Origin of the sequence: Microbispora hainanensis, from assembly GCF_006874475.1 — a bacterium.
Lineage (GTDB): Bacteria > Actinomycetota > Actinomycetes > Streptosporangiales > Streptosporangiaceae > Microbispora > Microbispora hainanensis.
In genome coordinates this window covers 114,192-170,217 of sequence record NZ_VIRM01000011.1, presented here as the reverse complement: position 1 = coordinate 170,217, position 56,026 = coordinate 114,192, and the positions used below count along the sequence as shown (strand labels likewise).

General features: G+C 73.4%; 56 protein-coding genes (2 of these 56 only partly in view). 28 read left to right on the top strand and 28 right to left on the bottom strand.

The window, feature by feature from the left end:
- From FLX08_RS12075 to FLX08_RS12060, 4 genes are all read left to right on the top strand, one after another.
- Positions 1-785, top strand: the 3' end of a protein-coding gene (locus tag FLX08_RS12075; RefSeq protein ID WP_142618904.1) for an AMP-dependent synthetase/ligase. It extends 1,057 nt beyond the left edge of the window; 785 of the gene's 1,842 nt are visible here — the last part of the coding sequence; the start codon falls outside the window, past its left edge; it ends in the stop codon at positions 783-785.
- A 111-nt stretch (positions 786-896) separates the two neighbouring features.
- The gene (locus FLX08_RS12070; protein ID WP_142618903.1) at positions 897-1,832 is read left to right on the top strand and encodes a hypothetical protein; all 936 of its coding nucleotides are present in this window, start codon (positions 897-899) and stop codon (positions 1,830-1,832) included.
- A 167-nt stretch (positions 1,833-1,999) separates the two neighbouring features.
- Positions 2,000-2,959: a hypothetical protein gene (locus FLX08_RS12065; protein WP_142618901.1), complete on the top strand. Its 960-nt coding sequence runs from the start codon at positions 2,000-2,002 to the stop codon at positions 2,957-2,959.
- A gap of 189 nt (positions 2,960-3,148) precedes the next feature.
- Positions 3,149-3,805 carry a response regulator transcription factor gene (locus FLX08_RS12060; RefSeq protein ID WP_142618899.1) on the top strand — a complete coding sequence of 219 codons (657 nt, stop codon included), beginning with the start codon at positions 3,149-3,151 and terminating at the stop codon, positions 3,803-3,805.
- Here the strand turns inward: FLX08_RS12060 and FLX08_RS12055 are convergent.
- The 9 genes from FLX08_RS12055 to FLX08_RS12015 form a co-directional block, all read right to left on the bottom strand.
- Entirely contained in the window at positions 3,707-5,575 is a 1,869-nt protein-coding gene (locus tag FLX08_RS12055; protein WP_244312572.1) for an ATP-binding cassette domain-containing protein, read from the bottom strand. The genes FLX08_RS12060 and FLX08_RS12055 overlap by 99 nt on opposite strands.
- Positions 5,572-7,434 (bottom strand): ABC transporter ATP-binding protein, encoded by a 1,863-nt coding sequence (locus FLX08_RS12050; RefSeq protein ID WP_244312571.1) that lies wholly within the window; start codon positions 7,432-7,434, stop codon positions 5,572-5,574. The genes FLX08_RS12055 and FLX08_RS12050 overlap by 4 nt, the downstream gene beginning before the upstream one ends.
- Positions 7,435-7,558: 124 nt before the next feature.
- Positions 7,559-7,690, bottom strand: coding sequence for a SapB/AmfS family lanthipeptide (locus tag FLX08_RS12045; RefSeq protein WP_142618895.1), 132 nt, complete (start codon positions 7,688-7,690; stop codon positions 7,559-7,561).
- Between the two features lie 69 nt (positions 7,691-7,759).
- Entirely contained in the window at positions 7,760-7,891 is a 132-nt protein-coding gene (locus tag FLX08_RS12040) for a SapB/AmfS family lanthipeptide (RefSeq protein ID WP_142618893.1), read from the bottom strand.
- Positions 7,892-7,898: 7 nt separating this feature from the next.
- The gene (gene lanKC / locus FLX08_RS12035; RefSeq protein WP_142618891.1) at positions 7,899-10,514 is read right to left on the bottom strand and encodes a class III lanthionine synthetase LanKC; all 2,616 of its coding nucleotides are present in this window, start codon (positions 10,512-10,514) and stop codon (positions 7,899-7,901) included.
- Positions 10,515-11,045: 531 nt separating this feature from the next.
- Entirely contained in the window at positions 11,046-11,759 is a 714-nt protein-coding gene (locus FLX08_RS12030; protein WP_142618889.1) for a sensor histidine kinase, read from the bottom strand.
- Positions 11,760-12,174: 415 nt separating this feature from the next.
- Positions 12,175-13,374 carry an NAD(P)/FAD-dependent oxidoreductase gene (locus FLX08_RS12025; RefSeq protein WP_208761403.1) on the bottom strand — a complete coding sequence of 400 codons (1,200 nt, stop codon included), beginning with the start codon at positions 13,372-13,374 and terminating at the stop codon, positions 12,175-12,177.
- Positions 13,371-13,946, bottom strand: coding sequence for an isoprenylcysteine carboxyl methyltransferase family protein (locus FLX08_RS12020; RefSeq protein ID WP_244312570.1), 576 nt, complete (start codon positions 13,944-13,946; stop codon positions 13,371-13,373). The genes FLX08_RS12025 and FLX08_RS12020 overlap by 4 nt, the downstream gene beginning before the upstream one ends.
- A gap of 39 nt (positions 13,947-13,985) precedes the next feature.
- Positions 13,986-15,053 (bottom strand): type III polyketide synthase, encoded by a 1,068-nt coding sequence (locus FLX08_RS12015; protein ID WP_142618885.1) that lies wholly within the window; start codon positions 15,051-15,053, stop codon positions 13,986-13,988.
- Between the two features lie 116 nt (positions 15,054-15,169).
- Here FLX08_RS12015 and FLX08_RS12010 point away from each other — a divergent pair, with 116 nt between their 5' ends.
- Positions 15,170-16,336 carry a UbiA family prenyltransferase gene (locus tag FLX08_RS12010; protein ID WP_280117093.1) on the top strand — a complete coding sequence of 389 codons (1,167 nt, stop codon included), beginning with the start codon at positions 15,170-15,172 and terminating at the stop codon, positions 16,334-16,336.
- Between the two features lie 86 nt (positions 16,337-16,422).
- On the opposite strand, the gene FLX08_RS12005 is transcribed toward FLX08_RS12010, so the two are convergent.
- On the bottom strand, positions 16,423-17,580 hold the full coding sequence (locus FLX08_RS12005; protein ID WP_244312569.1) for an MFS transporter: 1,158 nt from the start codon (positions 17,578-17,580) through the stop codon (positions 16,423-16,425).
- Between the two features lie 75 nt (positions 17,581-17,655).
- Between FLX08_RS12005 and FLX08_RS12000 the strand changes: the two genes are divergently transcribed.
- A complete protein-coding gene (locus tag FLX08_RS12000; protein ID WP_142618883.1) occupies positions 17,656-18,399 on the top strand; it encodes an AraC family transcriptional regulator in 744 nt (247 codons plus the stop codon).
- Positions 18,400-18,408: 9 nt separating this feature from the next.
- On the opposite strand, the gene FLX08_RS11995 is transcribed toward FLX08_RS12000, so the two are convergent.
- The 4 genes from FLX08_RS11995 to FLX08_RS11980 all read right to left on the bottom strand — a co-directional run bounded on the left by FLX08_RS11995 (position 18,409) and on the right by FLX08_RS11980 (position 22,046).
- On the bottom strand, positions 18,409-19,974 hold the full coding sequence (locus FLX08_RS11995; protein ID WP_142618881.1) for a DUF2079 domain-containing protein: 1,566 nt from the start codon (positions 19,972-19,974) through the stop codon (positions 18,409-18,411).
- 160 nt (positions 19,975-20,134) lie between these two features.
- The gene (locus FLX08_RS11990) at positions 20,135-20,746 is read right to left on the bottom strand and encodes a methyltransferase domain-containing protein (RefSeq protein WP_208761402.1); all 612 of its coding nucleotides are present in this window, start codon (positions 20,744-20,746) and stop codon (positions 20,135-20,137) included.
- Positions 20,743-21,405: a TIGR04282 family arsenosugar biosynthesis glycosyltransferase gene (locus FLX08_RS11985; protein WP_142618879.1), complete on the bottom strand. Its 663-nt coding sequence runs from the start codon at positions 21,403-21,405 to the stop codon at positions 20,743-20,745. The genes FLX08_RS11990 and FLX08_RS11985 overlap by 4 nt, the downstream gene beginning before the upstream one ends.
- Positions 21,402-22,046, bottom strand: coding sequence for a glycosyltransferase family 2 protein (locus FLX08_RS11980; RefSeq protein ID WP_142618877.1), 645 nt, complete (start codon positions 22,044-22,046; stop codon positions 21,402-21,404). Before FLX08_RS11980 ends, FLX08_RS11985 begins: the two co-directional genes overlap by 4 nt.
- A 104-nt stretch (positions 22,047-22,150) precedes the next feature.
- Here FLX08_RS11980 and FLX08_RS11975 point away from each other — a divergent pair, with 104 nt between their 5' ends.
- Positions 22,151-23,524, top strand: coding sequence for a hypothetical protein (locus tag FLX08_RS11975; protein WP_142618875.1), 1,374 nt, complete (start codon positions 22,151-22,153; stop codon positions 23,522-23,524).
- Position 23,525: 1 nt separating this feature from the next.
- Here FLX08_RS11975 and FLX08_RS11970 read toward each other — a convergent pair whose 3' ends face one another.
- Entirely contained in the window at positions 23,526-24,545 is a 1,020-nt protein-coding gene (locus FLX08_RS11970; protein ID WP_142618873.1) for an NAD-dependent epimerase/dehydratase family protein, read from the bottom strand.
- Between the two features lie 153 nt (positions 24,546-24,698).
- Between FLX08_RS11970 and FLX08_RS11965 the strand changes: the two genes are divergently transcribed.
- Together FLX08_RS11965 and FLX08_RS11960 are read left to right on the top strand one after the other, a co-directional pair.
- A complete protein-coding gene (locus FLX08_RS11965; RefSeq protein ID WP_142618871.1) occupies positions 24,699-25,865 on the top strand; it encodes a cellulose binding domain-containing protein in 1,167 nt (388 codons plus the stop codon).
- Positions 25,866-25,963: 98 nt separating this feature from the next.
- Positions 25,964-27,247, top strand: coding sequence for a cytochrome P450 (locus tag FLX08_RS11960; protein ID WP_142618869.1), 1,284 nt, complete (start codon positions 25,964-25,966; stop codon positions 27,245-27,247).
- Here the strand turns inward: FLX08_RS11960 and FLX08_RS11955 are convergent.
- Positions 27,235-28,389 (bottom strand): RtcB family protein, encoded by a 1,155-nt coding sequence (locus tag FLX08_RS11955; protein WP_142618867.1) that lies wholly within the window; start codon positions 28,387-28,389, stop codon positions 27,235-27,237. The genes FLX08_RS11960 and FLX08_RS11955 overlap by 13 nt on opposite strands.
- Before the next feature lie 116 nt (positions 28,390-28,505).
- On the opposite strand from FLX08_RS11955, the gene FLX08_RS11950 reads away from it, so the two are divergent.
- The gene (locus tag FLX08_RS11950) at positions 28,506-29,621 is read left to right on the top strand and encodes a phosphotransferase (protein WP_142618865.1); all 1,116 of its coding nucleotides are present in this window, start codon (positions 28,506-28,508) and stop codon (positions 29,619-29,621) included.
- Between the two features lie 185 nt (positions 29,622-29,806).
- A complete protein-coding gene (locus FLX08_RS11945) occupies positions 29,807-30,241 on the top strand; it encodes a hypothetical protein (protein WP_142618863.1) in 435 nt (144 codons plus the stop codon).
- Here FLX08_RS11945 and FLX08_RS40530 read toward each other — a convergent pair.
- Both FLX08_RS40530 and FLX08_RS11940 read right to left on the bottom strand, forming a co-directional pair.
- A complete protein-coding gene (locus FLX08_RS40530) occupies positions 30,238-30,411 on the bottom strand; it encodes a hypothetical protein (RefSeq protein WP_167530372.1) in 174 nt (57 codons plus the stop codon). The genes FLX08_RS11945 and FLX08_RS40530 overlap by 4 nt on opposite strands.
- Positions 30,412-30,493: 82 nt before the next feature.
- Positions 30,494-30,826, bottom strand: a complete 333-nt coding sequence (locus FLX08_RS11940) for a cupin domain-containing protein (protein WP_142618861.1) — start codon at positions 30,824-30,826, stop codon at positions 30,494-30,496.
- 259 nt (positions 30,827-31,085) lie between these two features.
- On the opposite strand from FLX08_RS11940, the gene FLX08_RS11935 reads away from it, so the two are divergent.
- Genes FLX08_RS11935 through FLX08_RS11920 form a run of 4 tightly spaced genes read left to right on the top strand, consistent with a single transcriptional unit; the run spans position 31,086 to position 33,571 of the window.
- Positions 31,086-31,577 carry a YjdF family protein gene (locus FLX08_RS11935; protein WP_167530371.1) on the top strand — a complete coding sequence of 164 codons (492 nt, stop codon included), beginning with the start codon at positions 31,086-31,088 and terminating at the stop codon, positions 31,575-31,577.
- A 45-nt stretch (positions 31,578-31,622) separates the two neighbouring features.
- Positions 31,623-32,612, top strand: a complete 990-nt coding sequence (gene moaA / locus FLX08_RS11930; protein ID WP_142618857.1) for a GTP 3',8-cyclase MoaA — start codon at positions 31,623-31,625, stop codon at positions 32,610-32,612.
- Between the two features lie 54 nt (positions 32,613-32,666).
- Positions 32,667-33,302, top strand: a complete 636-nt coding sequence (mobA, locus tag FLX08_RS11925) for a molybdenum cofactor guanylyltransferase (RefSeq protein WP_142618855.1) — start codon at positions 32,667-32,669, stop codon at positions 33,300-33,302.
- Complete coding sequence (locus FLX08_RS11920; protein ID WP_142618853.1) at positions 33,299-33,571, top strand: DUF6457 domain-containing protein; 273 nt, start codon at positions 33,299-33,301, stop codon at positions 33,569-33,571. Before mobA ends, FLX08_RS11920 begins: the two co-directional genes overlap by 4 nt.
- A gap of 292 nt (positions 33,572-33,863) precedes the next feature.
- Here the strand turns inward: FLX08_RS11920 and FLX08_RS11915 are convergent, their stop codons facing one another.
- On the bottom strand, positions 33,864-34,187 hold the full coding sequence (locus FLX08_RS11915; RefSeq protein WP_244312568.1) for a DUF3099 domain-containing protein: 324 nt from the start codon (positions 34,185-34,187) through the stop codon (positions 33,864-33,866).
- 85 nt (positions 34,188-34,272) lie between these two features.
- Here FLX08_RS11915 and FLX08_RS11910 point away from each other — a divergent pair, with 85 nt between their 5' ends.
- A complete protein-coding gene (locus FLX08_RS11910; protein ID WP_142618849.1) occupies positions 34,273-34,488 on the top strand; it encodes a dodecin in 216 nt (71 codons plus the stop codon).
- Between the two features lie 48 nt (positions 34,489-34,536).
- Here FLX08_RS11910 and FLX08_RS11905 read toward each other — a convergent pair whose 3' ends face one another.
- Together FLX08_RS11905 and FLX08_RS11900 are read right to left on the bottom strand one after the other, a co-directional pair.
- Positions 34,537-35,919, bottom strand: coding sequence for a metallopeptidase TldD-related protein (locus FLX08_RS11905; protein WP_142618847.1), 1,383 nt, complete (start codon positions 35,917-35,919; stop codon positions 34,537-34,539).
- A complete protein-coding gene (locus FLX08_RS11900) occupies positions 35,916-37,412 on the bottom strand; it encodes a TldD/PmbA family protein (protein WP_142618845.1) in 1,497 nt (498 codons plus the stop codon). The genes FLX08_RS11905 and FLX08_RS11900 overlap by 4 nt, the downstream gene beginning before the upstream one ends.
- 77 nt (positions 37,413-37,489) lie before the next feature.
- Between FLX08_RS11900 and fabG the strand changes: the two genes are divergently transcribed.
- The 3 genes from fabG (at position 37,490) to FLX08_RS11885 (ending at position 40,146) form a co-directional block, all read left to right on the top strand.
- Entirely contained in the window at positions 37,490-38,194 is a 705-nt protein-coding gene (gene fabG / locus FLX08_RS11895; protein WP_142618843.1) for a 3-oxoacyl-[acyl-carrier-protein] reductase, read from the top strand.
- 43 nt (positions 38,195-38,237) lie between these two features.
- Positions 38,238-39,002 (top strand): enoyl-ACP reductase FabI, encoded by a 765-nt coding sequence (fabI, locus tag FLX08_RS11890; protein WP_142618841.1) that lies wholly within the window; start codon positions 38,238-38,240, stop codon positions 39,000-39,002.
- A 235-nt stretch (positions 39,003-39,237) separates the two neighbouring features.
- Positions 39,238-40,146, top strand: a complete 909-nt coding sequence (locus FLX08_RS11885; protein WP_142618839.1) for a helix-turn-helix domain-containing protein — start codon at positions 39,238-39,240, stop codon at positions 40,144-40,146.
- A gap of 184 nt (positions 40,147-40,330) precedes the next feature.
- Here FLX08_RS11885 and FLX08_RS11880 read toward each other — a convergent pair whose 3' ends face one another.
- From FLX08_RS11880 to FLX08_RS11870, 3 genes are all read right to left on the bottom strand, one after another.
- Positions 40,331-40,945: a DUF2690 domain-containing protein gene (locus FLX08_RS11880; protein WP_142618837.1), complete on the bottom strand. Its 615-nt coding sequence runs from the start codon at positions 40,943-40,945 to the stop codon at positions 40,331-40,333.
- 149 nt (positions 40,946-41,094) lie between these two features.
- Positions 41,095-42,150 (bottom strand): hypothetical protein, encoded by a 1,056-nt coding sequence (locus tag FLX08_RS11875; RefSeq protein WP_142618835.1) that lies wholly within the window; start codon positions 42,148-42,150, stop codon positions 41,095-41,097.
- A gap of 151 nt (positions 42,151-42,301) precedes the next feature.
- The gene (locus tag FLX08_RS11870; RefSeq protein ID WP_142618833.1) at positions 42,302-43,240 is read right to left on the bottom strand and encodes an aldo/keto reductase; all 939 of its coding nucleotides are present in this window, start codon (positions 43,238-43,240) and stop codon (positions 42,302-42,304) included.
- Between the two features lie 35 nt (positions 43,241-43,275).
- Here FLX08_RS11870 and FLX08_RS11865 point away from each other — a divergent pair, with 35 nt between their 5' ends.
- The 6 genes from FLX08_RS11865 to mshC all read left to right on the top strand — a co-directional run bounded on the left by FLX08_RS11865 (position 43,276) and on the right by mshC (position 48,272).
- Positions 43,276-44,094, top strand: coding sequence for an undecaprenyl-diphosphate phosphatase (locus tag FLX08_RS11865; RefSeq protein ID WP_142618831.1), 819 nt, complete (start codon positions 43,276-43,278; stop codon positions 44,092-44,094).
- A complete protein-coding gene (locus FLX08_RS11860) occupies positions 44,091-44,792 on the top strand; it encodes a histidine phosphatase family protein (RefSeq protein WP_142618829.1) in 702 nt (233 codons plus the stop codon). Before FLX08_RS11865 ends, FLX08_RS11860 begins: the two co-directional genes overlap by 4 nt.
- A 9-nt stretch (positions 44,793-44,801) precedes the next feature.
- Entirely contained in the window at positions 44,802-45,371 is a 570-nt protein-coding gene (locus FLX08_RS11855) for a DUF3090 family protein (RefSeq protein ID WP_142618827.1), read from the top strand.
- 58 nt (positions 45,372-45,429) lie between these two features.
- A complete protein-coding gene (locus FLX08_RS11850) occupies positions 45,430-46,191 on the top strand; it encodes an SCO1664 family protein (RefSeq protein ID WP_142618825.1) in 762 nt (253 codons plus the stop codon).
- A gap of 94 nt (positions 46,192-46,285) precedes the next feature.
- Positions 46,286-47,050: an NRDE family protein gene (locus FLX08_RS11845; RefSeq protein WP_244312567.1), complete on the top strand. Its 765-nt coding sequence runs from the start codon at positions 46,286-46,288 to the stop codon at positions 47,048-47,050.
- 10 nt (positions 47,051-47,060) lie between these two features.
- Positions 47,061-48,272 carry a cysteine--1-D-myo-inosityl 2-amino-2-deoxy-alpha-D-glucopyranoside ligase gene (mshC, locus tag FLX08_RS11840; RefSeq protein WP_142618822.1) on the top strand — a complete coding sequence of 404 codons (1,212 nt, stop codon included), beginning with the start codon at positions 47,061-47,063 and terminating at the stop codon, positions 48,270-48,272.
- A 191-nt stretch (positions 48,273-48,463) separates the two neighbouring features.
- On the opposite strand, the gene FLX08_RS11835 is transcribed toward mshC, so the two are convergent.
- The 3 genes from FLX08_RS11835 to FLX08_RS11830 all read right to left on the bottom strand — a co-directional run bounded on the left by FLX08_RS11835 (position 48,464) and on the right by FLX08_RS11830 (position 50,075).
- Positions 48,464-49,096 (bottom strand): snapalysin family zinc-dependent metalloprotease, encoded by a 633-nt coding sequence (locus tag FLX08_RS11835; RefSeq protein WP_244312566.1) that lies wholly within the window; start codon positions 49,094-49,096, stop codon positions 48,464-48,466.
- 171 nt (positions 49,097-49,267) lie between these two features.
- Positions 49,268-49,408 (bottom strand): hypothetical protein, encoded by a 141-nt coding sequence (locus FLX08_RS40525; RefSeq protein ID WP_167530370.1) that lies wholly within the window; start codon positions 49,406-49,408, stop codon positions 49,268-49,270.
- A gap of 16 nt (positions 49,409-49,424) precedes the next feature.
- The gene (locus FLX08_RS11830) at positions 49,425-50,075 is read right to left on the bottom strand and encodes a class E sortase (RefSeq protein ID WP_244312565.1); all 651 of its coding nucleotides are present in this window, start codon (positions 50,073-50,075) and stop codon (positions 49,425-49,427) included.
- A gap of 234 nt (positions 50,076-50,309) precedes the next feature.
- Here FLX08_RS11830 and FLX08_RS40520 point away from each other — a divergent pair, with 234 nt between their 5' ends.
- Positions 50,310-52,376 (top strand): hypothetical protein, encoded by a 2,067-nt coding sequence (locus FLX08_RS40520; RefSeq protein WP_167530369.1) that lies wholly within the window; start codon positions 50,310-50,312, stop codon positions 52,374-52,376.
- A gap of 318 nt (positions 52,377-52,694) precedes the next feature.
- On the opposite strand, the gene FLX08_RS11820 is transcribed toward FLX08_RS40520, so the two are convergent.
- Positions 52,695-53,522: a peptidoglycan recognition protein family protein gene (locus FLX08_RS11820; RefSeq protein WP_244312564.1), complete on the bottom strand. Its 828-nt coding sequence runs from the start codon at positions 53,520-53,522 to the stop codon at positions 52,695-52,697.
- A 455-nt stretch (positions 53,523-53,977) separates the two neighbouring features.
- Here FLX08_RS11820 and FLX08_RS11815 point away from each other — a divergent pair, with 455 nt between their 5' ends.
- Positions 53,978-55,348, top strand: a complete 1,371-nt coding sequence (locus tag FLX08_RS11815; protein ID WP_142618820.1) for an MFS transporter — start codon at positions 53,978-53,980, stop codon at positions 55,346-55,348.
- Positions 55,349-55,594: 246 nt separating this feature from the next.
- Positions 55,595-56,026, top strand: partial view of a molybdopterin oxidoreductase family protein gene (locus FLX08_RS11810; RefSeq protein WP_167530376.1) — the 5' portion only. The gene runs 1,803 nt beyond the window's last position; 432 of the gene's 2,235 nt are visible here — the first part of the coding sequence; the start codon lies at positions 55,595-55,597; its stop codon lies beyond the right edge, outside the window.

Sequence of the window (56,026 nt, the reverse complement as noted above, 5' to 3'; positions counted from 1 at the left end):
TGATCGGGCTCGACCAGGCCCGCTGGTGCGCGACCGCCGCCGCGCCGATGCCGGAAGAGGTGCAGCGGTTCTTCGCCGGCCTCGGCCTCAAGGTCATCGACGTGTACGGCATGACCGAGACGACCGGAGCATTCACCGGCAACACGCCGGAGGTCTTCAAGCTCGGCACGGTGGGCCGGGCCGAGCCGGGCGTGGAGGTGCGGATCGCCGAGGACGGCGAGATCCTCACCCGCAGCCCGCTCAACACCCGGGGCTATCTCGGCCTGCCGGAGGCGACCGCCGAGCTTCTCGACGACGACGGCTGGCTGCACACCGGCGACGTCGGGTCGATCGACGAGGACGGCTTCGTCCGCATCGTCGACCGCAAGAAGGAGCTGTTCATCACCTCCGGCGGGGAGAACGTCTCCCCGGCCGCCATCGAGGGCCACCTGAAGGAGCACCCGCTCATCGGCCAGGCGCTCGCGTACGGCGACCGCAGGCCCTACCCCGTGGCGATCCTCACCCTGGACGGCGAGGTGGCGCCCGAGTGGGCGCGGGCGCGCGGCATCGGCTTCGACTCCCTGGCCGGCCTCGCCGCGCATCCGGACGTGCTCAAGGAGGTCGAGGCGGCGGTCGAGGCCGCCAACCACAAGCTCGCCCGGGTGCAGCAGGTCAAGCGGTGGCGGCTGCTGCCCGTCGAGTGGACGGCCGAGACCGCGGAGCTCACCCCCAGCCTCAAGCTCAAGCGCCGGGTCGTCCACGCCCGGTATGCCGAGGTGATCGAGGAGCTGTACACGACCGGCTGATCACGAGGCGGGTGGCCGATCTACCGGGCCCACTGACCGGACCCATTTTTTACCGGGCCGGGAGTGTGTCGGGGGCGGGACGGCCCGCGGGCATGCGTACGGTCACGGGGCATGATGAGACCTCTGCTCGCGACGCTGGTCCTCGCGACCGCGACGACGGCGGCGGCCGCCGCGCCGGCCCCCGCCTCCGGCGACCTGGCCATCCGCTCGATCGTGGTGCGCCCGTCCGACCCCGTGGTCGGCCCGAGCGGGTCGGTGCGGCTGGTCGTCGACGTGGTCGCACGCGGCGCGGACCGCGTCTCCGTCGTCCTTGAGCCCGGCCGCGCCCCCTCGGGAGGCGACGATCCCGGCCAGGAGCCCGAGCCGGACGTCACCCCCTCGCCGCCGTCGGGCGACGCCGTTCCGGTGCCGCCCGCCTCTCCGGACCCGATGGTCCCCCCGGGCACCGCCGTGCCCCCCGCCGTGCCCCCCGCCGTGCCCCCCGGTGTGCCCGGGACCGTGCCCGCCGCTGCGCCCCTGCCGGGCCTGGGCGGGCTGGCGTCCGCCCTGGTGCCCAGGGTGACGGGCGCGTCGCGCGACGGCCGGCCGGCCCGGCGGATCTCGTCCGGCGAGTGGGAGACCTGGCGGTTCCTCCCCGACAAGGCCCTGTCGCGGTGGTATCCGAGCGGCCCCTGGACGGTCACCGCGACCGCGGTGAACGCGCGGGGCGAACAGGTGGTCGCCTACGCGGGCTTCAACCTGCGCAGGGAGACCGAGATCGAGGGGCTCAAGGTGGCTCGCGAGGGGAACGGCGTGCGCGTCACCGGGACGCTGCTGCGGGTGGGCCCCGGCGGGAAGGTCGACTACCGGCCCTTCGCCGGGCAGCGGGTCAGGATCCGGTTCCGTCCCGAAGGGTCGTCCCGCTGGAAGACCGTCGGGGAGGCGGTCACCCGCAAGGACGGCTGGTTCACCGCGAAGGTCCGTGCGGACGGCGAGGGCGCCTGGCGTGCCGAGTACGCGGGCACGTCCCGGTACGCCGCCGAAGCCAGCGCGCAACGAGAGGCATGAACAGCCTCACGTACCACAAAAAGTATAAAGCAGGCGTAATGGACGTTATGATTTTGTAATCACTTTTCCGGGGATGTACCGCAACTTTTCTCGCCCTTGTGACGTCTATGACGGTGGCGTACCCCAAATCGGGGGTGCGTTCCTGAACGGGGAGAGGAATTACCCTCATGGTGAAACGAGCTGCTACCACCCTGGTAGCGGTCGCCATGGGCGCCACGGCGCTCGCGACTGCGCCCGCGTACGCGGCCACTGTCGCGCCCACGCCGACGCCCACGCCGAGCCCCTCCGCTGGGGACACCTTCCACAAGCCGCACAAGCCGGACTTCCACAAGCCCGACTTCCACAAGCCGTACACGCCCGACCCGCGCATCGTGTCGGTCGACGTCAGCCCGAACGTGGTCGTGGTGAGCAAGGGCCGGTCCGCCCAGGTCACCGCCCGGGTCACGACCAAGGACGTCCAGAGCGTGGACATCGACCTGTGGGGTCCGCGGGGTGGTCACGGCGACCACGGCGGCAACCACTGGTTCGGCAAGCAGAAGAGCGGTCACAACGGTCCGAAGTTCGACCAGACCTCGCGGTCGTGGAGCTTCGACTGGAACGACCGCGCCGGCACCTACAAGGTGCACGTCGTGGCCGTCGGCCTCGACGGCAAGAGGTACACCACCGACCGCAGCTTCACGGTGAAGCGCAAGGAGTGGCACGCGCCGCGTCCGACGGGTCCCAAGGCGACCCGCATCGCCGGCTTCGACGCCACCCCCGAGCCGGTCCGCAAGGGCCGTGCGCTGACCCTCAAGGGCACGCTGCAGGTCGCGCAGTGCTGGGGTGACTGGTACTACGACGGGTGGGACGACTTCTCCGGCCGCCGTGGCGGCGACCGCTTCTGCTCCGACAGCCACAACTACTGGAACAGCTGGCGCTGGCTGGGCTCGCAGAGCGTGAAGGTCTACTTCCAGTCCTCCGGCTCCCACAAGTGGCAGTACGTCGACACCATCAAGACCGACGGTGACGGCGACTTCGCCACCAAGGTCCGCGCCTTCCGGTCCGGCACCTGGGCGGTGCGCTTCGACGGCAACCGCGGGCTCAAGGGTTCCCAGGCGACCGACTACGTGAAGGTCGTGCGCCACTAGAAACCCGACCGCGACGCCCGGCTCCCGCGCAGGGGGCCGGGCGTCGGTTTTTCTCTGACGCGCTTCCTGATTAAAGGTGACAGTTCGGGTAGAGAGGTCCCGGCGTGCGCGCGGAACCCTCATAGTGAGTGAAGCGCCGCGGTCACCAACGGCGAGCGGCCGCTCGCACCGCGTGTAGGGGGGTCTGGTTTGATCCGACTGATGCTCGCCGAGGACATGCACCTCATCCGCAAGGCGCTGGTCGCCCTGCTGTCGAGCGAGGACGACCTCGAGGTGGTGGCCGAGGCGGACAAGGGCGAGGACATCGTCAGGCTCGGCTGCCTGCGGCGCCCCGACGTCGCGGTGCTCGACATCGGGATGCCCGGTGTCGACGGCATCACCGCGGCGGCCGAACTGCACCGCCGGTTGCCCTCCTGCAAGAGCGTCGTCCTCACGGGGCTCGGGACGCCCATGGCGCTGCGCAAGGCGCTGGACGCCGGCGTGCGCGGCTTCGTCGTGAAGGACGCCTCGCCGGGCCACCTGGTGGACTGCATCCGCCGCGTGTCGAAAGGGGAACGGGTCATCGACCCCGAGCTCGCGGTGGCCGCGCTCGACGCCGACAGCAACCCGCTGACCGCCCGAGAGCTCGACGTCCTGGAGAGCGCGGCCGGGGGCGCCACCGTGGGCGAGATCGCCGACCGCCTGTCGCTGTCGCGGGGCACGGTCCGCAACTACCTGTCCCGCATCCTCACGAAGGTCGGCGCCCGCTCACGCGTCGAGGCGATCCAGATCGCCTCCGAATGCGGCTGGCTGTGGCCCGCGCCCGGCCGTGACCTCGGCATCCTGCGCTACCGCCCCCGCCGGTAGCCTCCCCGGGCCCTCCCAATGGCCCACCAGGTCGGCGTACAGCGGCGAGGAGGCCACCATCTCCTCGTGCGTGCCGAGCCGGACGCGCGTGCCGTCCATGACCAGCACCCGCCGGGCCCGCAGGGCCGAGGAGATCCGGTGCGCCACGACGATCACCGTGCCCCCGCGCGCCGCGAAGGCCGCCTCCGCCCGGGCCTCCGCGGCCGGATCGAGATGGCAGGTCGCCTCGTCGAGCACGACCAGCCGGGCGGGGGACAGGTAGGTCCTGGCCAGCGCGACGAGCTGCCGCTCGCCCGCGGACAGCTCGGCCGGGTCGAGCGGGCCGCCCGCGGTGCGCCGCGCGAGCTCCGTCAGCCCGAACGCCGCCACCGCCTCGTCCACCCGCTCGGGAGGCGTCCCCGGCGCGAGGTACGTCAGGTTCTCCGCCAGGGTGCCGGGGAAGACGTACGCCTCCTGGGGGATCAGCGCGCGGGCGGCCGGGCTGACCCGCGCGGCCGGGACGCCGCCGACGAGGACCTCGCCGTCGTCCGGGGTCAGCAGGCCGGCGACGAGCGCGGCCAGCGTCGACTTGCCGATCCCGCTCGGGCCGACGACGGCCAGGTGGTCGCCCTCGGGCACGTCGAGATCCAGGCCGTCGATCACCGGCTCGGGGGCCTTGTGCCCCGGGACGCCGTAGGCGAAGCGCACGCCGCGCAGCTCCAGCCGGACCCCGCCGGGCTCCCGGTCGCCGTGCGGCACGGGCGGGCCCGGCGCGTGCAGGATGCGCTCCAGCGTGACGGCCAAGCGGACCCCGCTCACGCCGAGGCCCTGGACCAGGCCGCCGAGCGCGGGGGAGAGCGACTGCATCACGTAGGTCAGCGCGCCGAGGATCACCCCGCCGGTCACCCCCTGGCGCACCAGCCAGGGTGCGCCCGCCAGCAGGAGCACCACCGGCAGCCACCCGCCCACCGCCAGCGACAGCGTCCGCGACGCCGTCACCCGGGCCAGCGCCCGCGCGGCCCCCGCCTGCCGGGAGATCTCCCGCCCGACGCTCGCCGCGACGCGCGTCTCGCCGCCGCAGGCGGTCACGTCCCGCAGGCCGCCCGCCATCGCGGCCACCGCGGCGGCCGTACGCTCGTCGGCGACGATGAACTCGCGCTGACGCCGGGCCAGGGCGGGCAGGGAGACGAGGAACAGGCCGAGGCCCAGGGCCACCGGCGCCAGCACGAGCGGCACGACCTCGGCGGCCAGGGTCGTCAGCCCCACCGCCACGCCGGCCAGCGTGAACACGAAGGTCCTGACCACCGTGATGATCGCGCCGAAGGCGTCCCTGGCCAGCTCGACCTGGTGGTTCATCCGGGCGACGGCCGCGCTGTCGCCGCCCCGCCCGGCCCGCAGCGCCCCGGTCACCACCCGCTCCAGCAGGTCGTCGCGGAACGGCTCGACGATGCCCGCGATGAGCAGCAGCACCTGCCGGGCGGCCAGCGCGGCCACCCCCCACGCGGCGGCGAGCACGCCCAGCCACATCAGGCCGGTGCCGGGCCGCCCCGCGGCGAAGCCGTCGTCCACGGCATGCGCGATCGCGTACCCGCCGGTCAGCGCGGGCAGGGTCTCCGCCACCGACCAGCAGGCCAGCCACAGCAGCCGGGCGGGTTCGCGTCGTAGTGCCCCCACGACCACCCGCCGCGCCTCGGCCCCGCCCGGCTTGTTCCGGGCGGCGGGTGCGGCCGGGGGCGTGGCGTGGGTATCGGGACCCCGCGCGCCGGCCCCGCCGGATGCGCGGCGCTTCACGAGGCATCCTCGGCGCGGAAGACCGCGCGGTAGCCGGGGTCGTGCCACAGCCGCTCGTGCGTGCCGGTCGCGCGGACCCGTCCGTTCTCCAGCCACACGACCTGGTCGGCCTGCGCCGCCGTCGTCACGCGATGGGCCACCACCAGCCGGGTGCGGCCGGACAGGCTCCCGGTGAGCGCCCGCCCGACCTGCCGCTCGGTCACCGTGTCGAGGCTCGACATGGCGTCGTCCAGGATCAGCAGCCGGCCGGCCTGGGCGAACGCGCGGGCCAGGCCGATCCGCTGGACCTCGCCCCCGGACATCGGCGCATCGCCGACCGGGGTGGCGTACCCGAGTGGCAGCCGCCGGATGAAAACGTCGGCACAGGCGGCGACCGCGGCCGCCCGCGTCGCGTTCGCGCCGCCCGTCATGTCCCCGCCGCGCCCCCTGGCGCCGTCCGCCGCGCCGTCCGCCGCGCCGTCCGCCGCGCCGTCCCCTGAGGAGAGACCGAAGGCGACGGCTTCGGCCAGCGTCTCGCCGAACAGCACGGGCCGCTCGAACGCGTATCCGACGGCCCGGCGCAGCGGCTCACGGCCGATCTCCCCCAGGGGCACGCCGTCGAGCAGGACCATGCCGCGTCCGGGATCGACGAGCCGGCCGGCGACGGCGGCCAGCGACGACTTGCCCGAGCCCGAGCGGCCCACCACCGCCGTGCACGTGCCGCCCGGCACGACCAGGCTGACATCGCTCAGCAGCCGCACACCGTCGGCCCGCACGGTCACGTCACGCAGTTCCAGGGTGCCCGGACCCGGCGGCAGCGGCCGGTCTCCGTACGCCGGGGGCGGCACGGCGAACAGCTGCTCCAGGCGCTGGGCGGCCGACCGGGCGCGGGCGATGCGCGCCGCGTAGCCGAGCGCCGACCCCAGGCCCGCCCCGAGCACCACGTAGCGCGCGGCGGCGAGCAGTTCCCCGACGGTGAGGCCGCCGGCCGACAGGCGCAGCCCGCCGACGGCGAGCACGGCGATCTCCAGAAGCGGGACGACGACGGCGGCCTGGACCCCGGCCCGCGCCTGCAGGCGCCACAGCGCCAGGCCGTGGGCGCGCAGGCGGGGGAGCGGGGCGAGCACGCGCGCCGCCTCCCGGTCCTCGGTTCCGGCCGCGGTGATGGTGCGGGCCCCGGCGAGCGCCCCCACCAGCATGCCCGCGATCTCCCCCTGGGCCTGCTGGTAGCCGCCGGAGGCCGCCGTGGTCCTGCGCATGAACGCGCGCAGCACGGCCACGATGAGGAGCAGACCGGCCACCAGCGTGACGGCGAGCCACGGGTCGATCAGCGCGAGGGCGACGACGCTGCCGGCCGCGGGGACGACCAGCGTGGCGGCGGTGACCACCGCCTCGGGGGTCCGCCCGGCCTCCTCCACGTTCACCCCGGCGCGGGTGACGATCTCACCCGGCGTGAAGTGACGGGTCATGCCGGCGCCGACGGACAGGGTGTGGGCCACCACCCGGGAGCGCAGCCAGCGGGCGGCCCGCGCCCCGCTCACCCCGGCCGCGAGCACGCCCAGCGTGTCGCACGCGACGACCAGCGCGACCAGCAGCGCGGCGGTCGCGACCGGGCCGATGATTCCGGCCGCGGCCTCGCCCCCCGCCGCTCCGGCCCCCGCTCCGGCCCCCGCTCCGGCCCCCGCTCCGGGCCCCGCCCCGGCCTCCGCTCCGGTCTGCGCCGGGATCCGCACGACGGCGTCGACGGCGCGGCCGAGCGCCGCCGGGAGCAGCAGGTCGGCCGCCGCGCCCAGAAGCGCCGTCGCCGCGAGCACCGCGAGCCACGGGCCGCCGCGCCGTACGGCCCGCGCGATCAGCAGGTCGGCCGGACGAGAGCTCACCGGGTCCTCCATAGGGGTGAAAGGCCGGACAGGACGGGAGGGCTCCCGTGGCCGACCGGCCGGGGCCGGAAACGCGGAAGCCTGGGCGGCCGCGACGACCGCCCAGGACTCCCTCAGCGTGCTGTCAGCCGCAGATCAGGCTGAGGCTGCTGTTCTCGTGCGGGGTGCAGGCCAGGAGGCTCAGGTTGCTGCCGCCGCCGCCGCCACCGCCGTGGCCGCCGGGGATCTCGAGGTTCTGCAGGTCGAGAAGCGCCATCTGGATCATCTCCTTGTATGGGTTCCATCAGCCGGGGATGGGGCTGACGTTCGTGTTCACCGGAGGGTCTCAGCCGCAGATGATGCTGAGGCTGCTGTTCTCGTGCGGGGTGCACCCGAGCAGGCTCAGGTTGCTGCCGCCGCCACCGCCACCGCTGTGGCCACCGGGGGCCTCGAGGGTCTGCAGGTCGAGGAGCGCCATTGTGCGTTCACCTCCTTCCGGGGCTGGTCGGGACGTTCGACCCGGCGGCGGTGCGCAGGGGCCCCTGCGCCTGGGACCGTCCGGGGGGTTCGAGGAACGGGAGACGGACCGGCTCGTCGTGCAGCGCGGTGCCGAGCGCGAGCAGCACGCCGGCGCTCCCGGTGGCGAGATCCATGGACAGCCGGAGCAACTGGGCTCCGGGGAAGGCCAGCCCGCCCTGATAGGGAAGCTCGTGCCAGGCCAGCCGGGCGATCTGCGCCGCGGCGGCCTCGGAGTCGGGGCGCGAGCCGGACGACAGGCAGGCGATCATGCCGGCCCGGCCCGCGAACAGCCCCGGCTGGACGTAGTAGTGCAGTGTCGTGACCGGCCGGATGGCGGCCAGCGACTCGGCGAAGGTCTCGTCGTGCCGGTGGGTGAGGTAGCGGTCCAGCACCAGGCCGATGCCGGCCGACCCCTCGTCGAGGTAGGGGTTGGTCCGCCAGCCCTGCTGCACCTGGAGCTGGCCGTCCTCGCGGCCGACGCACCGGCGCAGGTCCTGCCGCAGCGCGGTGGCCGCGAGGTCGAGCAGGCCGGGGTCGCCGGTGCGCTCGTAGGCGTGCAGGAACATCAGGGCGGGTCCCGACGAGCCGTACATCAGCCCCGCGTGCGGGTGCTTGCCGCCGCTGATCTCGGGCACGTCGTCCGGGCCGCCGAGCCGGTCGGCCACCATCCCGACGATGCGCGCGGCCCGGTCGCGTAACTCCGGCTCGCCGGTCGCGTCGTGCAGGTGCATCAGGGCGAGGGCGATGCCGGACAGGCCGCGATAGAGGCTCAGGTCCAGCCGTTCCTCCGGCTGCCGTCCGCACCGTTCCGCCACGTCGAGCGCGTCCTCGCGGCGGCCGAGCGTCTCCAGCGCGTACGCCACCCCGTGCAGCCCGTTGTAGAAGCCGGGCCCGATGCCGGGTTTGGCGGCTTGTCCGAGCAGCCACTCCTCGTGCTCGGGGAAGCGTCCCGCCCCGGTCGCCGCGAGCGCGTACAGGACGCCCGCCGCGCCGTTGGCGAGGCTCACCCCGCCGCCGGGCTCGAACTGGACGATGTCGCCGGGGAACAGCCGGTCGTCGCGTTCCGGCGTCGCCGAGGCGAGGATCGCCTTCGCCAGCGCCTCCCGCAGGGCGGGCCAGCCCTGAGCGAGCCGGCCCCGCCGGGGGAGCCGGCTCGGCTCAGGCGCGGGCGGGTCCTGCCCGAGGATCGTCCGTACGGCTCCCTCGATCAGCGCGGGCGGCACCGGGAACGTCTCGACGATCAGCCGGCCGAGCTGGGCGGCCTTGGGCCGGTGGAGCTGCAGCAGCATGGTGGTCATCGGGGCGAACACGCCCAGGTGCAGGCAGGCCAGCGCGTACTCGTCGGCCTCGACGCCGGCCAGCTCGCGCGGCGGCACGAAGCCGGGATTGGCGAGCGTGGGCCGCCTGCGCTCCTCGACGGGGGAGGAGACCTCGAAGTCGATCAGGACCACGCGGTCGCCGTCCACGAGGATGTTGAAGGGGTGCAGGTCGCCGAACACCACGCCGCGCTCGTGCAGCGCCGAGACGGCTGCCCGCACCTTGGCGAGCATCCCGATGGCCCATTCGGCGTAGCCGGCGTCCAGCTCGGGGGTGCGGTCGGCCCGCGTGAGGGGGTGCCTCTGGGCGATGAGCTGGCTGAGCGAGGTGCCGTCGACGTACTCCTGCACCAGGAAGTGGTGCTCGCCGACGGTGAAGTAGCCGCGCAGCGCCGGGACGACGTCGAGGCCGGCCAGGCGCTCCATGATCGCCGCCTCGTGCCGCAGGCGGGTGACGGCGTCGCGTCCCTCGACGTCGAGCCCGGCGTGCGGGCGGGCCTCCTTGAGCACCACCTTCTCGCCGGTGCGCCTGTCGTGCCCCAGATAGACGCCGCCGCCGTTGGAGAAGTGCAGCACGCCGTCCACCGCGTACGGCACGCCTTCGAGCGTCACCGCGTTGCGCGCGGCCAGGTGGGGTTCGAGGAACGCGGGCAGGGTCACCCAGGAGGGCAGGGCGAACGCGGGACCGCGCACGTCGGGGACGAGGTCGCCGTCGGCGTTCTCGATCGCCAGCACCCGCTCGCCGTTCTCGTCGAGGCAGTGGCGCTCGGCGAACCCGCCGTAGCGGACGAACAGGGGTCCTTCGCCATAACGCAGGTCGCTGAGGATGTACGGGCCCTCGACGCCGTCGAGGATCTCGGCGAGCTCCTTGAGCGTCAGCTCAAGCTGGGCCTCGTCCACCGGATAGATGGTGACGAGCTTGCCGCTCGACCCGCGGAAGGCGTACTTGGAGTTCTGCATCGTCATCACGCGCCGGCCGCGCAGGAACTTGAAGGCCAGCCCGCGGGGGACGCAGTAGTCCCAGGCCGCCGCGATCACCCGCTCCGCCTCCCGTACGGAGGAGGAGATGTGGATCTTCCAGCCCTGCGTGGGCAGGGTCGCACCGGCCGGCGCGTAGTGCAGCCAGGTCTCGCTCTCGGCGTGCGCCCACCCTTCGGGGGTGGGCCGCGCGGCGATGGCGAAGTCGGGATGCTCCTCGCGCTTGGTGTCGAGGGTGTCGTAGAACAAGGGATCTGCGAGGCAGTAAATCTCGTACTTACTAATCACCAGATGTCCCCTCAGGCCGGTCACGTCAAAGAATTCCGGAAATAAAGAGAAGGGCCAAGTTACGCCCGTCAACTGCGCCGTGTGAAATCTGCACATAACAACCGTGACGCCGTCATGGGTCGGCGGTGATGCTTTTCATTGCGGTCACCGAGGGGCCTGATGGACTATTCGGTCAAGGGGCTGGTCAAGCGCGTGACGCCGCCGTTCCGGGCCCGGCCGGGGCCCGTGACGGGCTGGTGAAGGGGCAGGAGGGGCTGGGCCGGGGGTGTGCGACGCGCATGCGTGCGGCCTGCGGGCGCGGGTGAGGCAGGCCCGTGCCCCGGCTGTTGCGGGGACCTACTTGGAGGCCCCTGCCTCGCTATGTGAAGACTGCGCCTCGCTGTGCAGAGGTCCGCGCGCCGCTATGTGGAGGCGCTGCCTCGCGTGTGAAGCCCGGTGCATGGTTGTGCGGAGATCCGTGCGTCGTCATGTGGAGGCCCCACGCGTCGCGCTTTGCGATCCGGGTCGTCCGGCCGGGGAGCGCGGCCTGCGTCAGCGGCGGTCCCCGCCCTTGCGGGGGATTTCGGCGATGAGGCGGAACCAGCCGTCCGGGTCGAGGACCGTTCCCACGACGCCGTCGAGCTCCGCCGCCCTGGTGCGGAGGTTGTCCAGCCCGGTCCCCTCACCGGGCGGGATGGAGGGGTCGACGCCGTTGTTGGCGACGGTGAGCGTCGCCATGCCGCCCCGCACGACGATCTCGATCGTGCACAGGGTCGCCCTGCTGTGGCGCAGAACGTTGGTCACCGCCTCCCGCACCATGATCGCCAGCACCGCGCCGACCTCTTCGCCCAGCTCCGCCTCGGTGGCCTCGACCTTGCAGTCGGTGCCGTACGCCCGGAGCACGGCCCGCGCGTTGGCCAGTTCCGAGGCGAGCGAGACGTCGCGGAAGGATCGGGTCACGTTGCGGATGTCGGCGGACGCCTGGCGGATCGACTGCACCACGTCGGCAAGGGCCGGTCGCAGGGGGCTGTCGTCGTCCGCGAGGCGATAGGCGAGCTCGCTGCGCAGGGTGGCCAGCCACAGGCGGCTGCTCACGAGGTCGTGCACGTCGCGGCCGAACTGCTCGCGCGCTTCGGCCGCCGCCTGCCGTGCGGCCTCGGCCTGCGTGGCGCGCAGCCGGCGCAGGCGCATCGCGAGGACCACCAGCGCGGCGATCGGGAGCGTACCGAGCAGAGCCAGCAGGGTGAGCAGGACGATGTTGTGCACGTGGGGCAAGTGACGACCCTCCAGTCATCCTTGCCGTAACATCGGCCTGGCCATTCGGTACACACACCAGATCTTTGCATACCGGTCGCGAAATATGGCTACTTCGTCAATGTCGAAGTAGGTTCTATTACCACCGCGTAAGGGCTATCCGGTGGTGTCCTAAAAACGGGCGTTCACGAATTGTGAATCCGGTTGTAACAATTCAGGCGGCCATGCCCGTTTCGCATGGAAGACGCGTGAGCGTGGAAACACGGGGGCTGCGGGCTGCGGGGCGGCGGGGCGGCGGAGGTGCGGGGGTGGCGGATGCGGGGATCGTGCGAGGCGCGGGGAGGGCAAGCTCGGGGGCTTGCAGGCGCAGCGGCGATCGCACGAGCGACCGTCGGCAGGAGAACGCCCGCGAGTGCCGCGACGGCGCTCAGGCGAGCGACCGCACCGCCGCCCCGAACACCGCGGGCAGGCGCCGTGCGGCGGGCACGATCATCCGGGCCGCGGGAGGATGCCGCCTGGTCCCCACCAGGGCGGCCGTCAGCAGACGGGAACGCCACGACAGGCGCCGCCAGGCGGCCTCGTACTCCTCGGGGCGGCCCGCCCGCAGGCAGGAGACCAGCGCGTGGGCCGACAGCAGCGCGAGCGAGATCCCCTCGCCGGTGAGCGCGTCGACGTAGCCCGCGGCGTCGCCGACGAGCAGCACCCGCCCGGCCACCCGCCGCCGCGCCCGCTGGCGCAGCGGCCCGGCTCCGCGTACGGGGGTGACGGGAGGGCCGTCCAGCCGGGCGAGCAGGTCGGGGAACCGCGCGAGGTGCTCGTCATAGGTCCGCCGCTCGCTGCTCAGCACGGCCACGCCGATCAGGTCGTCGCCCACTGGAGTGACGTACGCCTCGCCGCCGGGCGCCCAGTGCACCTCCACGAAGTCCGTCCACGGCGCGACCCGATAGTGGCGGCGCAGTCCGTATCTGCGGGGGCCGCGGGCAGGCAGGCCGAGCCCGAGCCGCGACCTGATCGGCGAGTGCAGCCCGTCGGCCGCGACCAGCCACCGCGCGTCCACTTCCCGGCCGGACGGTTCTCCGGCACGGAACTCCTGGCCGAGCGGGGCGCGCACCTCTCGGCCGCGCAACTCTCGGCCGCACGGTTCCCGGCCACGCAGGCCGCACAGCTCCAGGCCGCACAGTTCCAGGTCGCACAGTTCCAGGTCGCACAGTTCCAGGCCGCACAGGTCCGGGCCGCCTGTCACGTGGGCGCGTACGCCCTCACCGGTGGCGTGCACCACGTCCACCCGGCCCGGCACGACGCGGACGCCGAGGTCCCGGGCACGGAGGGCGAGCGCGGTGTGCAGGGCGGTGCGGCGCACGCCCAGGCCGGGGCCGTTCCGGAACTCCGCCTGCACCCGGTGCGGCCCGTCCACGTAGCGGATGCCACGGAACGGCCTGCCGTCCGGCACGTCCACCCCGAGGTCCGCAAGTGCGGCGGCGCCGGTGGGCATCAGGCCCTCCCCGCACGCCTTGTCGACGGGGCCGGTCCGCGGCTCGACGACGACCGCCTCCATTCCGGCCAGCGCCGCGTGGATGGCCGTGGCCAGCCCGGCGGGCCCGCCGCCGGCGACCAGCAGGTCGATCACGCCGCGGTCTCCGCCCCGGCGCCGGGCGCGACCGAGCCGCTGGCCGCGGTGGTGAGGGCGGCGTTCTCACAGCGCAGGCGTACGGCCATGAGCGGCACGTTGAGCAGGGTGAAGGCCAGCGCGGTCAGCCAGGCGGAGTGCACGAGCGGCAGCGCCGCGCCCTCCACCGCCACCGCGACGTAGTTGGGGTGGCGCAGCCACCCGAACCGGTACGGCCCGCGCCGCACGAGCGGCAGACCGGGAACGACGATGACCTGGGTGTTCCACTGGGGGCCGAGCGTGGTGACGCACCACCACCGCAGCCCCTGCGCGGCCAGGACCAGCACGAACATCGGCCAGCCCAGGCCGGGGACGAACGGCCGGTGCGCCAGCCACACCTCCAGCAGGCATCCGGCCAGCAGGCCGGTGTGCAGGGCGACCATCCAGGGATAGTGGCCCCTGCCGTACATCACGCCGCCCCGGCCGAGGCTCCAGCGGGCGTTGCGGCGCGCGACGACCAGTTCGACGAGGCGCTCCACCGCGACGAGCGCGATGAGCAGCACATACCAGGGCGACACAGGCCAGGACAACACAGGCCAGGACGACACAGGCCAGGACGACATGGCTCCTCCCTACCAGCGCAGCAGGACGAGTTCGGAGCAGAACCCCGGGCCCATCGCCATCAGCATGCCCGGTGTGCCCGGCGGCGGGGGCCGCAGGGCGAGGGTGTCGCGCAGCACGTGCAGCACCGAGGACGACGACAGGTTTCCGTTGGCGGCCAGCGAACGCCAGGTGAGGTCGAGCGCGCCGTCCGGAAGCGCGAGCGTCTCGGCGACCGCCTCAAGCACCTTGGGGCCGCCGGGGTGGCAGACCCAGGCGGTGATGTCGCCGGCGGTCAGGCGGTGGTCGGCGAGGAACCCGTGCACGTCGTCGCCCAGATAGGTGCGGACCACGTCGGGCACCCCGGCGTCCAGCACGACCCGGAAGCCGCTGTCGCGGACGTCCCAGCCCATCACGCGTTCCGAGCCGGGGTAGAGACGGCTGCGCGTCCCCACCACCGCCGGTCCGGCCGCATCCGCCGGTAACGGCTCGCGCTCGTCCCCGTACGCGACCACGGCGGCGGCGCCGTCTCCGAACAGGGCGCCCGCCACGAGGTTGGCGGTGGAGGTGTCGTCGCGCTGCAAGGTGAGGGAGCACAGCTCGACGGAGAGCAGCACCGCCACGTGGCCGGGCCAGCCGCGCAGGTAGTCGTGCAGCCGGGCGATCCCCGCCGCTCCCGCCACGCAGCCGAGGCCGAACACCGGCACCCGCTTCACGTCGGGGCGGAAGCCGATCCGGTTGGCCAGCCGGGCGTCCAGCGACGGCGCGGCGACGCCGGTGACCGAGGTGCACATGATCATGTCGACGTCCGCCGGGGTGAGACCGGCCGCGTCCAGCGCCCCCGTGACGGCCTGCGCGCCCAGGTCGAGCGCGGCCTCGATGAACAGGTCGTTGGCCGCGCCGAAGCCGTCGAGCTTGCCGTACTGGTCGAGCGGCAGCACCAGGTTGCGGTGCTCCACCCGGGCACTGGTGTGCAGCCGGTCGAGAAGCCGGCGATCGGCGCCCGGTGGAAGGCAGACCCGCGCGAGCGCGTCCGCGATCTCCGCCTGCGAGTGGCGATGCGGGGGAACGACACCATGGACGGCCGCGATCCGCGTCATCTCACATCCTTGTGCAGGCGAAAACCGTGACAATTCCCTCTTGCCCGTTGGCGGCCGCGGCATACATTTCGGAGCGGATCGTGATCTGTCGGAGATGCCCCGTTACGCTCGAAATTGTGACCGGTTCAGGGGAACTGCCCGAGGACGCGGTGGCCGGTAGCGGCGCGGGCGCCGCCGCGCCGGTCCGGGACGCGCGTCGCGCGGGCTCCTCCTCGGCAGGCATCAACGGCACCGCGAGGGAGGCGGCTGCCGATGGCCAAGGCGTCGCCGGGACGCACAAGGTGACCGGGGCCGCCGGGGTGAGCGGAGCCGCCGGAATGACCGGGGACGCCGGGGCGACCGGAACCAACGGGGCGGCGGGGGTGGCGCCTACCGTGGCCGGGGCGGCCGGGGTGGCGCGTACGGCCGCCGGGCTGGCCCGGGCATGTCACCCTGGTCCGACCGCGGCGGTGACGACCCTGGTCACGGCGCTCGTGGCGGTCGCGGGGTGGGGCCCGGCGGGGACGGCGCTGACCGCTCTCGCCGTGCTGACCGGTCAGCTGTCCGTGGGCTGGTGCAACGACGCCGTGGACGCCGGCAGGGACGCCGCGGCCGGCCGGACGTCCAAGCCGATCGTCGCGGGCCTGGTGTCCGCGCGCACGGTGCGCGTCGCCGCGTTCGCCGCGCTGGCGGTCTGCGTGCCGCTCTCGCTGGCCTGCGGCGTGGTGGCCGGGGCGACGCACCTGGTCGCCGTCGCCGCGGCCTGGGCTTACAACCTGTGGCTCAAGGGCACGGCCGCCTCCTGGGTGCCGTACGCGGCCGGGTTCGGCGCGGTGCCGGTGTTCGTGACGACCGGAACGCCGGGCCACGCCCTGCCGGTCTCCTTGCCGGTCTCCTTGCCGGTCTCACTGCCGGCCTCGCTGCCGGTCTCACCCCCGGCGTGGTGGGCCGTGCTCGCCGCGGCGCTGCTCGGCTGCGCGGCGCACCTCGCGAACGTGCTGCCCGACATCGAGACGGACGTCGCGACGGGGGTGCGGGGCTGGCCGCAGCGTCTGGGCCCGGCCCGGGTGCGGCTTGTCCTGCCGCTGCCGTTGCTGGCCGCGTCGGCGCTTCTGGTTGTCGCGCCTCCGGGACCGGCAGGCCCGGCCCGATGGCTCGCGCTCGCCGGAGTGGCCGCGTGCGCCGCGGCCGGTCTGCTGCTCGCCCGCCGTGTGCCCGTGGCGCCCTTCGCCGCCGCGATCGGCGCCGCCGGGATCGACGTCCTGCTGCTCGCCGCCACGCCGGGCGTCGTCACCGGAGGCTGAGGCTGGGGCTGAGGCGAAGGCGGTCAGACCCCGTGGGGATCGCCGGGGGGCGTCTGCGAGCGTCCCGAGCAGGCACACCTGCCGGCTCATTTGCGAGGAAGCAACAGTCCCAGCGCCACGGCCGCGATCGGCACCAGGCAGAGGACGGTGAAGACGCCCTGCGGCCCGTACGCCTCCGCCGTGACGCCGAGCACCGGCGCGGCGAGCCCGCCGACGCTCACGGCGAGCCCGAGCGTGACACCGGCCGCCGTGCCCGGCCGGTTGGGCAGGTAGTCCTGGCCCAGCTTCACGAGCACGGCGAACGGGATGTTGATCGCGATGCCCGCGAGCACGGCGAACAGCAGCGGCAGGTCGGGCCCCGGGAGCAGGCGCAGCGCGGCGAGCGCGGGTATGGCGAGCAGGCCGCCGATCTGCACGGTTCGCACGAGTCCGATCCGGTCGGCGAGGCGTCCCCCGAGCAGGGTGCCCGCGACCCCGCCGACCAGGAAGCAGGCCAGGGCGGCGCCAGCGAGGCCGCGCCCGGCGTCGAGATGCCTGATCCAGTACAGCTCGATGAAGGTGAGCACGCCGAAGAACGTCACCGACCTGACGACCTCGATGCCGGTGAGGACCATGAACGGCACCCACCTGTCGGTGCCCGCGCGCGTGCCCGCCGCGCCCGGCCGCGCCGACGGCCGGTTCCTGAGCAGCGCGAACGCGACGAGCAGGGCCGGTGGGATGAACAGGACCGTGGCGCCGACGCCCATCGCGATGAGGGCTGGCGTGGCCAGCACCGGCGCGAGGAAGAAGCCGACGCTCCCGCCCGCCGCGAAGACGCTCATGGCCGTCGCGCTGTCTCCCGCCGTCTCCCTGGCCCCCTTGCCCGCCGCCGGGTGGAACATGGCCACGCCGAGCCCGGACAGCAGCACGAGGGCCCAGACCGCGGGGTAGGGCTCCACCAGCCCGGACAGGCCGAGGCCGAGGCCGGCCAGTGCGACACCGGCGGCGGCCAGCCAGCCCAGGCGGAATCGGTCGACCGCCAGGCCGATGAACGGCTGCGGAATCGAACTGCCCAGGGCCGCGGCCATCGTCAGCCCGGAGGCCGCCACGTAGCCGTAGTGCCGGTCGAGCACGAAATAGGGCACGCAGGCCGGCACAAGTCCCTGGTAGAGGTCGTCGACGGCGTGCGCGGCCGCCCACAGCCACATGCGCGGCCACGCGGACGTCGCCCGCGCCGCCGGCGCCTGAACGGATGTCTGTGTCACTGATCGTCTCCTTGAGAGGCTTCGTCGAGCATCCCGGACGACCGTGTCGGCGAACTAGCGATACTCTGCCGAGTCATGTCGGCAACCCGCCATCCCTCCGGCGGCGGCGCGTCCCGCGTGCCGCTGGCCCACCGTGAGCGCATCGACTGGCACGACCACGCCTCCCATCAGCTCATCCATCCGCATCGTGGGGTGTTGCGGATCTCGACGCCGATCGGCGACTGGGTGGTGCCGCCGCATCGGGGCGTGTGGATCCCGGCGGGAGTGGCGCACGCGCACGAGGCTTACGGGCCGACCGAGATGCGGGCGCTGCTCTTCGGCCCGGCGGTGAACCCGCTGCGGCTGGACCGGCCCACGGTCATGGCGATCACACCCCTGCTGCGGGAGGTGGTGGTGGCCCTGACCGGCGACGACGAGCCGACGCCGGGCCAAAGGGCCAACCTCGAACGCGTGCTGCTCGACCAGCTCCGCGAGGTCGAGGCGCTGCCGCTGTGCCTGCCGACGCCGTCCGATCCCCGGCTACGCGACGTGGCGGCGATCCTGGAGGCCGATCCGGCGGACGGCCGTACGCTCGCCGAGCTGGGCGCGGTGGTGGGCGCCTCGGAACGCACGCTCAGCAGGCTGTTCCGCGCGGAGACCGGCATGAGCTTCCCGCAGTGGCGCACCCAGCTGCGGCTCCACCACGCGCTCATCCTGCTGGCCGGCGGCCGGTCGGTGACCTCGACGGCCGCCGCCTGCGGCTACAGCGGCCCCAGCGCGTTCATCCAGTCGTTCAAGCACGCCTTCGGCACGACCCCGCACGCGTACGTGCGCGCCTGAGGCGGCCGGTCACGGCCGGGTGAGCACGACGTAGCCCGCCTCCCGGAACACCACCCGGTAGCCCCGCGCACGCAGGGCCTCGACCCGCGCGACCTGCGCGGCGACCGAGTCGAAGGGGAACGCCCTGGCCCCCACGTCGGCGACGACCCACGGCGCCCCGCGCGGCGTGCGGTCCCACAGCAGGGTCCGCGTACGCGGCGACAGGGCCGGGGCGAGGGAGTCGGCCGTCTCGACCAGCACGCCGTCCGGCACGGCCGCGACGGCCCGCTCGGCCGCGCGGGTCCTGTCGGTCTCCGTGTGGAAGGCGGGCGTGAACAGCGCGCAGAACGAGAAGAACGGCACGAGCGCGAGGGCGGTGGCGAGCACGAGCAGCGCCCATGCCCGCGCCGGCCTTCCGGGCCGCCTAGAAAGGCGAGCCACACGCAGCGCGCCGTCGACCCCGGCGGCGAAGACGATCGCGACGACGAAGGCCGTGTAGTGGTAGCGGGGCGTCCACCAGTTCGGGTAGGTGGCGGCGAGCATGCGTTCCACCAGCTGCGGCAGCAGGGCCAGGCCCAACGGGGACAGCGCGGCGGTGAACAGCACGGGAGCGAGCGTCAGCACGAGCGTGCGCAGCTTCAGCGGCGGATCGGCGAGCAGCGCGACGACCTCGCCCGGGTGTGTGACGGCGTGCGCCACGGCCCGGGGGAGGTCCGGGCCGAGCGTCCAGTACGCCCAGTAATAGTCGGCCCTGCCCCCGAAGTGCGGGATGAGGACCCGCGTCGCCACCAGGGTCGCGGCGACGCCGCCGGCGACGAACAGCGCGCCCAGACACCGGTCGCGAGGACGGGTGAGGAGGAACAGCCCGAACCCGGCGAGCAGCAGGCCCATGTCCTCCTTCACGAGCAGGAGCGCCAGCGCCGCGAGGACCGCCGCCCGCCTGCGCCCGGCCTGGTGACGCTCCAGCATGGCCACCGTGAGCAGCGGCGCGAACGCCACCTCGTGGAAGTCGAAGGCCACCGCCTCGGTAATGGGCCACGACAGGGCGTAGGCGACCGCGACCGGATAGGCGACCCGGCGCCCTTCCGTGACCGCCGAGGAGGCGCGGAAGGCGTACGCCCAGACGAACGGGATCGACAGTGCCAGCAGCACGGCCTGCGCGACGAGCAGGGTCGCCGGCCCGTCGTGGATCCAGTAGAGCGGCGCCAGCAGCGCGAGCGCCGGAGACCAGTGGTCGCCGAGCACGCTGAACCCCGGCCCGAACCCGTTGTGCACGCCCTTCAGCATCGAGACCGGTGCCTGGAAGCGCGCGTACGAGCGGATCGCCTGGTCGAAGATCACCAGGTCGTACGCGCCCGCCCGGAACCGCGCCAGCCTCAGCCAGGAATAGAACGCGTAGAGCGCCGCCGCGGCGACGGTGAGGGCCGCGACCCAGGCGAGGTCCCGGCCGGACACGCTCCCGGTGGCGGGCCGTCCGGCGACGCCGTTCCCTCCGGTGAGGTCGCCGCGCTCTGCTCGCCACCGTCGTGCCCACCACCGTCGTGCCCGCCACCGTCGTGCGACCGTCCCCGCGACCGCGCGCGCGATCCCCGCCATCCGCCCCGTTCGCTTCCGCCTGCCCCCGTCGGCAGGCTATCCGCGCAGGTGCGACGCGGATCGGAACCGCGGCCTCCGTTTTGCCTCATCGGCTCCCCAAACCCGGGCCTGCCCGCGCCGGCCGCGGAGGGGCGTGGAGGGGCGTGGAGGGGCACGGCGCTCAGCCCAGGCCGGAGAACCAGCGGCCGGCCTCGGTCCACACCTCCAGCGGACGGAAGCCGGTGCGCGCGGCGAGCGGCCCGATGTCGGACACGCTGACCCGCGCCCAGGCGAACCATCCGGTGACCCTGCCCTCCCGGCGCAACCGGACCCGTTCCGTACGGGTCGCGGCGCCGGGCGGATCAAGCTCGGCGACGACCTCGCCGCCGGGCCGCAGCAGCTCGCGGGCCCGGCGCAGCAGGGCGTCGGGGTCGCCGCCGATGCCGATGTTGCCGTCGGCCAGCAGCACGGTGCCCCAGCGGCCCGCGCCGGGCACGTGGCCGAACACGTCACGGCACAGGGCCCGCCCGCCGGCCAGGCGGGTGAGCCGTACGGCCCGGGGGGTGACGTCGATGCCGAGCGCCCGCACGCCGCGCCTCGTCAGCGCCACGGTCAGCCGCCCCGGTCCCGAGCCCACGTCGAGAGTCGGGTCGGCGCAGCGGGCGAGCATGGCCTCGTCCCCTTCGGCGTCGTGGAGCCAGCGCCACGCCTCCAGCGGCCAGGTGCCGCCGTCGGCCGACTCGACCTCGACCCGTGCGCCGTCCAGCGACTCGGCGTAGAGGGGGCCGATCACGCGGGGACGTCCGCGCCGAGGGCCGCCAGCGTCGCCGCGAACCGCGAGGAGGGGATCCGCGCGGCCACCGCGTGCGCGTCCGCGGCGGTGTCCACGTCGGTCAGCTCGGGCAGCAGAGCGGTCCGCACGCCGGCGGCGCGGATCCGCTCCATCAGCAGCGCTCCCGTGTCGGGCCGGGACATCGGCAGCCCGGCCAGCAGGGCGGGGTCGGGCGTGCGCTGCCCGAGCAGCCAGAACCCGCCGTCGGCGGCCGGGCCGACCACGATGTCGTGCCCGTCCAGCAGCCGCACCGCCTCGGTCAGCAGTGCGGGGGTGACCTGCGGCGTGTCCATGCCGATCAGCACGACCGGCAGGGGGAGGGCCGTCCACGCGTCGGCGAAGGCGGCGGTCAGCCGTTCGGCCAGGTCGCCGCCCCGCTGCGCGACCACGTCGTACCCCGCGGGCAGCCAGGGCCCCGGCTCGCCGAGCAGGGCCAGCACCCGGCGCGCGGCGGGGACGGCGGCGACGGCCGCCAGGGTGTCGCGCAGCGCCGCCTCCGCGAGCGCGGCGGCCTCCCGCGCGGTGTACGGCGGCGTGAGCCGGGTCTTCACGGTCCCCGGCACGGGCGACTTGGCGATGACGACGAGCTGCGCCCCGGCGCCGCCCGCGGCCGGCGTCACGCCGCCCGCCACATGTCGCGCACCGTCCGCACGGTGCCGCGGACCGTCCCCGTCACCTTCGAGTGGCCCACCCGCGGCAGGTAGTCGACGTCGACCTCGCCGATGCGCCAGCCCGCCTCGCTCGCCCGCAGCACCATCTCCAGCGGGTAGCCGAACCGCCGGTCCCGCAGGCCCAGGGCCAGCAGCGCCGTACGGCGGGCCGCGCGCATCGGGCCGAGGTCGTGCAGGGGCGCGCCGGTGCGGCGGCGCAGCCGCCAGGCGAGCACCCGGTTGCCCAGCCGGGCGTGCGCGGGCCACGCCGACGCGGTGACGGGCCTGCGGCGGCCCAGCACCAGGTCGGCGGCGCCGCTCACCACATCCTCCGCGACGTACGGAAGCTGCCGGGGGTCGAGGGAGGCGTCGGCGTCCATGAAACACACGACGGGGGCGGTCGCCGCCTCCAGGCCCGCGTGGCAGGCGGCGCCGAAGCCCGGCCTGGGCTCGCTCACCACGAGCGCGCCGTGCCGGGCGGCGACCTCGGCCGACCCGTCGGTGGATCCGTTGTCCACCACGATGGCGCGGCAGCCGTCCGGCATGCGGCCGAGCACCCAGGGCAGCGCCGCCGCCTCGTCGAGGCAGGGAAGCACCACATCGATCTGCATGCCGCAGAAGCTAGAGCCCAGGGGGCCGCCGAGTTCTTACGAAGTGACTACGGGGCCGCCCGGAGGGCCCGGACGGCGGCCCCGGCACGCCTACGGTGGCGGTCGTGACGGCACGACAGGGGGCGCCGGCGGGGCGGCAGGAAGCGCCGGCGGATCAGCAGGGCGCGGCGGTGCATCAGCAGGGGGCACTGGCGGATGGACGGGCGGCGACGGCGCGGCGACGGGCGCTCACGACGCGGCAGCGGGCGCTGGTGGTCTGGGCGGCGCTGGTCGCGGGCGCGTTCGCGGTGGGCGGGCTGCTGCACGCCCGCGGGGGGCTGCGCATCGACCATCTCCCGCCGCTGCACGCGCTGGCGCGTCTGCCCACGCCCGCGCTGCTTCCGGCGGTGGTCTTCGCCGCGGTCGCGGTCCCCGTGCTGCCCCGGCTGACCGCGAACCTGCCGATGCGCGCGGCGCTGGCGGCGGCCTTCGCCGCGTCGCTCGCGTGGACGGTGCTCCTGGCGGTGTCGGGGGACGGGCTGGCCTGGCCGTTCACCCACCCGCAGGAATACCTGGCCGGGCTCGGGGCCGTGGGCGACGATCCCCTCGGCTGGCTCGCCGGGTTCACCCGGGACCTGCCGGCCTATCCCACGCACGTACGCGGTCATCCGCCGCTGCCGGTGCTGGTGCTGTGGGCGCTGGCGGCCGCCGGGCTGCCCGGACCGTTCTGGGCCGCCCTCCTCGTGGTCGTGACGGGGTGCTCGGCCACGGTCGCGATCGGCCTGACCGTGTGGCGCGTCGCGGGTGAGGACGCGGCCCGGCGCGTGCTGCCCTACCTGGCCCTGTGCCCGGCGGCGGTGTGGATCGCGACGACCATGGACGCGTTGTTCGCGGGCGTGGGGGCGTGGGGGACGGCGCTGCTGGTGCTCGGCGCGCGGCGCCGGGCGGGCCGGGTGGTGCTCGGCCTCGGCGCGGGGCTGGCGCTGGGCGCGCTGCCCTACCTCAGCTACGGCATGGTGCCGTTCCTGCTCGTCCCCCTCGTCGCGGCGGTCGCGGTGGGAGTGCCGCGGACGACCGTGGCCGCCTGCCTGGCCGGGATGGCCGCGGTGAGCGCCCTGTTCGCCGCCGGGGGGTTCTGGTGGCCGGCCGGGGTGCTCGCCACCCATGCCGAGTGGGCGGCCGATCCCGGCGCGGAACGGCCCTACTTGTACTTCCTGGTCGCCAACCTCGCCGTGCTCGCCCTGGTGACCGGCCCGGCCACCGCCGCCGGGCTCGTGGCGCCGGGACGGGCCCGCGACCGGATCCTGCCGCTGGCGGCCCTGGCCGCGGTGCTCGCCCTCGACGTCAGCGGCGTCACCAGGGGCGAGGTGGAGCGGATCTGGCTGCCGTACGCCCTGTGGGTGGCCGCGGCTGCCGGACGTACGACAGACCGCCGCCTGCTCGTGGTGCAGGCGGCAGTGGGTCTGCTGCTGCAGGGGTTCGTGAAATCTCCCTGGTGACTCAGCCGGTCGTCGCCAGCGGGGCGTGGGCGAACTCGCGCATGCCGTCGGCGAAGCGGATCCGCGCCCGGAACCCGAGGTCGGCGGCGGCGCGGTCCGGGGAGGCCACGATGTGCCGGACGTCGCCCAGCCGGTAGCGGCCGGTGACCTCTGGCGCGGGCCCGCCCCGCGCCGCGCTGAGCGCCTCGGCCAGGTCGCCGATCGTGTGGGGCTCGCCGCTGGCCACGTTGTACGCGCGGAGCCGGCCGGGCGGGGCTGCCTCCAGCGCGTCCAGCGCGGCGAGGTTGGCCGCCGCGACGTCGCCGACGTGGACGAAGTCCCTGCGCTGTCCGCCGTCCTCGAACACCAGCGGCGCCCGCCCGGCCTCCAGGGCGGACCGGAAGATCGCGGCCACCCCCGAGTAGGGGGTGTCGCGCGGCATCCCCGGGCCGTACACGTTGTGGTAGCGCAGGGCGACCGCCACAGCGCCGGTCTCGCGGGCCCAGTTGGCCGCCAGGTGCTCCTGGGCGAGCTTGCTCGTGGCGTACGCGTTGCGCGGATCGGGCGGGACGTCCTCGTCCACGGTCCCCGGCGACAGCGGGCGCCCGCAGCGCGGGCACACCGGTTCGAACCGCCCGGCTGCCAGGTCCTCCTCGGCCCGGGGGCCGGGACGCACCCGGCCGTGCCCGGCGCAGTCGTAGACGCCCTCGCCGTAGACGACCATCGACGACGCCAGCACCAGCCGGGAGACCCCGTGCCGCGCCATCGCGGCGAGCAGCACCGCGGTGCCGAGCGCGTTGACCGACACGTACGCCGGCAGGTCGGACACGTCGACGCCGAGGCCGACCTTGGCCGCCTGGTGCACCACGGCGTCGGCCCCGGCGACCTCGCGGGCGACGGCGTCCTCGTCCCGCACGTCGCCCGCGGTGACGTCCTCGCCGCCGCGCAGGTCGAATCCCCGCACCTCGTGCCCGGCGTCGCGCAGCAACCCGGCGACCCGGCTCCCGATGAAACCGGCCGCGCCGGTGACCACGATCTTCATCTCGCCACGGTATCGGCGGCCTGCCGGGCTGAAAGTTTCACAATCCTTACGGAACGACCGGCGGGGACGCGGGCGGTCCTTTGACCGGCTCCTTGGGCCGACCGATCATCCGGGCGACATCGTTGGCGGACTTCGTCTCCGGAAGGTGGAACCGTGCCCAGACTGTCATGGCCTGCCGCGTGGGCCGCGGCGGGCGCCGTCGCCGCCGCGCTCCTGGTGGCCAACATCACCGCTCCGCCCGTGCTCGCCGGCAGTGCGGCCGAAATGCGTGCCGTCCACGCGGCCGAAATGCGTTCCGTCCACGCGGCCGGCACGGCCCCGCCGCCCACGTCGCCCGCGCCCGGGGCGGACGTCACGCCGCCCACCGCTCCGGGCGATCTCGAGGCGTGCCCGCCGCCTCCGCCGCCGAGCGGGAGCTTCCGCGGCGTGGTCGGCCTGTGCTGGACGGCGTCCTCGGACGACACCGGGGTCACCGAATATTCGGTGTTCCTCCTCACCGCCGACGGCTTCGTCGAGGCGGCCTCCACCTCCCGTACGACGGCCGTCGTCACCGGCCTGGGCGGCGACCGGAGCTACACGTTCTACGTCGTGGCCAGGGACGCCGCCGGCAATGTGAGCCCGCCCAGCGCGCTGGTCAGCGCCCCGGCGCTCGGTGCGGGACCGACGCCGACCCCCGCCCCGGCCGACACCACGCCGCCGACCAAGCCGGCCGGACTGCAGCCCAACTGCCTGCCCGACTTCAAGGGGACGTCGCTGTGCTGGACGGGGTCCACCGACGACGTCCGGGTCGTCGGCTACGACGTCTACCGGCGCACCGCCACCGGCTGGACGCGGGTGGGCACGTCCATCGGCACGCACTTCACCGAGGGCAACCTCGTCACCGGCCAGTCGTACGTCTACGTCATCGCGGCCAAGGACGCCGCCGGCAACGTCAGCCTGCCGTCCGACCTGGTGACGGCCACGGCGTCGGGCGGCTACCCCACCTACACGCCGCCTCCGGTGAGCTGCAAGATCGAATACACCGCGTGGTCGTGGAGCGGCGGCTTCTCGGCAACGGTGAAGATCATCAACCTGGGGCAGACGCCGATGAACAACTGGACGCTGCGCTTCGTCCTCCCGGACGCCGGGCAGAAGGTCACCAGCGGCTGGTCGGCCACCTGGTCCCAGTCCGGCAAGGACGTCACCGCCACGGCGATGCCGTGGAACTCGGTGATCCAGGGCGGCGGGTCCCTGCAGATCGGGTTCAACGGCACCCACACCGGCGCCAACCCCGATCCCACCGGCTTCAGGCTGAACGGCGGCACCTGCGTCCAAGCCTGATCGCCGCCCATCCCGCCTCACCCACACGCCCGCCCGTCCGGCTCCGGCCGGACGGGCGGTGTCCGTTTCCACCGGATTAACGCGGGCAGTCAGGACGTATGCCGCTGCTCGACACCACGCTGCTCCTGCTGCTCGAGGGCTACGCCTGGCTGCCGGCCCGCCGGCGGGAGAGCCAGGGAGAGATGGTCCACACCCGGCTGACGGGCCGGCGCGCCGTCGTGCTGCGCGGGCCGGACGCCGTCCGGTTCTTCTATGACGACAACCACGTCCAGCGGGCGCCCGCGCTGCCCGAGCCGATCAAGAGCACGCTGTTCGGCCACGGCGCGGTGCACACGCTGGACCAGGCCGCGCACCGGGCGCGCAAGGGCATGTTCATGTCCCTGCTGACGCCGGAAAGCGTCGCCGCCCTGGTGGGCGAGACCACCGCGGCGTGGGACGCGGCGGTGGCGACCTGGCCCGGCAGAGGACACGTCGTGCTCTTCGACGAGGCCGCCCGCGTCATCACCCGGGGAGCGTGCCGGTGGGCGGGCATCCCGCTCGCCGAGGAGGAGACCGCGCCCCTCGCCGCCGACCTCGTCGCGCTGGTCGACGGCTTCGGGTCACCGGGCCCGCGGCACTGGCGGGCCCGCGCCGCCCGAAGGCGGCGCGAGGCGTGGCTGGCGGGGATGGTCGAGGACGTGCGCCGCGGCGCCCTGCGGGTGCCGGACACCTCGGCGCTCGCCGTGGCCGCCCGCCACCTGGAGCCCGACGGGGAGCCGCTCGCGCCCCGGATCGCCGCGGTCGAACTGCTCAACCTGGTGCGTCCCACCGTCGCGGTGAGCTGGTTCGTCACGTTCGCCGCGCACGCGCTGCACCGCTGGCCGGTCACCCGCGTCCACCTGGCCGAGGACACCGACGGCACGTACGCCGAGGCGTTCGCGCATGAGGTGCGGCGCTTCTACCCCTTCGCGCCGTTCGTCGCGGGAACCGCCGTCAAGGACCTCACCTGGAAGGGCGAGCAGATCCTGGCCGACTGGCTCGTGCTGCTCGACATCTGGGGCCAGAACCACGACCCGGCGCTCTGGCCGAACCCGTACGCGTTCGATCCGCAGCGCTTCGCCGGCCGCGAGATCGGCCCGTACGACCTGATCCCGCAGGGCGGGGGCGACCCGGCGACCGGCCATCGGTGCCCGGGAGAGCCGGTCGCCGTGGGCCTGCTGAAGGCCCTCGCGCCGCGGCTGGCCACGCTGGACTACACCGTGCCGGAGCAGGACCTCACCATCTCGCCCTACCGGATCCCGGCCCGGGTGGCGAGCGGCTTCGTCCTGCGGCCGGCCGGGGCGGCCTCGTCCCCCGCAACGGCGGGGGCTAAACGGCCGCGCCCGGCGGTTCATCCCTTGTAGTTGAACACCTGGCGCAGCGTGTGCCGGACCTCCACGAGGTCCTTCTGGTCCGCCATCACCTGGTCGATCGGCTTGTACGCCTCCGGGTGCTCGTCGACCAGGGCGGCGGCCCGGTCGGCGTTCCACGTCCGGCCGCGCATCGCCTCTTTCAGCGACGCCGCCGACAGCTCGCGCTTCGCCCGGCTGCGCGACATCCTGCGCCCCGCGCCGTGGGAGCAGGAGTTGTACGACAGCGGGTTGCCCCGCCCGCGCACGATGTAGGACCGCGTGCCCATCGAACCCGGGATCACGCCCTCGTCCCCGATGTCCGCCTTGATCGCCCCCTTACGGGTGATCCACAGCTCCTTGCCCTGATGGGTCTCCATCTGCGTGAAATTGTGGTGGCAATTGATCGTGCGGACCCGGGTGCCGGAGCCGACGACGCGGAACAGCGCGTCGCTCAGCACCTTGTCCATCCGCGCCCGCGATGCCATCGCGTAGCGCTGCGCCCACAGCATGTCCTCGATGTAGGCGGTGAACTCCGGGGTGCCCTGGGTGAAGTAGGCCAGGTCGTAGTCCTCCAGCCCGATCGCCAGGCTGCGCATGAGCCGCTTCGCGCCGTTGATGTGCGCGGTGGCGAGCTGGTTGCCGATCCCGCGCGAGCCGGAGTGCAGCACGGTCCACACCCGGTCGCGCTCGTCGAGGCAGACCTCCACGAAGTGGTTGCCCGAGCCGAGGGTCCCGAACTGGCAGGCCACGGTGTTCTCCTGCTTGGGCGTCAGGCCGGTGTGCGGCCGGCCCAGGTCGCCGAGCGCACGGTCCACCGCGCGGTCGTCGTGCCCCTTGCCCACTCCCGCCGGGATGCGCCGCTCCACCAGCCGCATCAGCGGGTCGAGCGAGTCGGGCAGGTCGGCGGCCGTGAGCGTGGTCTCGGTCGCGACCATGCCGCAGCCGATGTCGACGCCGACGGCGGACGGGATGATCGCGCCCTCCGTCGGGATGACGGAGCCGACCGTCGCGCCGATTCCGACGTGCGCGTCCGGCATGAGCGCGACGTGACCGGGCACGAACGGCAGGCGCGCCGCCCGGGCGGCCTGGTCGATCGTCCCGTCGTCGATCTCGCTCGCCCAGGACAGCACCTTCGGGGCGATGTGCTTCGGCATGGTTGGAACTCCTCCTTGGTCGAGATCCACTGTGCCGGGCACCAGCGGGAATCCCAACCGAATATCGCGGCGAAACTCGTTTGCCGCCCTACCCGCCCGTCGCCCATCATGCCGGGATGAGCGACGATTCCGGGGAGCACGCCGGCCTCGATGAGGAGGAGCGGCGTCGTACCGGTGACGACGGCCCGCCCCCGCCCGCCGGCGGCGTACGGCTGCCGTGGACCGCGGTGCCCGCGCACCTGCGGCTGGCCGTCGAGCGGCATCTCGGAGACCGCGTGGCCGAGGCCGTCACCCAGCCCGGCGGATTCTCCCCGGGCGTGGCGGCACGCCTGCGGCTCGCCGGTGGGGGCAGGGCCTTCGTCAAGGCGGTCGGGCCCGAGCCTAACCCGATCAGCCCCGGCATCCACCGGGCGGAGGCCCGGGTGGCCGCCGCGCTGCCGGCCACGGCGCCCGCGCCCCGGCTGCTCGCCTCCTTCGACGAGGACGGCTGGGTGGTCCTGCTGTTCGAGGACGTCGAGGGCCGCACGCCCGCCCAGCCCTGGACGGCCGCCGAACTCGGCCTCGTGCTCGGCGCGGTGGCCGAGCTGGCCGACACGCTCACCCCCGCGCCCGTGGCCGTGCCACCGGCCGGCGAGCGGTTCGCGAAGGAGTTCCAGGGATGGCGGCGCCTGGCGGCCGGCTCGGGCGGCCTCGGCGCGGACGGCCTGGGCTCGGGCGGCCTGGGCTCGGGCGGCCTGGGCTCGGGCGGCCTGAGTTTGGGCAGGCTGGGTTCGGGCGGCCTGGGCGGGGACGGATCCGACGTCGCGTGGGCCCGGCGGCACCTGGACCGGCTGGCGGAGCTGGAGGCGGCCTGGGACCGGGCGGCGGAGGGCGACACGATGGCCCACGCCGACCTCCGGGCCGACAACCTGCTGCTCACCGCGGACGGGCGCGTCTACGTGGTCGACTGGCCCTGGGCGTGCCTGGCGGCCCCGTGGTTCGATCTCCTGGGGATGCTCCCGAGCGTGGTCATGCAGGGCGGGCCGCCGCCCGCCGAGGTCTTCGACGGCCACCCGGTCGCGGCGAAGGCCGACCCCGACGCGGTCACCGCGGTCCTGGCCGCCGTGACCGGCTACTTCCTGCAGCGGGGAAGCCTTCCCCCGCCGCCGGGCCTCCCCACGCTCCGCGCGTTCCAGCTCGCCCAGGGCCGGCCGGCGCTGGCCTGGCTGCGCCAACGGACCGGCTGGAGATGACGCCGTATGGGGACGCGGGGGCGGCGGGGAGTGCGATCGTCGCCCGCACGTGACCCTGGATCGGGGACCGGCGCCCACGCGTGGAACCCTGGGCGAGGGCGGCGGCGGACCTGACGACCGGTCGCATAGCTCACCGGATCCCGGCCCCGTTCCGCCGGTTTCGCGCGTGCGAGAGGAGAGCGGGAATGAACTCCGCCTCGGCCGCCGTGGGCGGTGCGGCCACCTTCGTCTGGCTCGGGATGGTGCTGGCGATCTCCTTCATTGAGGCGCCGTTGAAGTTCCGCGCGCCGGGGGTGACGATCCCGATCGGGCTCGGCATCGGCCGGCTCGTCTTCCGGGCGCTCAACGCCGCCGAGGCCGTGCTGGCCATCGTCGTGATCGTGGCGGTCGCCACCGGATCGCCCGGCACCGCCGTGGTCGCGCTCACGTTGATCGCCGCCGTCGTCCTGGCGATCCAGATCGCCGTCGTACGCCCGCCGCTCAACCGCAGGTCCGACCGCGTCCTGTCCGGCGAGGACCCGGCGCGGCACAGGTCGGGAGCACACCTCTACTACGTGGCGCTGGAGGCCGTGAAGGTCGTGTCGCTGCTCGCCCTGGGCTGCGTCCTCCAGGCCGCTTAGTCCCGGACCGCAGCCGCCGATGAGGCGTTACGCAGTGGCTCCTCCCAGTCGGGAACAGCCTCCTCCAGGGAAACGAACTCGCCGACCCCACCAGCCGCCTCCTGCGCGCGCTGTTCGTAGGAGGGATCGGCGAACGCGATCGAGTTCAGCCACCACAGATTGAGAACCACAGGCCGTCACACTTAGGCGAATATGCGGACGGAGTCAGGCTCGGGGGAGAGGGCCTGGTGAGGTGACGCGGCGTGGCGATGCTCAGGGGCGTTTGACGACGGTGAGCAGGACCGCGCTGTCCTCGACGGCGTCGAGTGCGTGCCGGGCGTCCGGGATGGTCAGCAGGTCGCCGGAGCGCCCCTCCCAGGAGGCGTCGCCGCTGGTCAGCCGTACATGACCGCGCAGCACCAGCAGGGTCGCCTCACCCGGGCTCTCGTGCTCGGCGAGGCCGGTCCCGGCGGTGAGGGCGAGCAGCGTCTGGCGCAGCGCGTGCTCGTGGCCGCCGTACACGGTGTCGGCCGCGCGCCCGCTGGACGCCGTGGCGGCGCGATCGAGGAGTTCCCTGGCACGCGCGTCGAGAGATATCGGCTCCATGCCCATCAGTCTGCCCCGCGTTCCGTCCGCCGCCCGCGGAAAGGCGATGGCCGCGCCGGAGACGCGATCGTCAAGCTGGGCCTCGCACACGAAAACGCGGTCCCGGTCGGTAGCCCGGGCACCCGCCGGGCCCGGTTCCGAGCCGGTGCCGGCGGTCTCGTATCCGCCTCTCGTGTCCCCCTCGGGGAGCCTCGGAGGATGTCCGGTGTGCCGGAAGCGGCTTCGCCAAGCCGCCTGTCGGCATACCTGTGGAGGCATCGTGGTGTCCCTGTCCGTCTACTTCGAGAGCCCGTTCTGGGTCGGCATGCTGGAGATCGTCGAGGACGGCGAGCTTCGCGCGACCCGATTCGTGCTCGGCTCCGAGCCCACCGACCCCGAGTTGTACGCGTTCCTCATGCGGCACGGAGTCGCCCTGCTCGAACGCGCCGAGACGGCCCCCGCCGTACCCGTGGAGGAGCGAGGGGACCGGCGGGTCAATCCCAAGCGCGCGGCCAAGCTGGCCGCCCGTGCGGCGGCCCGGGTCACGCGGCGCGGCACGGCCGCCCAGGAGGCGGTGCGGCTCGAAATGGAGAGCGCGAAGGGCGAGGCGCGGGTGAACCGGCGCGAGCGGGAGCGCGCTGGCCGAGCACCGCCGCGAGGTGGCCCGCCGCAAGCGGATCGAGCGCCGTCGCGACCGCTGACCGCGGGGGGATCCGTTCCGTCCCGGAGCGGGGGAATCACGCCGGGGCGGCCGAGGTTGTCGCCATCATGACGGCAGGGCTTAGGCTTGAGGCTCTCTGGGGTTGGAGGTCCTCTCGTGCTGGTTGACTCGTTCGGCCGGGTCGCGACCGATCTGAGGGTGTCGCTGACCGACCGGTGCAACCTGCGATGCTCCTATTGCATGCCGCCGGAGGGCCTCGACTGGCTGCCCAAGCCCGAGTTGCTCACCGGCGAGGAGATCGTCCGCCTGGTGACGATCGGCGTGGAGCGGCTCGGCATCCGGGAGGTCCGCTTCACCGGTGGCGAGCCGCTGCTGCGGCGGGAGCTTCCCGAGATCGTGGCCGCGACCGCCGCGCTGCGCCCGCGTCCCCAGGTGTCGCTGACGACCAACGGCATCGGCCTGGCCCGCCTGGCGGAGCCGCTCGCCCAGGCCGGTCTCGACCGCGTCAACGTCTCGCTGGACACGCTGGACCGCGACGTGTTCGTACGGCTGGCGCACCGCGACCGGCTCCGCGACGTGCTGGACGGGCTCGCCGCGGCCACGGCGGCGGGCCTGACGCCGGTGAAGGTCAACGCGGTGCTGATGCGCGGGGTCAACGAGCACGAGGCCGCTCCGCTGCTGCGCTACTGCATCGACCAGGGATACGAGCTGCGCTTCATCGAGCAGATGCCGCTCGACGCCCAGCACGGCTGGCGCCGCGACGACATGATCACGGCCGACGAGATCCTCGGGCTGCTGAAGGACGCCTTCGACCTCACCGAGGACGACCCGCGCGAGCGGGGCAGCGCACCCGCCGAGCTGTTCCTGGTGGACGGCGGCCCGCACCGGGTGGGCGTGATCGGCTCGGTCACCCGGCCGTTCTGCGGCGCCTGCGACCGCGTCCGGATCACCGCCGACGGCCAGGTCCGCAACTGCCTGTTCGCCACCGAGGAGTCCGACCTGCGTACGGCGCTGCGCGCGGGAGCCACGGACGAGGAACTGGCGGCGCGGTGGGTCGCGGCGGTGCGGGGGAAGCGGGCCGGGCACGGCATCGACGACCCCGCGTTCCTCCAGCCGGCCCGCCCGATGTCGGCCATCGGCGGCTGACGGGGCGGCAAGAGAGCCCCCGGGAAAGCGCGAGAGAGAGTCCAGGGAGCACCCGTGCGTCCCCGTTCCGCAACCGGCGCCGGTGAGACCGCATGCCCGCCGCCGTACGACGCCGTGATCCTGGCGGGCGGCCGGGCCGAGCGGCTCGGCGGGGCGGACAAGCCGGGTGCGCTCGTCGGCGGGCTTCCCCTCGTCGAGCGGGTGGCGGCGGCGGTCCGCGACGCCCGCGCGGTGGTCGTGGTGGGCCCGCCCAGGGACATGCCGGGCGTGCTGTTCACCCGTGAGGACCCGCCGGGCGGCGGGCCGGTGCCGGCGTTGCGCGCGGGGCTCGCCGCGGTGACGTCCCCGCTGGTCGTGCTGCTGGCCGCCGACCTGCCGTTCGTCGTCGCCGGCCATGTCGGGGCGCTCCTGGCGGCCGTGCCCGACGACGGCGCGGGCGCGGTGCTCGTGGACGACGAGGGCCGTGAGCAGTGGCTCACCGGTGCGTGGCGGACGGCCGCTCTGCGGGACGCGCTCGGCACGTACGAGGGACGGTCGCTGCGCGGGCTGCTCGGCCCCCTGAGGCCGGTGCCCGTACGCCCGCCGGTGGCGCCCGGGGAGACCCCGCCGTGGTTCGATTGCGACACCGACGACGATCTGCGCGCCGCCCGCGAGCGGGCCGGAGGGCGCGGGGGAAGGGAGTGCGCGTGAACGTGCTGGAGGAATGGACGGCACTGGTCTGCCGCGAGCTGGGCATCGATCCCGCGCGGGTGGACCGGACCGCGGTGCTCGACCTGACCAGGGATGTGGCGCACGGAGTGGCGCGGCCCGCCGCTCCGCTGACCGCCTATCTGGTGGGGCTGGCGCAGGGGGCGGGCACGGCGCCGCCGGACGTGGTGGAGCGGCTGTCCCGGATGGCGAAGGACTGGGCGGACGCGAACCCGGAGAAACCGGCGGTCACCGACACCTCCGGTTCCTGACGCCGGCTTCCACGGCCCCGGCGCGCCGCGTGGAGGGGAAGGGCGGGCGCCGGGGGCCGTTCGGCGGAAGGGCCGTCCCCGCCGGGGACGACCACGACGGCCGGTCCGTGAGGCCCGTACGAAGTCTTCGGAAAAAAGGGCGACGCCGGGTGGTTACGGGGGCAAACCACCCGGCGTCGCTTCATCGGCGTTCCGACGGGGGCCCGGAACGCCGGCACCAGCGCTCCGACGGGGGACCAGAGCGCTTGGCTAAACTGTACACCTCCAACCCATGGGTTGCGTCAAGACTTTGTCACGACCCGATCTCGCGTCGATGGCGTGGTATCTCGTTTTGGTTAGACGAGGTCAAGTCAGGGGGCGGAGGAGGCTCGTGACCTCTCTGATTGGCCCCGATAACGGCAAGGTATGGCAAAAGGACGGCCCCCGCGACGAACAGGGCCTTGACAGGCCAGGGGGCCGGCACCGCCACGGCCAGAATGAGGCACACGAGGCGGATGCCCATCTTGATGAGGTAGCTGATTTCCCGCTTGCGCACGTCGTCGGTCAGCGACGGCTGGGCGTCCGTCACCTGGTGAACGACCGGGCGGTCTTTTCGCAACCTGCGCCATGGATTCACGATTTCCACGGTAGACCCCGAGGGGGGCGGGGGTGATGCCCGCACGGCGATACGATCATGCGAGACGCACAGCCAGGAGGACGTGATGTCGGACCGCACCTATCGGGTGACCGAGATAGTGGGCACCTCGGCCGAGAGCGTCGAGCAGGCCATCCGCAACGGAGTCAGGCGGGCCGCCCAGACGCTTCGGCATCTGGACTGGTTCGAGGTGACCGAAGTGCGCGGGCACATCGTGGACGGCGAGGTGGCCCACTTCCAGGTCGGCATGAAAGTCGGCTTCCGCCTTGAGGACGCCGAATAGGAGCCGTGAGGACGCCGGTCAGGACCGGCGTCCCTGCTCGGCCTCCCGCTAGCTGGCCTGGCTGACCGTCGACATGTTGAAGTCGGGCACGCGGACCGGCGGCATGACGGCGCGGGTGAACCAGTCGTTCCACTCGCGCGGCAGCGTCTGCTCGCTCGGGCCCACCTCGCTGAGGCGGCCGAGCAGGTCGACCGGCGACTCGTTGAACCGGAAGTTGTTGACCTCGCCCACGACCTCGCCGTTCTCGACCAGGTAGACGCCGTCTCTGGTCAGGCCGGTCAGGAGCAGCGACTGCGGGTCGACCTCGCGGATGTACCACAGGCAGGTCAGCAGCAGGCCCCGCTCGGTCGAGGCGATCATCTGCTCCAGCGAGCGGCCGTCCTCCGATCCCGTCATGATCAGATTGTCGATCTGCGGAGTGGCGGCGAGCCCGGTCAGCTCGGCGGAGTGCCGGGTCTGCACGAGGTTGGCCAGCGTGCCGTCGCTGATCCACTCGGTGCGGCCCAGGGGCAGGCCGTTGTCGAACACCGACTGCTCCCGGCTGGAGGAGTGCGCGACGACGAACGGCGCGCACTCGACGCCGGCCCGCGCCGGGTCGCTGTACAGCGACACCGGCAGCGTCGAAAGCCGCTCGCCCACGCGGGTGCCGCCGCCGGGCTTGGAGAACACCGTGCGGCCGTCGGCGGCGTCCCGCGCGCCGGCCGACCAGTACAGGTAGATCATCAGGTCGGAGACCGCCGTCGGCGGCAGGAGCGTCTCGTAGCGGCCCGGCTCCAGGCTGATCCGCCGCTTGGCCCAGTCGATCCGCCGGGTGAGCGTCTCGTCGAGGGCGGCCACGTCCACGTCGGAGAAGTCGCGGGTGGCCACGCCCGTCCACGCCGAGCGCGTCATGTCCGCCGACTTGGCGTTCAGTTCGAGCCGCCCGGTGGGCTGGTCGTGACGCAGCCGCAGGCCGGTCGACGAGCCGACGAACGTCGAGGTCATGCTGTGCTCGGCGAAGCCGTACAGCCTGCGTCCGGAGGCGTCGGCGGAGGCGAACGCCTCGCCGAGCGCGGGGGCGAACCCCCGGAACACGTCGATGGAGGTCGGCTCCACCGGGCGCTCCCAGCCCTCTCCGGCGGCGCCCTCCACCAGGGGCCGGGCGTCCTCCGACGGCTGGGCCTCCCGCGCGGCGCGGTCCGCCGCGGCCACCACGTCGGCGAGCCGGCCGGCCCGTACGGCGGAGCGCGAGACGACCCCCACCCCGGCGCCCACCACGGAGATCACGGTGAGCCGGGAAGAGCGCGCGACCCCGTTGGTCGTCAGCGTGTTGCCGGCGAAGCGCAGGTTGGCGGTGGAGCCCTCGTCCACGATGACGACGCAGCCGTCGGCCTCGCTCAGCGCGAGCGCCCGCTCCACCGTCTCCTGCGGTGTGGTCACCCGGTCGCTCACTTGCTGCCACCCTCCTGGACGGTGTTGAGGATCCGTACGCCGCGGAACAGGGCCGCGGGGGCGCCGTGGCTGACCGGCGCGACCTGGCCCGGCTGGCCCTTGCCGCAGTTGAAGGCGCCGCCGAGCACGTACGTCTCCGGGCCGCCGACGGCCTCCATCGAGCGCCAGAAGTCGGTCGTGGTCGCCTGGTAGGCCACGTCGCGCAGCTGCCCGGCCAGGCGGCCGTTCTCGATCTTGTAGAAGCGCTGGCCGGTGAACTGGAAGTTGTAGCGCTGCATGTCGATCGACCAGCTCTTGTCGCCGACGACGTAGATCCCGCGCCCGACCCGGGAGATCAGCTCGTCGGTCGAGGGGCCGTCGGCGGCGGGCCGGAGCGACACGTTGGCCATCCGCTGGATCGGCACGTGCCCGGGGGAGTCGGCGAACGCGCAGCCGTTCGACCGCCCGAAGCCCTTCAGCAGAGCCATCCGCCGGTCGAGCTGGTAGCCCACCAGCGTGCCCTCGCGGACGATGTCGAACGACTGACCGGCCACGCCCTCGTCGTCCCAGCCGACGGTGGCCAGGCCGTGCTCGACCGTGCGGTCGCCCGTCACGTTCATCACCGGCGAGCCGTAGTGCAGGCTGCCGAGCTGGTCGAAGGTGGCGAACGAGGTGCCCGCGTAGGCCGCCTCGTAGCCGAGCGCCCGGTCGAGCTCGGTCGCGTGGCCGATCGACTCGTGGATCGTCAGCCACAGGTTCGACGGGTCGATCACCAGGTCGTACGTGCCGGCCTCGACCGAGGGCGCCTTGAGCTTCTCCTCCAGCAGGCCGGGGATCTCGGCCAGCTCGGCCGGGAAGTCCCAGCCGGTGCCGGTCAGGTATTCGTACCCGCGGCCGGCCGGCGGGGCGAGCGTGCGCATGTCGTCGAACCGGTCGCCGTCGGCCCGCATCGCGGTCAGGACCGGGTGGAGCCGCACGCGCTGCTGCGTGGTCACCGTGCCCGCCGTGTCGGTGTAGAACTTCTGCTCCTTGACCTGCATGAGCGAGGCCGAGACGTGGTCGACCTTGCCGAGCAGGCCGGACGACCACTCGGCCAGCAGCGCCGCCTTGTCCGGCAGCGGCACGTCGAACGGGTCGATCTCGTAGGACGACACCCAGGTCACGTCGTCGTACACCGGCTCGGGGGCGAGCTCAACCGGCTCACGGTTGATGGGCGCGCTGACCGCCGCCACCCGCACGGCCTCCTCGGCCGCCCGGGCCGCCGCCTCCGGGGTCAGCTCGATCCCGGACGCGAAGCCCCATGTGCCATCCTTGATCACCCGTACGGCGAAGCCGAGGTCGTCGGCGTCCGAGGAGCCTTCGAGCCGGGCGTCGAACAGGCGCAGCGTCTCGGCGCGTACGCGTTCGAGCCGGAACGAGGCGTGCTCGGCTCCAAGGTCACGGGCGCGCTGCAGGGCCGCGTCCGCCAGCCGCCGCAGCGGCAGGGCGAGGAAGTCGGGGTCGATCTGGCGCATGTCCACGATCCTAACCCTGTGATCTTGTGCCCTGCGGACAAGTGGACTACCCCCAAGTAGCCGATACGGTCGGTCGCATGGTTCGCTCTGTTCTCGTCACCGGCGGAAATCGCGGCATCGGCCTCGCGATCGCCCGCGAGCTGTCCGCCGCGGGAGACGCCGTCGCCGTCACCTACCGTTCCGGCGAGCCCCCGGAGGGGCTGTTCGGAGTCCGCTGCGACGTGACGAGCTCCGCCGACGTCGACGCCGCCTTCGAGAAGGCCGAGGCCGAGCACGGCCCGGTCGAGATCGTCGTCGCCAACGCGGGGATCACCAAGGACACGCTGCTGCCGATGATGAAGGAGGAGACCTTCACCGACGTCATCGACACGAACCTGACCGGCGCCTACCGCATCGCCAAGCGGGCCGTACGCCCCATGCTGCGCATGCGGCGCGGACGCATCATCCTGATCTCCTCCGTCGTCGGCCTGTCCGGCTCGGCCGGTCAGACCAACTACGCCGCCTCCAAGGCCGGACTGGTCGGCTTCGGCCGGTCGCTGGCCCGAGAGCTCGGCTCGCGCGGCATCACGGTCAACGTGGTCGCGCCCGGGTTCGTGCAGACCGACATGACCGCGGTGCTCGACGAGGCGCAGCAGGAGCAGATCCGCAAGAGCATCCCGCTCGGGCGGCAGGCGCAGGCCGAGGAGATCGCCCGGGTCGTCAGGTTCCTGGCGAGCGACGACGCCTCCTACATCACCGGGGCGGTCATCCCCGTCGACGGCGGCCTCGGCATGGGCCACTGAGCCGGACACGCTGAGCCCGACACCCGACTGACTGGAGCTGGACATGGGTTTGCTGGACGGGAAGCGACTGCTGGTCACCGGCGTCCTCACCGACGCGTCGATCGCCTTCAACGTGGCCAAGCTGGCCCAGGAGGAGGGCGCCCAGGTGGTGCTGACCGGCTTCGGCCGCCTCAGCCTGGTCGAGCGCATCGCCAAGCGGCTGCCCGAGCCGCCGCCGGTGATCGAACTGGACGTCCAGAACAACGAGCATCTCGACACGCTCGCCGACCGCGTCGGCGCGCACCTCGACGCGCTGGACGGGGTCGTCCACTCGATCGGGTTCGCCCCGCAGACCTGCCTGGGCGGCAACTTCCTCAACACCTCCTGGGAGGACGTCGCCACGGCGGTCCACGTGTCGACGTACTCGTTCAAGTCGCTCGCCGTCGCGTGCCTGCCGCTGATGAAGGAGGGCGGCGCGATCGTCGGCCTCGACTTCGACGCGACCAAGGCGTGGCCGGTCTACGACTGGATGGGCGTGGCCAAGGCCGGGCTGGAGTCGTGCTCCCGCTACCTCGCGCGCGACCTGGGCAAGCACGGCATCCGGGTCAACCTCGTCGCCGCCGGTCCGCTCCGCACGATGGCGGCCAAGAGCATCCCCGGGTTCAAGGAGTTCGAGGACTCCTGGCCGGAGCGCGCGCCGCTCGGCTGGGACCTGGCCGACACCGCGCCGGCCGCGAAGGCGTGCGTCGCGCTGATGTCCGACTGGTTCCCCGCCACCACCGGCGAGATCGTCCACGTCGACGGCGGCGTGCACGCGATGGGCGCCTGACGGCACCTCTCTCGCGACATCCCGCCTCCCACGCCGGGCGGGCGTACGGGCCGTGGCAGACGGATCTTGCCGCGGCCCGTCCCTGCGCTTAGCATCTGGGCGTGTCTGACGCTCGCGGTTCTCCGCAGTGGGCATGGGCCGTCAGACGCGAGCGTGGTGCCCGGGCCGCCCCGTCCCCGTACGCCCCGGACGGCGCCGCCCGCGGCGACGTGGCCGTCGAACTCGTGTGGGGACCATGGGACGACCAGAGCGCGACCTCGATCCCGGGGAAGGGCCCGTGCAGGCGTTCGCCGTCGCGTTGCGGCGGTTGCGCGAGGAGGCAGGGTCGCCCACCTACCGGGCGCTCTCGGAGAGGGCGCACTACTCGCCCACGGTGCTGTCGCGGGCGGCCGGCGGCCGTGTCTTCCCGAGCCTGGAGGTCACCCTCGCGTTCGTACGCGCCTGCGGGGGCGACGAGGACGCGTGGGCGCGGCGCTGGCACCGGGCCGGCGAGGAGATCACGGGCCGGGCGGCGGAACGGCCGGAACCGGCCCCGGCGGCCGAGGGAGCCTCGGCTACGGCTCCCGGCGCGGTCGAGGTCGTCGCGCCGGAGGCCGGGGGTGGTGGCCGCGCCGGCTTCGTGCGGCGACGCGGGCGGCTGCTCACGCTCGCCGTCGTCCTCGTGGTCGCCGGCGTGGTGGCGCTGGCCGTCGGGGGCGGCCTCGGGCTCGCGCCCGGCTGGATCGCGCGCAACCAGCACGTCACCGACCGGGCGGGGGACCTGAGCCGGGCCGAGGACATGGACGGCGACGACCCCCGCGCCCGCGGGTGCGGAGACGACCTCGACGAGATCGAGACACTCGACGCGGTTCCGCTGAACCTGCCCGACGGCACCCGGTTCGGCACGCTACGGCTGCGGCGCAGTCCCGGATGCGACACGGCGTGGGCGTCGGCGCACTTCGACAATCCCCACCTTTACACCGTGTGGCTCGCCGCGCATCGTCCGGCGGACAACGCCCAGGTGCGCTCCCAGTGGGCGAACAACACGCCGCCGGGCAGCTACGGAGACATGCTCTCCCTGACGCGCGGATGCGTCTGGGTGGAGGGATGGGTGGTCACCGAGCAGGGGGAGGGCCCCCACGCGAAGACCCGCTGCGCGCGCTGACCCATAGCCGCGCGCGGTCGACGAGCCGTACGTCATCGGCCTCTACGGCGGCCTCACCGCCAAGCCGTGGGAGGCCGAAGCGGCCGACGAGGCCGGACGGGCGCGGGGCCGGCCCCCGTGTCCGCGCCCGCCCATCCGCGCCGGTCGGCGTGCGGGCTGCGGACCGCCGGTCCCGCGGCGGGGCTCAGCCCCGTCCCCAGGCGGCGGCGATGTCCGGCCAGGTGCCGCAGCACAGCCCGTACGCCGTCGCCTCCACGTCCTTCGCGTAGAGCTGGTCGGAGTACGCGGTGCGGCCGCGGGTCGCGTACATCTCGGTGCAGTCGCCGACCCCCGCGCCCCAGCACACGAGCACACCCACAGGCCCGGTGCGCCCCTGGTCGAGGATGACCCTCGACCAGTTGGTGCCGCAGCGGGGGGAGTACCGCAACTCGACGGTGGCGCCGGCGGGCCGCGTGGCCCGGCCGCGACCGTCGTGATACCAGAGCCGCGAACTCGCCACGGTGTAGGCCCCGCTGTCGCAGCGGCTCCTGATCGGGTCGGTTCCGTCGCAGGTCTGGGCGCTCTTGCGCCCCCGGTCGCACGACGTGTCGGAGACGCGGCGCGGGAGGCGGACGGTCCCGCCGCGCGGGATGTCGTCGAGCCGCACGGCACCGGTCCGGCCCGATCCCGCACCCGGACCGTCTCCCGTTCCGCCGCCAGGCCCGTCTCCCGTTCCGGCGACCGCACCGGTCGCGGTCGTCGTCAGCGCGACGGCCGCCGCCGGAACGGCCAGTGCTCTCAGGGCGATGCTCCATCTCATCCAGGGCTGCTCCTTCCGTGCCGGGGCACCTCGCGGTGCCCGTCACGGCATGGATAACCCGGCCGGAGGTTGATGCGCGATCATCCGGCGCGGGTTCGCATCAACCCATCAACCGGCGGGGCGCGCGGACCGGCGCGCCCACGTCGTCGTCAGGCGAGCCGGTGGCGCCCGGCCTTCCCGGGCAGCCGCAGGCCGCCCTCGAAGGGGATCGACTCGGTCGCCTCCTGCTGTCCGGCTCGGGCCCGCCGAGCCGAGACCACGCGGGTGGCGAGCAGCGCCGAGAGCAGCAGAACCGCGGTGAGCGCCGTTCCCGCCGTGTCGTAGGACCGGTGGGCCCGCGTGCGCGCGCCCGCGTGGTCGCCGTGCAGTTCCGGCATTTCGGGCACCTTCTGCCCGGGCCAGAGGAGGGGGATCACGCCGTCCTCGTCGGGGTCCACCTTCCCTCCGCGGCCCGTCCGGGACGCGTCCTCGAGCGCCGCGACGAGACGCGGCCGGTAGGGCTCGGGAGACAGGATGCCCTCGGGCGTCATGGACGCCTTGGGCCGGGTCGCCTTCTTGCCGGCCGTCCCCGCCTTTCCGGCGCTCCCCGCGCCCTCGTCACCCTCGTCGGACGCGCACTCCTCGCCGGCGACCAGGGGCAGGCAGGTGTCCTGGACGGCGCGGGTGAGCCCGTCGGTGAGCTTCTGGATCGTCGGGGAGGGGCTGCTCGTGGCTCCGCCGCCCGTCAGCTTCCCGGCCGCTCCGCTCACGGCTTCGGTCGCTCCGCTCACGGCCTCCGTCACCCCGCTCACCGCGCCCGTCGCTCCGGCCGAGGCGTCCGCGCCTCCGGTCGCCCCGCTCGCCGCGCCGGTCGCGGAGTCCGCCGCCCCGGTGAGCGTCCGGCCGGCCGTGTCGACCGCCTTCCCGACGTCGTTCACCGCCGTGCCCGCGGCTCCGGTGGTCGTCTTCAACGTGTCGTCCACGGCCTTCGTGACCGGTTCCGTCACGCCGCCGGTGGCCTTGTCCGCGATGTCGGTGACGCCGTCGGCCAGCTGGCCCACGCCGTCCACCAGGGAGCAGACGCCGCCGGTGAGGCCCGAGACCAGGCCGCCGCCTCCGGTGCAGTCGAAGGCCTGTGCCGGGGATGCGGCGAGAGGGAGCCCTCCGGCCAGGGTGATCGCGAGAGCCCCGGCGGAGATCGCGGAGGCTTTGCCTACGATCCCCATGTGTCCCCTTCCGCAGTGCTCTGGTCCATCCCCCGACATACCCGCCACTCTTCGCCGGAGCGCGGGGTTATGCAGTAGAAAGTTGCAGTTCGGTATCGATGTGTGATACGTGAGGACGATTCTCGTTCGCCTCCCGCGCCCGGCGCGGCGATCAAGGGTCGGAGACGTCGTCCAGAGCCTCGCGGATCTCCCATGGCAGTGTCAGCTTCTCGGCCTGCAACACGCCGAGGAGCTGTGCGTGGGTGCGCGCGCCGACGATCGCCGACGACACGCCCGGGCGGTCGCGCACCCAGGCGAGCGCCACGGCGAGCGGCGACACGCCGAGCCCCTCGGCCGCCGTGGTCACCGACTCCACGATGCTGCGGCACCGTTCGTCGAGGTAGGGCCGGACGAACTCGGCGAAGTGCGGGGTGGCGGCGCGGGAGTCCGCGGGGATGCCGGTGCGGTATTTCCCGGTCAGCACGCCGCGTCCCAGCGGCGACCAGGCGAGGATCCCGGCGCCTACGTGCCCGGCGGCCGGCAGCACCTCCTCCTCGGCGTCCCTGGCCAGCAGGGAATACTCCACCTGCGCCGCGACGATCGGCGCCCGCGACTCGCCGCACCGCTGCCAGGTGGCGGCCGCCGCGAGCTGCCAGCCCGTGTAGTTGCACACGCCCGCGTAGGCCGTACGCCCGGTGGAGACGGCGTAGTCGACGGCGGCGAGCGTCTCCTCCAGCGGCACCCTGGGGTCGAACGCGTGGAGCTGCCACAGGTCGACCTCCTCCAGGCCGAGCCGGGTCAGGGAGGCGTCGAGCGCGCGGATGAGGTGACGGCGGGAGGCGTCGTGCCCGCCGCCGGGCGTGAGCACGGCCTTGGTGGCGATGACCAGCTCGGAGCGCGGCACCACGTCGCGGATGAGCCGGCCGATCAGGCGCTCGGCGTCGCCGCCTCCGTAGACGTCGGCGGTGTCGATCAGCGTGCCGCCGGCCTCGGCGAAGGCGGTGAGCTGCGCCGTCGCCTCCTCGGCGGAGGTGTCGCGGGCCCAGGTCATCGTGCCGAGCCCGATCCTGGACACCGACAGACCGCTGCGCCCGACTAGTCGCTGGTCCATGGTGCGGACAGACTAGCCGATAGGCTGTCCGCACCATGGACGTACTACAGGCGATCGTGCTCGGGCTCGTGCAGGGTCTCACCGAGTTCCTGCCCATCTCCAGCTCGGCCCACCTGCTGATCGTGCCCAAGCTGGCCGGATGGGGCGACCCCGGCGCGGCGTTCACCGCGGTGATCCAGCTCGGCACCATGCTCGCGGTGCTCATCTACTTCTGGCGCGACATCGTCCGTATCACCTGGGCCTGGCTGCGCAGCCTCTGGACGCCGGAGCTGCGCGGCGACCTCGACGCGCGCATGGGGTGGTACATCGGCCTGGGCACGATCCCGATCGGCGTCGCCGGCCTGCTGTTCAAGGACGCGATCGAGGGCCCGGCCCGCAACCTGTGGCTGAACGCGGTCATGCTCATCGTCTTCGGCCTGCTGCTGCTCGTGGCCGACCAGATGGGCCGCAAGAAGAAAGAGGTCGCCGACCTCAACATGCGCGACGGCCTGATCGTCGGCGCCTGGCAGATGCTGCCGCTGATCCCCGGCGCCTCCCGCTCGGGCTCCACCATGACCGGCGCGATGTTCCTCGGATACACGCGCGAGGCGGCCGCCCGCTACTCCTTCCTGCTGTCGATCCCGGCGGTGATCCTCTCGGGGCTGTTCGAGCTGCGCCATGTCGGCGACGGCGGCGGCCCCCCGGTCGCGCCGACCCTGGTCGCGACCGTCGTCTCGTTCGTCGTCGGATACGCCTCGATCGCCTGGCTGCTGCGTTACGTGGCGCGCCACTCGACCATCGTCTTCGTCGTCTATCGCGTCTTCGCCGGCACGTTCCTCCTCACGCTGCTGGCCCTGGGAGTGGTGCAGTCATGACGACCGTCCTGCTCGTACGGCACGGCCTCACCGCGATGACCGGCCCCGTGCTGGCCGGCTGGACCCCCGGGGTCCACCTCGACGAGCGCGGGCGGGAGCAGGCGCGCGCCGTCGCGGAACGGCTCGCGCCCCTGGAGCTGGACGCCATCGTGTCCAGCCCGCTGGAGCGGTGCCAGGAGACCGCCGCCGCCATCGCGACGGGCCGCCCCGTGTCGGTGCAGACCGACGACAGGTTCGGCGAGTGCGGCTACGGCGACTGGACCGGCAGGCCGCTGAAGGAGCTCGCCGAGGAGCCGCTCTGGCGGGTCGTGCAGGCCCATCCCAGCGCGGCGGTCTTCCCCGGCGGGGAGGCCCTGGCGGACGTGCAGAGCCGGGCCGTGCGTGCCGTACGCGACTGGAACGAGCGGCTCGGCGAGAAGGCCACCTATCTCATCTGCAGCCACGGGGATGTGATCAAGGCGATCGTGGCCGACGCCATGGGCCTGCACCTGGACCAGTTCCAGCGGGTCACGGCCGACCCCGCGTCCGTCACGGTGATCCGCTACACCCCCTTGCGTCCCTTCCTGCTCAGGGCCAACGACGTGGGCGGGGGAGTGGCCAACCTGGTGCCCCCGCCTGAGGTGTCGGAGGACGAAGACGGGGGAGAAACCAACACCGGAAGCGATGCCGCCGTCGGCGGCGGACCCGGGACCACATAAGGTCGGGCTATGCCGGTCTTCGACTACGATCCGCCTGACAGGTTCGTGGCCGGTGCCGTGGGGCAACCGGGCGCGCGAGCCTTCTTCCTGCAAGCCAGAGGCCAGGGCAGGATCACCACGGTTGCGCTGGAGAAGTTCCAGGTCGCCGTGCTGGCCGATCGCCTCGACGAGCTGCTCGACGAGGTTCTGCGGCGCAGCGGCGGGCGCGCGCCGGTCCCGGCCATGGCCCCCGCGGAGCTGAGCGACGAGGGCCCTCTCGACCTGCCGATCGACGAGGACTTCCGAGTGGGCACGATGGCGCTCGCCTGGGATCCCGAGACCGCCCAGGTGATCATCGAGGCGCAGGAGGCCACCGAGGGCGACGAGGAGGACGAGGAGCCCCCGGTGGACGACCGGCCCGAGCCCGCCGTCCTCCGGGTGCGGATCAGCGCCGCCGCCGCCCGCGCGTTCAGCCGCCGGGCGCTTGAGGTGGTCGCCGCGGGCCGCCCGCCGTGCCCGCTGTGCGGCAGGCCCCTCGACCCCGAGGGCCACATCTGCGTCCGCCTCAACGGCCACCACCCCGGAGGACTGTCGGCATGAGAGGTGCGGCGGTGAACGGGTGGAAGGGCGGCCTCGCGCCGCGCGGGCGAGGAACCGGATGACGGCCGAGGGCGAGGCGAGCATCAGCGACGTGGACGGGCCGGGGCTGGACGACGCGGCGGCGATGAGCCTGCTGCGGGAGGGCACCTTAGAAGTGGCGGGACGACTCGTCGAGGCCACGAACATGACGCTCTACTGCTCCATCAGGAACGGCGAGCACGCGGCGGCGTGCGTGTACAAGCCGGTGCGCGGGGAGCGTCCCCTGTGGGACTTCCCCGACGGCACGCTGGCGGCCCGTGAGGTGGCCGCCTACGAGGTGGCCGCCGCCACCGGATGGCGCATCGTGCCGCCGACCGTCTATCGGGACGGTCCCTTCGGCCCGGGGATGGTGCAGCTGTGGATCGACGCCGACCCCGAGACCGACCTGATGGCCCTCATGCGCAGCCGCAACCCCGCCCTGCGCCGCATGGCCGTGTTCGATGCCGTGGTGAACAACGCCGACCGCAAGGGCGGCCATCTGCTTCCGCTGCCCGACGGGCACGTGTACGGGGTCGACCACGGGGTCTGCTTCGCGGTGGAGGACAAGCTGCGCACCGTGCTGTGGCAGTGGCGCGGCAAGACGCTCCCGCGCGAGGCGGTCAACGTGCTGGTGCGGCTGGAACGCGAGATCGAGCGGGGGCGCCTCGGCCGGCGCCTGCGCGAGCTGCTGACCCAGGCCGAGGTGGAGGCCACGTGGGAGCGGGTCAAGAGGCTGCTCGCCACGGGGGTCCACCCGCACCCGTCCGAGGACTGGCCGGCGATACCGTGGCCCCCGATTTGATCAATGCAGCCAGGCTTGCGCAAAACGTGCGAATTGTGCACTCTGCAGGGGTCTCTACCGATATTGGAGGGAACACGCATTGTGTACGGTCATCGTGAGCGTCGAGCCGGAGGCGGACGCGCCGGTGCTCCTGGCGGGAGTGCGTGACGAGTTCGTCACGCGGCCGTGGATGTCGCCGGACCGGCACTGGCCCGCGTACCCCGGCCTGATCGGAGGCCGCGACCTCCAGGCGGGCGGCACCTGGCTGGCGGCCGACCCCGAAAAGCGGCGCGTGGCGGCGCTGCTCAACGGTGACGGCGTCGCGGCCGCGGATGGCAGGCGTCACTCGCGCGGCGAGCTGCCGCTGCTCGCCGCCGCCGCGGGAGAGTTCCCGCCGCTCGATTTATCCTGGTATGACCCCTTTCATCTCGTCCTCGGCGGGCTCGACGGCGTACGCCTGTGGAGCTGGGACGGCAGGTCCCTGACCGAGGAGAAGCTGCCCGCGGGCGTGCACATGATCGTGAACACCGGCTGGGACCGGGGCGAGAGCGAGCCGCGCACCGCCTGGTTCCGGCCCCGCTTCGCCAGGGTCGCCCGGCCCGGGTGGATGACGGGCGGCTCGACCGGGCGGTTCTGGGGGGAGTGGCTCGACCCCGCCTCGGGCGCGGGGGTGCCCTGGGACGATCCCCGCGCGCTGGTCATGCGGCGGCGGCTGCCGGATGGGCGGATCTTCGCCAGCCTCTCGATCACGCTGGTCGCCGTGGCGGAGGAGGGGCTCCGCTACGACTTCTGCCCCCAGCCGGACGACCCCGCCACCTGGCACGAGGTCGACATGTCGTGGAGCGCACCGGCTGACCGGGTCCGCCGGCGGCGCGGATAGGCTTCACACCATGCGATCGTGGTCTGCTCCGAATGTCCCAAGGCTGCCCGGTTCGGGCCTCATGCTCCGTCTGTACGACACTGCCGCCCGGGAGGTGCGGGAGACTACCCCCTCCGGCGAGGCCAGGCTCTACGTCTGCGGGATCACGCCGTACGACGCCACCCACCTGGGGCACGCCAACACCTACCTCGCCTTCGACCTGGTCAACCGGGTATGGCGGGACGCCGGCCACGACGTGCACTACACCCAGAACGCCACTGACGTGGACGACCCCCTGCTGGAGCGGGCCGAGGCGACCGGCACCGACTGGCGTTCCCTCGGTGAGCGCGAGATCGAGCTGTTCCGCTCCGACATGGAGGCGCTGCGCATCCTGCCGCCCCGCGAGTACGTCGGGGTCACCGAGACCGTGGGGGAGATCGCCGAGCTGATCACCCGGCTGGCCGATCGAGGCGCCACGTACGAGATCGACGGGGACGTCTACTTCTCGGTCGCGTCCGCGCCCAAGTTCGGCGCGGTCTCGGGCTACTCAGAGGAGACCATGCTCGAGCTGTTCGGCGAGCGCGGGGGCGACCCCGGCAGGGAGGGCAAGCGCCACCCGCTCGACTGGCTGCTGTGGCGGGCGGAACGCCCGGGAGAGCCGTCCTGGGAGTCGCCGCTCGGCCGCGGCAGGCCCGGCTGGCACATCGAGTGCACCGCCATCGCCCTGCGCAACCTGGGCAGCGGCTTCGACGTCGCCGGCGGCGGCTCGGACCTGATCTTCCCCCACCACGAGATGGGCGCCTGTGAGGGCCACGTGGCCACCGGCGAGTGGCCGTTCGCGCGGGCGTACGTCCACGCGGGCATGGTCGGCCTGGACGGCGAGAAGATGTCGAAGTCCAGGGGCAACCTCGTGTTCGTCTCCAGGCTGCGGCAGACCGCCGACCCCATGGCCATCCGGCTGGCCCTGCTGGCGCACCACTACCGTACGGACTGGGAGTGGACGCCGGACCAGCTCGCCACGGCCGAGGAGAGGCTGGCACGGTGGCGGGCCGCGGTGGCGCGCCCGGCGGGCCCCGCGGGAGGCCCGGTGCTGTCGGCGGTGCGTGAGCGCCTCGCCGACGATCTCGACGCCCCCGGCGCGCTCGCGGCTATCGACGCCTGGGCGGCGGAGGAGGGCGACGACGCCTCGTCTCCGGCGCTGGTGCGCGACGTCGCCGACGCGCTCCTCGGCGTCGCCGTCTGAACCGCGCCGCCGTCTGAACCGCGTCGCCGTCTGAACCGCGTTGCCCTCTGAACCGTGCCGCCCCCTGATCGACTCTCGCCTCTGATCCTCGCCCTGACGGCGCAGGCGACTCTCGCCCCGTGCGGCACGCGCCGTCCCTGGACCGTGGCCACGACGGCCGGACCCGGGGACGGTGAGTGCGCCGGGCACTCCTACGGCGCGGGAACCGGGTCGCGGGCGGCGTCCGGACGGTCGACGAAGAGCCGGCCGGTGGGCTCCCCGGCGCGGAGGGAGGAGCCGGCGAAGTTCGCGTCGACCGCGCGGCGCTCCGCGGCGCTCGGGGTGGCGTTGGTGCAGCTCACCGGGGCGCTGTGACCGGACATCAGGTCGGTGCACAGGCCGGTGCGCCGGTCGGGCAGGCCGAGGACGTGGCCGATCTCATGGGTGGCGATGCGCAGGGGATAGTAGCCCTCGGCGGTCGCCTCCCTGCCCATCCAGATGGTGCCCCGGCCCAGCCTGGTGACGCTCGTGCGCGGCCAGCCGTCGTCGGCACGCACCACGAAGTCGGCGGGCGTGCCCGCGACCAGGCGGACCTCGGCGACGGTGGCGTTCCACACCTGCGCGGCCTGGTCCATCACCGTGCGGAACTCGGCGGCGCGGCTCGCGTCATACCGCAGCACGCGCACCGCCGTGCCCGCCGCCGTGCTCGCCGCCGTGCTCGCCGTCGTGGCGCCGGCCGGCTCGGCCGCCCGGGCCGGTGACACCGTGAGCAGCACGGCCGTTCCCGTGAGCAGGGCCACGCGGGTCCGGAGGAACCGTGACGTCCGCATCGGGGACATGCGCATAGGGTTCTCCTCAGCGGGGGGATGACCACCACGAGGCACACCGGAAGGACCGGCGGCGCGGCGCGCCGGTGACCGGTGCGGACTCGGGTGGGGCACCCGCATACGTACGCCGGACGGGTGCGGCGGGGGACAGGCCAGTTTTCCGCTGCTTTCGTCATATGGGCGGCGTCGTTAACCGATCGGCACCCGCGGCGCCAGCCAGGGGAACACGACGTACCACAGCGCGGCCACGGCCGCGCCGGTCAGCAGCAGCACCACGGCCAGCCGGAGCGCGGTGCCGCCGGGCAGCCGCCGCCAGAGGAACCTGTACACGCCGGATCTCCCTCGGTCAGTCCTGGCGTTCCTCGCGGCGGACGAGCACGCCCTGGACGACCAGGCGCTGCGCCGCGGAGAACTCGGGATGACAGGTGGTCATGGTCATGAGCGCGGTCGTGGGCCGCTTCCCGGGATGGCCGGGGACGGGATCGACGACGTCGACCTCGCCTGGGTCCACGATCTTCTTGCGCGTCACCTCGTAGGTGTAGCGGGCGTCCCGCGCGTCCACCACGATGTCGTCGCCGCGCCGCAGCTCGTCAAGACGATTGAACGGCGCGGCGTAGGTGGTGCGGTGGCCCGAGAGCACGAAGTTGCCCACCTGACCGGGCAGGGCCGTGCCGGGGAAGTGGCCGGGGCCCTTGCGCAGCTCCGCAGGCCCGACGCCCTCGACCACCGCGTACCGGTATCCGGCGCCCAGCCGGGGGATGCGCAGCAGCGCCAGGGCGTCGCCGAGCTTCACCGGACCGGGCCCCGCGTGCTCGCCGTGCCTGGCGAAGACGTCGCCGAGCCGCTGCTGGAGCACGCGCTGCTCCCGATCGGTCTCCGCGCCGGTGCCCCAGAGCAGGTACGCGTAGAACAGCAGCAGGACCAGCCCCGCGGGCAGGCACAGCTCGCCGACGACCCGTACGACCGTCCGCACGGCCCCCTCGTTCTCTTCGCGCACGGACCGAGTATCGCCGCCTGTCGAGCGCGGGCCGCGGCCATATGAGGGCCGTTGGCGAATTTTTTTGGCAGGCCGCTCCGGCGATCCGCAGCGGTGCGGTCGTGGTCAACGAAGCGAAAACCTGGACGATCCTTCGGTAAGCACCGTGCGCCGGAATGAGGCGGCCCTGTGAGGGGCGCATACAACAGTCGAGCAGCGAAATGTCGCTGGCAATCCGGGCAAATGCTCTATCAATTGAGCGACCGTTATCGGGAGTCCAAAGTGGCGCGAAAAAATACTGTACCTGTTCTTCTGGCGGTGACGGTCGCGGGCGGCCTGACACTCGGCACCCAGGCCATCGCCAGTGCGCAGGCCCATGCACCCGAGCAGACGTCCGCTACTCAGCCGGAGCAGTACTCGCCCCCGCTTGACACCCTTGGGGGAGCGGAGAACGGAACCTCGGGCGCCGCGACCGTGGGCGTGAGGGAACCCGCCACGACGAATCCGAACACGCAAGACCCGGCTGACGTCGAGCCCATGGCTATGGCCGCGTCCGCTGAGGGCGAGGCGGCCACGGACGCGGTGCCGGTCGCGGCGGACGCCGAGTGCGTCTGTGACGATTCGGTGCCGGCGGATGCGAAGGGCCCGGAGGCCACTGAGGTGGAGCCGGTGAAGGAGGCAGCGCCGCCCGCCGAGGTGGAGCCGGTGAAGGAGGCGGAGCCCGTCAAGGAGGCGACGCCGATCGCGGACCTGGAGCCGGTGAAGGAGGCAGCGCCGGCCACCGAGGTGGAGCCCGTTAAGGCGGCGGAGCCGGTCGCGGCGGACGCCGAGTGCGTCTGTGACGATTCGGTGCCGGCGGATGCGAAGGGCCCGGAGGCCACTGAGCTGGAGCCGGTCAAGGAGGCAGCGCCGGCCACCGAGGTGGAGCCAGTCAAGGAGGCGGAGCCCGTCAAGGAGGCAACGCCGATCGCGGACGTGGAGCCGGTGAAGGAGGCAGCGCCGATCGCGGACGTGGAGCCGGTGAAGGAGGCAGCGCCGGCCACCGAGGTGGAGCCCGTTAAGGCGGCGGTGCCGGTCGCGGCGGACGCGCGGTCCGACGCGGTCGCGGATGTGGTTCCTGTCGCGGCGGACGCCGAGTGCGTCTGCGACGATCAGGCGGCGGCGGATGCGAAGGGCCCGGAGGCCACTGAGGTGGAGCCGGTGAAGGAGGCAGCGCCGGCCACCGAGGTGGAGCCCGTCAAGGAGGCGACGCCGATCGCGGACGCGGAGCCGGTGAAGGAGGCAGCGCCGGCCACCGAGGTGGAGCCTGTCAAGGAGGCGACGCCGGCCACCGAGGTGGAGCCCGTCAAGGAGGCAACGCCGATCACGGCCGCGGAGCCGGCCAAGGAGACAACGCCGGTTACGGCGGCGGAGCCTGCCGCCGCGGACGCCCAGAATGCGGCGGACGTCGTGACGGACGCTAAGGCGGCCCCGGTCGTGGCGGCCGCTCAGGAGCCCGCGACCGCCGACACACTGGCACTGGCGGGTGAGTACGGCCCGGTGGGCAACGACGGCCTGCGCTCGGACGGCACGTTCGAGGACGGCGCATGGTTCGAGGACGGCGAGGACGGCGAGGACGCCGCGGACGCCGCGGACGCCGAGGACAGGGTGGTCGCGGACGACGACGCGGTCGAGGACGGCGTGCGGCGATCCGACACCGAGCCCGTCGTGGAGACCGAGCCGGTCGTGGAGACCGAGCCCGTCGCGGCGACCGAGCCGGTAGCCGTGACGCGACAGGTCGCGGAGCCGGAAGTGGTGGAGAACGACAACTGCCCGAACGGCAACTGCAACAACAACAACAACTGGTCCCAGCCGAGGAACTGGTCATGGAGCAACTGGCCCCAGACCTACACCAACAACGACACCCAGAACGACAACGGAGCTCAGGCCCAGCCCGTCGTGGCGCCGACCGGCGGGGGTGGCAACGGCGGGGCCCTTCCCGTGCAGAACGCCATGCAGCAGGCCGACGCCTCTCCCACGGGGCCGATCACGCCTGAGGAGATGCCGGATGAGGCGTACTTCGAGGAGCCCGGGGAGGAGTTCGAGGCGGAGCCCGAGGAGAGCGTCGAAGAGGAGTACGAGGACGAGCCCGAGGACGTCTCCTGGGAGGAGCAGGCTCCGCCGATGATGGGCGGCGCCCCCGCGGGTCCCGCCGCCCCCGGCCCCGGCGGCCCGGGGTTGCCGTTCACCGGAGCCCCTGCGGGAGTGGGCGCGGCGGGCGCGGGCCTGCTGGCGTTCGCTCTCGCCCTGCTGCCGTGGCGGCGCCGCAGGGTCACGGAGTAGACCGGCGCCGGTGTGGCCGGCGTGGGGAGCATGCGGGGCGGGCCGTTTCCGTGCCGAGTGGGAGACCACGGCGATGGCGGCCCTCCCCGGACGCCGGCCGTACCCGGAGCGGTACGCCGGCCCACGCCGGCCCACGCCGGCCCCGAGCGCGCCGCCGCGCACAGGCAGAAGCCGGGCGCGCGGAGCGTCTTCGCTCCTGTACGACGGTCACGGGCGGTCCCTGCGGGGGCCGCCCGTTTCCGTTTCCGCCGGTATCGCCGGTGTCGTTCGCGCCCATCCCGGCCGCCCGCGCGCGGGCGGGCGGCCGCTTCCGTGGCGTCAGGCGCGGTCACGCCTCGTGAGATCGTGCGGACCCAGAGCGGGACCGTGCTCGTACGGCAGGTCGCCGACGAGCGCGACCCCCTCGTAGGCGTCGTCCGGCAGCGCGAGCCGCGGCGGCGGGGGCTCGTCCCGTCCGGACCCGCGACCGCCGAGACGGCGGGCGACGTCGTCCCGCAGCCGCGGCAGGTACGCGTAGAGGCGGTCGCCCGGGCAGGCGGTCCGGTTGAGGTCGCGGTGGCCGATGATGGCCTCGTGCGGGTCGAGCTCGTAGACGTCGCACAGCCAGGCCAGCAGCGCGGTGAGCGCGGACAGCTGGCGGACCGGAGGCAGGGTGGAGGTGTAGGTCCCCTCGGTCTCGACGCCCAGCGTGTGGTCGTTGTGGTCGGCCGCCTGCGCGCCCATCACGTGCTTGCCCGCCTCGACGGCCGGCAGTGAGCGGTTGCGGCCCTCCATGATGTGTCCGCCCCGGCTGACGGTGAACTGCTCGCCGATGTCCTCCCAGCCGTTGTGCTTCATGTGGTAGCGCTGGATCGTCCGGGACAGCCGGAAGGCCGCGTCGAGGTCGGTCGCGTCCGTGTTCGCCGTCGCCGTGTGGTGGACGACGAGCCGGTCGGGCGCGCGGTCGAGCACCTCGGCCTTGCTCCTGGGCGGATCGGCCTTCCAGTCCGACCGGGTGTACACGCGCGGCGGGCGCGGGCGGCCCCCGGCCCAGACGGGCGTGGCCGCCGCGACGAGCCCGCTTTGCGCGGTCAGCATCGCCGCCGGCAGGCACGCCGACCAGAGGAGCCCCGTCGAAAGAAATGCGCGGCGCGAGACCGCAGACATCCGTCCTCCCCGAGTGCGCGGGGCCCTCGGGGGGCCCTCGTACGGCGGGAGGCGGCATCGATATCCCCTTTCCCCGCCGCGGATATTCCTGCGAGCGAAAACCGGTCACATGTCAACCGAAATGTCCGTGCCATGCCGCGGCGGAAAACGCCGTAGTCCGGTCACGGAATGGCACGACCGCGATCGCGGGAATTTCCCGAAATACCCTGCGTACGGGTCACCGTGCTGACCATGCGTAATGGCGGCGAGTGGGGCGAAGGTCATGCGGCTGAAACGCGGGCCCGATGAGAGGGGGGCTTGTGTTAACCCGATGTTGCGTCCGTTATGCCTGTGGATTGCATGTTTCGCGGGTGCGGCACATGTAACGGCCGCACGGTCACCCATGGTCAAAGTGCGTAACGCGCTCTTCCTAGTTTCGGTTATCGGCCCCAGGCGACAAGGACGCAGGAGGAGCGATGACGGCGACGCAGGCGGCGCGCACGGCCCCGGAAGAACCCAGGAAAGGCCGCTGGATCGGTGACTGGCGACCCGACGATCCGGTGTTCTGGGAGAGCACCGGCAAGAAGGTGGCCCGGCGGAACCTGGTGTTCTCGATCCTGGCCGAGCATCTGGGCTTCACCCTGTGGACCGTCTGGAGCATCGTCGCGGTCAAGCTCGGCGCGTACAAGTTCTCCACCGACCAGCTCTTCTGGATCGTCTCGCTGCCCAACCTCGTGGGCTCCACGCTGCGCATCCCCTACACCTTCGCGCCCGCGCGGTTCGGCGGCCGCAACTGGACCGTGGTCAGCGCGCTGTTGCTGCTGGTGCCCGCCGTCCTGCTCGCGGTGGCGGTGAACGACCCGGGCACCCCCTACTGGGCCTTCCTGGTGATCGCGGCGACGGCCGGGCTCGGCGGCGGCAACTTCGCCTCCAGCATGGCCAACATCACCTACTTCTACCCGCAGAGCCGGCAGGGCGCCGCCCTCGGCCTGAACGCGGCCGGCGGCAACATCGGCGTCAGCTCCGTGCAGCTGCTGATGCCGCTGGTCATCGCCGGATTCGGGCTGGCCGCGGCCGGGTTGTTCTGGGTGCCCTTCGTCCTGGCCGCCGCCGTCGGCGCGTACTTCTGCATGGACAACCTCACCTCGGCCAAGGCCGAGCCGAGGGAGATGGCCAAGGCGGCCGGCCGGGCGCAGACCTGGATCATGTCGGTCCTCTACATCGGCACGTTCGGCTCGTTCATCGGCTACTCGACCGCGTTCCCGCTGCTCATCAAGTCGCAGTTTCCCGAGCACGCCGCGCTGACCTCGCTGGCGTTCCTCGGCCCGCTGGTCGGGTCGGTCATCCGGCCGGTCGGCGGCTGGCTGTCGGACCGGCTCGGCGGCGCCGCGGTGACGTTCTGGAACTTCGCCGGGATGGCCGTCTCGGTCCTGCTCGTCTGGCAGGCCATGTCCGCGCACAGCCTCCCGCTGTTCTTCGCGGCGTTCATGCTGCTGATCGGCACGGCGGGCGTCGGCAACGGCTCCACCTACCGGATGATCCCGGCGATCTTCCGGGCGAAGGCGGTGGCCGGCGTCGAGCCCGGCACCCCCGCGTACGAGGAGGCCCTGGTGACCGGCAAGCGCGACGCCTCGGCGGCCATCGGGTTCATCTCCGCGGTGGGCGCGTTCGGCGGATTCTTCATCAACCGCGGGTTCGGCAGCTCCATCTCCGCGACCGGCGGCGCGGGGGCGGCGCTGGCGGCCTTCGCCGCCTTCTACGTCCTCTGCTTCGCCCTGACCTGGTTCTGCTACATGCGCACCCTCGGGGCGAAGTCGGCGCCGAGCCTCGCGGCGGCCCGGGTCTGAGCCCGGCCGCTCACCGCCACTCGCGGGCGCCGGTCACGGCGCCCGCCTTTTCCGGACCGACGCCTCACAAGCGGCGACAGCACAAGTGAGCTTTCGAGACGACGGGGTCTCTCACACGCCGCGCTCGCCGAAGTTAGCGCGGTTGGCGCCTTGTAGCACAGCGGTAACAGAAGGGACCCAGCGGTGAAACCGCCTGTCAGCACCATCGGATCCATGCCGATCTCACTGCACGCTCCCGGACCTGTGATGTCACAGGCCACCGCGGGCACGACCGTGGGCTCGGCCACCCACTGCCCCTACTGCGCACTCCAGTGCGGCATGTACGTGGCGAAGGGAGAGATCACCCCGCGAGAGGACATCCCGGCCAACGCCGGCGGCCTGTGCCAGAAGGGCTGGACGGCGGCGGAGCTGCTGACCTCGCCCGAACGGCTCACCACCCCGCTGCTGCACGGCAGCCCGGTGAGCTGGGACGAGGCGCTCGACTACGTCGCCGAGCGGATCGAGGCCATCAGGGCCGCGCACGGGCCGGACGCCGTGGCGGTGTTCGGCGGCGGCGGGCTGACCAACGAGAAGGCCTACCAGCTCGGCAAGTTCGCCAGGGTCGCGCTGCGGACCAGCCAGATCGACTACAACGGCAGGTTCTGCATGTCGTCGGCGGCCAGCGCGGTCAACCGGGCC

Bases quoted from the DNA above. Each gene is read 5' to 3' on its own strand.
- FLX08_RS12070 (WP_142618903.1), top strand. From the start codon at position 897: ATGATGAGACCTCTGCTCGCGACGCTGGTCCTCGCGACCGCGACGACG.
- FLX08_RS12065 (WP_142618901.1), top strand. From the start codon at position 2,000: ATGGTGAAACGAGCTGCTACCACCCTGGTAGCGGTCGCCATGGGCGCC.
- FLX08_RS12045 (WP_142618895.1), bottom strand. From the start codon at position 7,690: ATGGCGCTTCTCGACCTGCAGAACCTCGAGATCCCCGGCGGCCACGGC.
- FLX08_RS12040 (WP_142618893.1), bottom strand. From the start codon at position 7,891: ATGGCGCTCCTCGACCTGCAGACCCTCGAGGCCCCCGGTGGCCACAGC.
- FLX08_RS12015 (WP_142618885.1), bottom strand. From the start codon at position 15,053: ATGACGCGGATCGCGGCCGTCCATGGTGTCGTTCCCCCGCATCGCCAC.
- FLX08_RS12000 (WP_142618883.1), top strand. From the start codon at position 17,656: ATGTCGGCAACCCGCCATCCCTCCGGCGGCGGCGCGTCCCGCGTGCCG.
- FLX08_RS11995 (WP_142618881.1), bottom strand. From the start codon at position 19,974: ATGGCGGGGATCGCGCGCGCGGTCGCGGGGACGGTCGCACGACGGTGG.
- FLX08_RS11980 (WP_142618877.1), bottom strand. From the start codon at position 22,046: ATGCAGATCGATGTGGTGCTTCCCTGCCTCGACGAGGCGGCGGCGCTG.
- FLX08_RS11970 (WP_142618873.1), bottom strand. From the start codon at position 24,545: ATGAAGATCGTGGTCACCGGCGCGGCCGGTTTCATCGGGAGCCGGGTC.
- FLX08_RS11960 (WP_142618869.1), top strand. From the start codon at position 25,964: ATGCCGCTGCTCGACACCACGCTGCTCCTGCTGCTCGAGGGCTACGCC.
- FLX08_RS11955 (WP_142618867.1), bottom strand. From the start codon at position 28,389: ATGCCGAAGCACATCGCCCCGAAGGTGCTGTCCTGGGCGAGCGAGATC.
- FLX08_RS11950 (WP_142618865.1), top strand. From the start codon at position 28,506: ATGAGCGACGATTCCGGGGAGCACGCCGGCCTCGATGAGGAGGAGCGG.
- FLX08_RS11945 (WP_142618863.1), top strand. From the start codon at position 29,807: ATGAACTCCGCCTCGGCCGCCGTGGGCGGTGCGGCCACCTTCGTCTGG.
- FLX08_RS11940 (WP_142618861.1), bottom strand. From the start codon at position 30,826: ATGGAGCCGATATCTCTCGACGCGCGTGCCAGGGAACTCCTCGATCGC.
- FLX08_RS11910 (WP_142618849.1), top strand. From the start codon at position 34,273: ATGTCGGACCGCACCTATCGGGTGACCGAGATAGTGGGCACCTCGGCC.
- FLX08_RS11900 (WP_142618845.1), bottom strand. From the start codon at position 37,412: ATGCGCCAGATCGACCCCGACTTCCTCGCCCTGCCGCTGCGGCGGCTG.
- fabG (WP_142618843.1), top strand. From the start codon at position 37,490: ATGGTTCGCTCTGTTCTCGTCACCGGCGGAAATCGCGGCATCGGCCTC.
- fabI (WP_142618841.1), top strand. From the start codon at position 38,238: ATGGGTTTGCTGGACGGGAAGCGACTGCTGGTCACCGGCGTCCTCACC.
- FLX08_RS11885 (WP_142618839.1), top strand. From the start codon at position 39,238: ATGGGACGACCAGAGCGCGACCTCGATCCCGGGGAAGGGCCCGTGCAG.
- FLX08_RS11880 (WP_142618837.1), bottom strand. From the start codon at position 40,945: ATGAGATGGAGCATCGCCCTGAGAGCACTGGCCGTTCCGGCGGCGGCC.
- FLX08_RS11875 (WP_142618835.1), bottom strand. From the start codon at position 42,150: ATGGGGATCGTAGGCAAAGCCTCCGCGATCTCCGCCGGGGCTCTCGCG.
- FLX08_RS11870 (WP_142618833.1), bottom strand. From the start codon at position 43,240: ATGGACCAGCGACTAGTCGGGCGCAGCGGTCTGTCGGTGTCCAGGATC.
- FLX08_RS11865 (WP_142618831.1), top strand. From the start codon at position 43,276: ATGGACGTACTACAGGCGATCGTGCTCGGGCTCGTGCAGGGTCTCACC.
- FLX08_RS11860 (WP_142618829.1), top strand. From the start codon at position 44,091: ATGACGACCGTCCTGCTCGTACGGCACGGCCTCACCGCGATGACCGGC.
- FLX08_RS11855 (WP_142618827.1), top strand. From the start codon at position 44,802: ATGCCGGTCTTCGACTACGATCCGCCTGACAGGTTCGTGGCCGGTGCC.
- FLX08_RS11850 (WP_142618825.1), top strand. From the start codon at position 45,430: ATGACGGCCGAGGGCGAGGCGAGCATCAGCGACGTGGACGGGCCGGGG.
- mshC (WP_142618822.1), top strand. From the start codon at position 47,061: ATGCGATCGTGGTCTGCTCCGAATGTCCCAAGGCTGCCCGGTTCGGGC.
- FLX08_RS11835 (WP_244312566.1), bottom strand. From the start codon at position 49,096: ATGCGCATGTCCCCGATGCGGACGTCACGGTTCCTCCGGACCCGCGTG.
- FLX08_RS11820 (WP_244312564.1), bottom strand. From the start codon at position 53,522: ATGTCTGCGGTCTCGCGCCGCGCATTTCTTTCGACGGGGCTCCTCTGG.
- FLX08_RS11815 (WP_142618820.1), top strand. From the start codon at position 53,978: ATGACGGCGACGCAGGCGGCGCGCACGGCCCCGGAAGAACCCAGGAAA.